This is a genomic window from Candidatus Methanoperedens sp. (genome assembly GCA_027460525.1).
GTDB lineage: Archaea > Halobacteriota > Methanosarcinia > Methanosarcinales > Methanoperedenaceae > Methanoperedens.
In genome coordinates this window covers 1-56653 of the sequence record JAPZAS010000014.1, presented here as the reverse complement: position 1 = coordinate 56653, position 56653 = coordinate 1, and the positions used below count along the sequence as shown (strand labels likewise).

Sequence of the window (56653 nt, the reverse complement as noted above, 5' to 3'; positions counted from 1 at the left end):
CGCTGTATCCCTGTGTTCATGTACGCCTCGTTATCGAGGCAGATATAAAGGATATCATCATTGCGCTCTGCTGCTCCTGACATGCTCTGCAAACCTATGTCGTACGTCCCGCCGTCCCCGGCAAACCCGACAGCAATGACCTTTTTTCCTTTTTTCTCGAATGCCGCCTGCATGCCTGTCAGGCATGCCCCGGTGTTTTCAAATGCCGTGTGGAAAAAAGGCACTTTCCACGCTCCGTACGGGAATGTGGTGCCAAAAACCACGGCGCAGCTTGCCGGTACATAAACAGCTGTATCTTTTCCCAGTATCCTTATCGCATTCCTGATGGACATCGCAACCCCGCATCCAGGACATGCGGTATGTCCTGCCGTGAACAAATTATCATCGGGTAAATCTTTGAGCCTCATACAGCCTCACCCCTCGTGTTATGCCAGTTCACTGCCTTCACTTTTTCGCCCTTTGCTGCTTTCAGTATTATCTCGAACATTTTTATTATCTGCTCTCTGGTCACATCCCTTCCCCCCAGACCTGCGAGATGATTGACCACAGGCATTGTCGCGCCATAGAGCGCCGAGCGAATCTCGTTGTAGGCTGGTCCACCGCCGTGGTAGGATATTGAACGGTCAAAAACCCCGACTGCACTTACGCCCGATAATACTTTCCTCAATTCCTCTGCTGGAAATGGTCTGAAGAATCGAAGCTTGACAAGACCCACTTTTTTTCCCTCTCCACGCAATTCGTCCACAACTTCCCGCGCCGTACTTGTAACAGTGCCCATGGTTATCAATGCAGCCTCAGCATCCTCCATCCGATACGTATCTATCAATCCGCCGTAATTTCTTCCAAAGAGTCGAGCAAATTCATCATTAACATCCTGGATGACGCTCCTGGCTGATTCCACAGCACCTGCAGTCTGCCGCCGCATTTCCATTATGTACTCTGCGGGCATGAAAATCCCTATCATCGCAGGTCTTGATGGGTCAAGAATAATATCTGGCGTATAAGGCGGCAGGAAGGAATCTACATCCTGCTGCTTCGGAACTTCCACTGGTTCGACCGTGTGTGTGAGTACAAAACCGTCAAGGCACGGCATTACCGGAAGCAGGACGCGCCTATCCTCAGAAATCCTGTAAGACTGGATAACCATGTCAAGCGCTTCCTGGTTATCTTCCACATATACCTGAAGCCATCCTGAGTCCCTTACACCCATGGAGTCATTATACTCGCACCATATACCGGGAGGAGCTCCAAGCGTCCGGCTGGCATTTACCATGACTATTGGAAGGCGAAGCGGCGCGGTTGCATAGAGCATCTCGTACATGAACGCCAATCCTTGGGATGAGGTTGCCGTAAATACCCTTGCACCTGCTGCTGATGCGGCGGCGGCTGCGCTCATCACACTGTGCTCCGACTCCATTGTAAGGAACTTGGCATCCATTTCCCCGTCGTTCACAAAATCCGCAATGTGTTCGATGATAAGCGTCTGCGGAGTAATCGGATACGCTGGCACCACCTCAACGCGGCAGAGTTTTGCGCCTATTGCAGCCGCATGGTCTCCGGTGATTACTTTCACACTTTCTGGATTCATCAAACCCTTGCCCTCACCATTTTTATTGCATCCACGGGGCATTCGTTGGCACATATGCCACAGCCCTTGCAGTAGTCGTAATTGGTCAACAGGTCTCCCCTGTCTGATATGCGCACGATGGTACCTTCGGGGCAATAGAACCAGCATAATAGGCACATGGTGCATTTATCCCTGTCGCGCACAGGACGGAAGGTTGCCCATCCCGACACCTTATTCTCAATGAAACTGCCCGGTCCTATCAGACCTGCCTCTGTTTTTCCCTCAACGAGGGCGCCGCCGATTGGCATTTGCTGATATGCGGGGAGCCACTGCTTCCTGGGTTCAAGCTTCTTTATCCCCTTACTTTTCCCGATAACGGTTTTCTCATAAGCAGTCCTCGCTGCAAGAGCATTTCTTTCCCCCACGTTCTTACCGAGTTTCTCACCGAATCTTCTGCGGATAGCCTCCTCCAGGGATTCAAGCTTAACAACCCCTGTGGCTTTTGCGAATGCCCCGAGGATTGCCGTATTGGTAATCGGGGCTTTTAAAATCTCGAGTGCCACAGAGGTTGCATTCACAGTCGCTGTTCTTATTTCCTTTCCAAGGTCAATATCCTCAGGTTTTTCTTTCGAGTTTATAACCGCTGCCCCATCTGGTTTTAACCCCGACACCACATCGATGGTATCGAGAAGCGAATCGTCAAGCACAACCACGCAGTCGGGTGCATAGACCTGTGTCTTGCTGTATATCTTTTTGGCGTCTATCCTGGTAAAGGCAAGAACAGGGGCGCCCCTTCTTTCGGCTCCAAAAAATGGAAATGCAACAGCATAATTCCCTTCTATTACGGCTGCCTCAGCAAGTGTCTGGGCAGCCATAACCGCACCCTGACCCCCCCTGCCGTGAAAGCGTATTTCGTACACACTATTACTCACATGCTCCGGGCATCAGGATATTGCCGCATTCGCGGCATACGAACCTCGGAAGACCTTTCTTAAGCATCTTTACAGGTGCAGGGTATCCTCCCGTCCATATCGGAAGGTCAACCCTGTGGGCATGTTCCATACAGAGCCCTTTGCCGCACATTATGCACAGGGCAACGGCTTCTTCAGCGGATTCATGTTCAGCGCATTCGTAACATTTCAACATAAAATATCACCAGTTCTCCTTTAAAGCTTCATGGCACGGCGGGCACATTATCCTTCTCAGGTTCTCTATGTCTTTCTCAAGTCTTACAGGGTAATCACCCTTCCAGACCGGGGTTGTTTCATAGATTGCATGTTCCATGCACACACCCATTCCGCATACTATACAGGCTGCCACCGCATCCTCATCCTTTCCCATTTTAGCACATATATAACATTTCAAATCATTCACCTTCTTCCATATTAGCCATAAGCCCTTCACTTATCAGTAGATCGCTTCTGACCGCATGAGCCTCTTCTGCCATCTGACCCAGTATATACCGTATCTCCTTAGCCAGTTCATTGAGTTTAATCCTTGAACATGTTTCACCCCTGGTTATGCCGCTCACGATCGCAACCACAGTACCTTCGGTTTCAGGGGTTTTTGGTTTTATTATTTTAGTCTTTATGCCGGCTTTTGCGAAATCCTCAAAATCAATAGGGTATTCGCAGGCGATGACTGCGGGTATATTGATATACTTCAGGATTTTCTTTGTTTTCAAAAGTATGTGAGAATTGACATTTCCCATATGCAATAACACAAGCCTGTGCCTTGCTATCTGTTCTATTTCCTTTGCAGATATACCGAAGGAAGAGCCGTAGCCTCTTGAAACCGTGGAGCTTCCGACTTCATCCATCGGGACGCCTGCCCCTGCCTCGAGCACAAGAACGCTTACCTGTACTCCTTCCCTGCGCAGTCCCTGTGTAATCTCGCATACGGGCTTTGTAATATGGCGCCTGCCCGGCGTCATGGCAATTGCAACCACATCGGGTCTTGCTGCTTCCGAAAGGGTTCCGCGCTGGGCAAGACCCCCTCCGCGCCCGAGCCCCATCGCCTCCCTGCAATCCACTAACTGGGTCTCTCTTCCAAACATGTTATTTTCTTATTCCAAGCGTGGTCTCCCACGTATCGGCATGTCCCTCTTCTTCTGAGAGGATTTCTTCCAGCATGAGCCTCGTGGTAGGGTCGCCCTCTTCAGCCGCCAGCTTGATATGTTCCTTGTATTGTTTGATTGCCCCGTTCTCTTTTGCGAGGTCGTCCTGAATCATCTTCTTTAAGTCACCGCCTTCCACTATCATGGATGGCTTCTTTGTGGGTACTCCGCCAAGGTAATTGATGCGCTCACCCAGCTTTTCAGCATGTTTCATTTCGTCCTTTGCTGTGTTTTCGAATATGTCAAGGATTTCCGGGCTCTCCATCCCTTCTCCCTCATAATGATGCTTCATGTATTGTATTATGGCGCTCAATTCATCTTCGCGGTCTTTGTTCAATGCGTCTATTATTTTGTTGCTCATAACTCCTCCTTAAGTTTCATTGATGAATCAATGAACACAAAACTATTTTAACCTTTTTAGTTTATCTCGGTCTTCTTCCAGGTACGCAGCCATGCCCGCCCACACCTTCTTTACCCTGTAACATGTTAAGGGCTTTTCTGCATGCAGCTACGCCAGGTGCTCCGGATGTGATGAAAATTACATTCATTGTTTCCATTATCTCTTCCTTCGTGGCACCGTGGTTAAGCGCACTCCTCAACTGGGATTCGCAGCAAGGCTCGCACCTCTGTGCAGCCATAACAGCCAGGGACATCAGTACCTTTACTTTTGCTGAAAGTGCACCGTCTTCCTGTATGCCGTCATCGCATTTTTTGTAATGGTCGAACATTTCGGGGTTCATTTCACCCATCATGTTCATGATCTCCGGCGTAAATCCCATTTTATCGTCTATGCTTTTGATTACTTTCTTGGGTTCCATATTTTGTTTCTCCCTGTATTATCATTGCTTATCATTTGATTTAATCCTTTTCCTGAAATTGAAAGAACTCAAAGCTGAATATATCTTGCCGCTTTCCCAAGTTCTTCTTCTATCCTCAGCAGTTGATTGTACTTAGCATTGCGCTCGCTTCGTGCAGGCGCTCCTGTCTTTATCATCTCGGCGCCGAGAGCAACTGAAATATCCGCAATTGAAGTATCCTCGGTCTCTGCTGACCTGTGGCTGACGACCACTTTGAACCTGTTCTTCTGCGCCAGCCTTGCAGCGTCAAAAGCCTCGGATAACGTGCCTATCTGGTTGACCTTCAGCAGCAGCGCATTCGCAGCGTTTATCTTTATGCCTTTTTCAAGCCGCTTTACATTTGTCACAAAGAGGTCATCGCCCACGATTATCCTGTCCTTAAGTTTTTTTGTCAATGCCGCAAAATCATCGAACGCCTCTTCATGGAACGGGTCTTCGATGGAAAGGATGGGATAGGTCTTGACAAGGTCGGCATAATAATCCGCAAGTTCATCGTTTGACAATGTTTTTCCGTCTATACTGTATTTATCCTTCTTGAAGAACTCGGAAGCTGCCGCATCCAAACCAATGGTGATTTTTTTATCGTATCCTGTTTCTTCAATGGCATAGATGAGGGAATCAAGTGCGTCCTTTGTATTCTTAAGTGGCGGGGCATAACCCCCTTCGTACCCCACGTTGACAGCAGAAGTACCGTATTTTTTCGAAAGCACGGTGCCGAGCATGTGGTATGTCTCAACCCCCATGCGCAGGGCGTCTGAGTATGTCTTTGCCCCAACTGGCTGGATCATGAATTCCTGTATTGCAAGCTCGTTGCCTGCATGTTTTCCCCCGTTTATCACGTTCATTGTCGGGCATGGAAGTGTGAATGTGTTCGTGCCGCCCAGGTAGCGGTAAAGAGAAAGCCCGAGCGAATCCGCTGCCGCATGTGCTACCGAAAGTGAGACCCCGAGAATTGCGTTTGCGCCAAGCCGTGATTTATTCTGGGTTCCATCGAGTTCAAGCATGAGTCTGTCTATATCGCGCTGGTTTCGAGCGTCCATGCCAAGAAGGGCTTTTTTTATTTCTGTATTGACATTGTTTACCGCTATCTTTACGCCTTTTCCATGATACCGTTTGTCTTTATCCCTCAGCTCAAGCGCCTCGTTTGTCCCTGTGGATGCCCCCGAGGGTACGCTTGCTCTCCCGAATCCGATTTCTGTAAAAACATCGACTTCGACTGTGGGGTTTCCCCGTGAATCAAGTATTTCCCGCGCATGGATGTTTTCGATTGCGAACAATGAATATCACCTGTTGAACTGAATGGTTATGGTTGTACTTAATTTTAATTACTTCCTCATGTTAAAATGCGGAATTATCCCAACAGGATGACAGGAAAGACTATTTTGCAGAAAACTGGAAGGTTCATCTTAAAGGTTGCATAATTCGTCTTAAAAATAGGTATATATAGACTGCACTGCATATTATTGGGTTAAGTGCAATTAAAATCAGTAATGCAACAAATTGGATAGAAACTATATGGAAAGCGGCTTCTCGTGGGCTGGATTCATCGAAAGCGTAAATTTGTTCGCGTCTATCATAGTAGTTTTTGGTATTCCTTTTACTGTTTTATCGTTATATAAACGACAACTTCGCAGTATTTTTTCAACAGTATGCAGGTCCCCTGCTCCTGAAGTGGCTAAATATAATGAAGTGCATGACAAGATATTTTCTTACTATACGCTTGATAGTAGTCTATTCGTTATAGATATACAATATTTATCAGAATCTATTGAGAAATTGTATAATAATAAAATAAAATTTGATATGTTTGGGGAACATAATTATAAATTCCCATTGATTTGCGAGGAATGGTGGTTAAAGAGCAAATGCCCAAATCTGCTAATTAAAAATTGTGGGCTAGAAAAAGAAAACAACGGCAAACTGTCTGAGGGTTCGCTGTCGGATGATAAGCTTAAAATGTCTACAAATTTTTTAAATTTATTTCAGATAGAAAATTATCCAGATTTTTTGGGTTCTATTAGTAATAAGGAAATGTGGAACGGTAGGACATTCGACCTGTGCAAAATTGATCCAAAACCAGAAATAAAAGCATTAGAGCTTCATTTTATTCTTGGGCGTTATTTCAACTATGTCAAATACTATGACCTTATCGCAAAGGAACTTTATTTTCATCTTTATATTAAAAGATCTGAAAAATTTTTAATATGGCTATTAAAGCCTCTGTTATTAAAATTTAGGGTTCGGGAGTCTCTGCTCAAAGAGCAAATTTTCGAGTTTAAAGGACGACCTGTTAAGCTTGGCATTAATGTTTTTGTGCTCATGAAAAAGGATGAAAATAAATACTGCACTTTCATTCAAAAACGAGGAGAATTACAGGTTGAACAGCCGGGTTTTTATAGTGTAGCTCCAGCAGGAGCATTTCAGCCTTTGAGTGATTTTCATGAAAAGATTATTGAGGAACAATGCCACTTTCAATATACTGTTTTAAGAGAATTCTTAGAAGAAGTTTATGACCTTGAAGAAGCTGATTGGAAAAATAGGAGTGCAGACCCTTTTAATATATTCAGATTAGAAAAACGGAAAAATTTTACTCCAGGTAAATACCTACTAACCGATGAGGAAATAAAAAATAGGGATATTCCATCTAAAAAGGATAATATATATGAAATTATTCCTACAGGTTTTTTAATTGATTTGGTAACTTTAAAACCAGAATTAACCGTGTTATTGCTCATAAAGGATATTGAGGTCTATAGGAAGAGTAAAGAGATCATTGAAGGAAAAGAAAACATCGAAGGAAACTGGGAAGGACATGTCCTAGAATTTGATATAGAATCGGACGATTTTGCAGAATTTTTAAATAAAAATCTCAATATTAACAATTTTTCTCCCGCTGGAGCAGTTGCACTGGCTGAAGGTCTCCATTACTATTTTACAACAATTAAGAAATCAGATACATAATGATTTAACTTTCACCTGAGAAAGAGCTTGTCTCGTTCCATGCCTTCTGCATCCGCTTAAATTTTTATTCAGCAAAATCTCTGATATTTATTAACATTGCATTAATAGCATCCTCGATTATTTTTTCCTCATCAAGCACTTTTATCTCATAATCTTCCATCAATATTTTTCCGTCAACTATCGTTGTTTTTACATCGCATCCCGAAGCGCCGTGAACAAGAGCCGAAATCAGATTCGAAGATGTAAACTGGGGTTTTTTAATATCAACAATAATAACATCTGCCAGATATCCGGGCGCAAGCGCTCCTGCGTTTATCCCCATCGCCCGCGCGCCGTTCACGGTCGCCATCTCAAGCACTTTTGATACTGGCATCGCAGCGGGGTCTTTGACCTTGTGAAGCAACGACGCCATCCGCATTTCCTTCCACATATCAAGACTCCCGCTTGACGCTGCGCTGTCAGTGCCAAGCGCTACGTTTATGCCTCGCTCAAGCATCTTCTGCACAGGCGCAATGCCGACGCCAAGAGCCATGTTGCTTGTCGGGCAGTGGACGACATTGACATTTTTGCCTTTCAAGATACCAATATCGTCATCCGACAGCCAGACGCAGTGTGCAGCAAGAACGTCTGAACCGAGGAAATCAATGCTGTCGAGAAATTTTATGGAGCACATCCCGTATCGCTTTTTCATTAAATTCAACTCATCTTCTGTTTCAAGCACATGGATATGAATCCCTACCATATCCTTTCTCGCCTTTTCCCTGACTTTAATCAAAAACTCTCTTGAACATGATAACGCTGAATGCGGCGCGTACATGGTCGTAATCCTGCTCAATCCTGCGCCGCTCCATTTTCTCACAAAATCCGCCCTGCTCTTTAGTTTTGTCTCTGAATCCTCGTTCCGCCCTTCAATCATCCCGTATCCTAATGAGGCTCTCATACCTGTTTCTTCCACTACCTGCGCTACCTCATCCATATGGATATACATGTCTGCAAAGGATGTCGTGCCTGTCTTAATCATCTCAAGCACGCCAAGATATGCGCCAGCCCTTACATCTTTGGGACTCAGTTTCGCCTCTGCTCTCTGAATCTTTTTTGTCCATTCCTCATAAGCAAGGTCGTCAGCAACTCCCCGGAAAAGAGTCATGGGGAGATGGGTATGGGCATTGATAAGACCTGGCATGACGGCGCAGCCTTTTGCATCAATCACTTCCTGTGCTCTCTCTTTCGTACCCTTCCCCACGAAAGTTATTAAACCGCTCTCTACTGCTATCACCCCGCCATCGATAATCCCGCCGTTCATGGTGAGCACTCTGCCGCCTTTGATTATCAGGTCTGCCATGAAATAGTAGTAGGCTGAGGATATAAAATAAGGTTTCTAAAAATCGAGCTTCAATAGATTAGAAAAACTTATACCTTCCTTTTTCTATTGAGGTAAGGTGATAAATTCTGCCCAAGAAAGCTTTAATAAGCGTTTCTGACAAAAACGGAATAATTGATTTTGCAACAGGGCTCATTCGTCTTGGTTTTGAGATAGTTTCCACAGGCGGGACATCCAGGGTTTTGAAAAATGCAGGCATAAAAGTAAAAGATGTAAGTGAGATAACAGGATTCCCGGAGATGATGGAGGGCAGGGTAAAGACGCTTCATCCCAGAATTCACGGCGCCATTCTCGCACTTCGGGAAAATCCATCACACATGAAGGAAGCAGCAGAGCAGGGCATCGAACTCATCGATATCGTGGTCGTGAACCTCTATCCATTTGAGGAAACAATAGCCGAGGGAGGCAGTCTCGACGATGCCATCGAAAATATAGATATAGGAGGACCTGCTCTCGTGAGGGCTGCAGCAAAAAATTACAGGCATGTGGCTGTAATAACCGACCCTCTTGATTATCCTTCGATTCTAAAAGAACTTGAACACGGTGAAATAAGCCTGGAAACAAGAGAGCATCTTGCGGTCAAGGCATTTCGCAGGATAGCGGATTATGACTGTGCAATTGACACGTACCTGAGCCGCAAGCTCGTCAGCGAAGATATCCTGCGCCTGAAATTCGTGGAGGGAAGAACGCTGAGGTACGGGGAGAACTGGCATCAGAGTGCCAAATTCTATAAAGAGCCCGATGTTAGCGAACCTTCTGTTGCAAATGCAAAGCAACTGCATGGAAAGGCGCTGTCGTACAACAATTACCTGGATGCTGAGAGCGCGTTGAACGTGGCTCTTGAATTTAAAGATAGTATTTCCGTCGTTGTAGTCAAACACTGTAACCCCTGCGGGTTTGCAACAGGGAAAACACTCACCGGGGCACTTTCGAGAGCATGGGAAGGCGACCCGATGTCATCGTTCGGCAGCATAATATGCATGACGCGCAAACCCGACCTTGCGACTGTGGAATTCCTGAAGGGCAAGTTCGTGGAAATGATAATGGCTCCAGGCTATGATGAGGATGCGCTTTTCTTCCTTAAGAACAAGAGCAAAGACCTCCGAATCCTTGAACTCTCCATGGAGAACGGTGTGCCGCTTGAGAATACGTACCATTATATCGTTGGAGGAATGCTTGTGCAGTCAAGGAACAGGGGAATGTATGAGAAATGGGATGTGGTCACTGAGCTTCCATTCCCTGAGGAGAAAAGAGGGCTGGCTGAGTTTACGCTTACTATCTGCAAATACACGAAATCCAACGCTGTGGTTATTGCATGGGAGTATGAAAAGGGATTTTACCAGATACTCGCAATTGGAGCAGGTCAGCCGAACAGGGTGGATGCGATACGTAAACTCGCTGCAACAAAAGCTGTTGAGAATCTGAAAATGCTGTACATGCGGGAAAAACCTGACATGAGCGAGCAGGAGTATATTAAAAGCATCATGAGTGAATGCGTTCTTGCAAGCGATGCCTTCTTTCCCTTCGATGACAGCATCATTTACTCAGCAGAGAACCACATAAGGTACATAGTGTCGCCAGGAGGTTCGATAAGGGATAAGGAAGTGATCGATGCCGCGAACAGGCTCGGGGTTTCACTTGTGTTCACAGGGATGAGACATTTCCTGCATTGAATAAATTGACAGAATCAGGTTAGCTCTTCTACATCCACCGCATTCAGATTTCTTTTTCTGGCAACGCCGATCAACTTTTTGTCTGCTGCATAAAATATATCTGCGTTTGATTTCATTGCGGTTACAAGATGGAGAGAATCCGCCGCAGATAAATGCTCGGATGAAATGTATTCCCATGACATTTTGACGAGGTTTGTATCAATGTCAACAATTTTTAAATTTTTATTATCAAGCATCTCAAACATATCTGTAAAAATAGCACCTAAGACGTTATTATATTCTTCTTTATTTAATTCGTGGCGCATGAAATGCCGGTCTATTGTGTTTATGGTCTCGCTTATTGTCCCCATTTTTTGCGCTCTCAAAAACTGAATGAACCAACTCACTGCCTGACTCATCGTGATATTCTTTTACATAAGCGCTGGTGTCGATGTATATGTTCATTCACTTCTCAATTCTGCAACAGTGTCACTGAGCTTTCCGGATATTTTTGAGTTTAAAATACCACGAGCAGTTTCTTTCGGAAATCTTCCGTATTTTATGAGCATTTCGCTTAGAGCATCTTTAATGATATCTTCCTCTTTTTTTATTAATCCAAGTTTATGTAAACCTTCCAATAATGTACCTTCTACTGCTGCTATTCCTGTCATGTTTACGACCTCACCGGTATGTTAATAATTGCGCGGTATTTTATATATTATCTGTGCTTATTTATAACCCTATATGCGCCTCTTTATTGCTGTGCGCTGTCTGTAAAATTGATTATCATGAGAATGAAAAAATAAAGCACTGCTGACTTGGTTTTATTTTAAAGCTTCCCTTTCTTTCTAAGAAGCTCAGCATTCAGCACACTTGCCCCTGCTGCGCCTCTTATGGTATTATGCCCCATGCAGATGTAGCGTATCCCGGGGCGGATTCGTCCAACTGAAACTGTCATCCCGCCGCCAAGATTCCTGTCCATTCGCGGCTGGGGTCTATCTTTTTCTTCCTTAACCTCGATTACAGGGTTGGGTTCTGTAGGTAAATCGGACAAACCCGGGTCAAACTTAAGGAAGGCGTCTTTAACATCTTCAGGCGAAGGAGCGTCTGCCATTTCTACCCAGACAGCTTCGGTATGCCCATCCATTACCATTACCCGGTTGCAGCTTGCGCTTACAGCAAACGGCGCATCAATCACCTCGCTCCCATTAAATTCACCCAGAAGCTTCCTGGTCTCGGTCTCCACTTTTTCCTCTTCCTGACCGATATATGGAATCACGTTATCCAGGATCGCCATCGAGGGTACGCCATCGTATCCTGCTCCTGAGATTGCCTGCATAGAAGCTATATAGATTTTTTCAATCCCGAACCTCATGAGCGGCTTCAGTGTCACAGTCATCATAATAGTTGTGCAGTTGGGATTCGTGACCACATAGCCATCCCATTTGCGCCTGTCCTGCTGGACATCTATCAGACCGAGGTGCTCGGGGTTCACCTCAGGGATGACAAGCGGTATGTCTTTCACCATCCGCAAAGCGCTGGCATTGCTTGCTACCACAAAACCTGCTTTGGCAAACTCTGGCTCAACGGTTTTGGCAAGGTCGGCGGGGAGAGCGGAGAAAACGATGTCAGCATCCACTTTCTTCGGGTCGACGGGCACCACAGTCATATCAGCAGCATCTTGCGGGATTTTACTTTCAAGCCTCCAGCTCGCTGCATCGCCGTATCTCTTGCCTGCACTCCTGTCTGAGGCTGCCAGCGACGTTAATTCAAACCAGGGGTGATTGCTCAGAAGCTCTATGAATCTCTGACCTACATTTCCTGTTGCACCGAGTACTCCTGCCCTTATTTTTGACATAGATTGTTTCAGTTTTTATGTTCTGGTTTACTATTGATTATTCTACCTTGATCGCACTGTTCGGGCATGCGTCAACGCATGTACCGCAGTCCGTGCACTCCACCTCATCCACTTTTGCTTTTTCGTTTTTCAGTTCTATTGCGTTTGCAGGGCACTCGTCTACGCATATTCCGCATCCTGTGCATTCTTCGGTATTTACTTTTGCTACCATTTTTGTCACCTTTTGCCTACCATTGGATAAGTGAAATATAAAAGTAACGGTTTACGGTGGATTATTCGATGCTGTTTAGAACATATATCCCCTCATTATCATGACCCCTTTATTTCCACTGGAGGAAGTAGCCACAGAAGTTAAATATATACCAAAGTCTTTTGATACGTCCATGTTATCCCACCGTGTAGATCATTTTGTAGAGTCGGTAATTCGCGACATGACACGCCTCTCATTAAAGCATGATGCCATCAACCTTGCCCAGGGTTTTCCTGATTTTCCTGCCCCTGAGGAGCTAAAGCGCGCCGCAGCTTCTGCAATCATGGAAGATTACAACCAGTATTCCATTACCTGGGGCGCAAAAGACCTGCGATGGGAGATTTCCCGAAAAGCCCGCGAATATAACAGAATAGAGGCAGACCCTGAGAGCGAGGTAACGGTAACCTGCGGCTCGACCGAAGCCATGATGGCTTCCATGCTTGCCATAATAAACGAAGGCGATGAGGTCGTGGTATTCGAGCCGTTTTATGAGAACTACGGACCCGACGCTGCAGTCTCAGGTGCAGTCCCCAGTTTTGTACCCTTAAACGGGGATTACAGTATCGATGAAGATGCCCTTACTTCCGCTTTTAATAAAAAGACGCGCGCTCTCATCCTTAATACCCCGAATAATCCCTGCGGCAGAGTTTTTACGAAAAACGAGTTAAAGTTGATTGCAGACCTCTGTGTTGACTTTGATGTTATTGCAGTGACAGATGAGATTTACGAGCATATCCTGTACGACAACAGAGAGCATGTCAGCATCGGTTCTCTTGACGATATGAAGGACAGGACTATTACCATAAGCGGATTCTCAAAGACGTACAGCGTCACAGGATGGCGCATCGGCTATGCGCTTGCAGAAAAAACTCTGACATCTGGGATAAGGAAGGTGCATGATTTCCTCACCGTTGGAGCGCCTGCGCCGCTTCAGCATGCATGCGTCACTGCACTTAGGTTCCCGGATTCCTATTACAAAGAGCTTGCAAAAATGTACGACGGAAAAAGAAAACTTCTCTATAAGGCTTTAATAAAGGCAGGATTCGCTTGCAGCATGCCTGAAGGGGCATACTACATACTGGCTGATATTCCGCAGGGCATTGAGATGGATGATGTAGCTTTTGCAAGATACATGGTGAGCGAAGTTGGAGTGGCAGCTGTTCCGGGAAGCAGTTTTTACAGGAGCGAGGCGGGAAAGCATAAGCTTCGTTTTACGTTCTCGAAAAAGGATGAGACGTTGATGGAGGCGGCGCGAAGGCTTGAGGGTTTAAGTATTTAAAAAGTTATTTAGTGCAAAATGAAAATCGTAATCATAGACTACGGACTCGGAAACCTTCGGAGCATCGAAAAAGCCCTCCAATACGTAGGTGCAGACGTTGAAATCTCAAACGAACCCTCGGCAATCGACCGCGCCGATGCCCTGATACTCCCTGGAGTTGGAGCATTCCGCGATGCGATGCTGCATTTTTCCACGCTTGAGCGCGTGGTGAAGGATGCTGTGGAAGAGGGAAAACCGCTTCTGGGGATATGCCTTGGCATGCAGATGCTGGCTTCCGAGAGCGAGGAAGGAGGATTGCACAGGGGCATTGGTATAATCCCGGGAAGGGTGACAAGGTTTCCATCGTCCGAACTGAAAGTTCCCCACATGGGATGGAACTCGATTATTATCAAAAAGAATATTCCATTGCTAAAAGGCGTGGATAACGGCTCATTCGTGTATTTTGTACATTCCTACCATGCAAATACGGAAGAGAAATATGAGGCTGCAATGTGCGATTATGGGTTCGAGTTCCCTGCAATTATCACAAACGAAGCCGGAAACGTTGTAGGCACGCAGTTCCACCCTGAAAAAAGCGGGATAATTGGGCTTCGCATGATTGCGAATTTTGTGGAGAGTTATGGACCTTGAAGGCTATGCCAGACGGGGTATCCTGAGAAATGATAAGGCTCTCAAGGCGAAGTTAGCCGACAGGATACTTGAGATAAAAAACATCTCGCGAAAGCATGCTGAGGAGATAGCAAATGCAGTTATTGTGGAAGCAAACGCCACCATGAACCCAAAAGGCGATATACTCACGTCTATAAGCAGCGGCGTTACAATGGGAGAATTCGGCGTTGGCTCACGCGGCGGCGGTGATTTCTATACCCATGAGAAAATTGCGGAGGTAATAGGTAAAACTTCCGCAGTCGTGGATTCCTCGCATCTTGACGATTCGGGCGTTGTTCGTGCCAAAGGTACGTATCTTGTGGTGACCATAGACGGCATGCATTCCAGGCTCTCGGACTTCCCTTTCCTTGCCGGCTTCCATGTGGCGCGCGCAGCCCTTCGTGATGTGTATGTCATGGGCGCGCGCCCTGTCGCCCTTTTCTCGGACATACATGTGGCTGATGATGGCGATGTGGCAAAGATATTCGACCATATCGCAGGCATCACGACAGTCTCGGAACTGACAGGTGTGCCCCTGATCACAGGCAGCACGCTTCGGATTGGCGGCGATATGGTGATTGGAGAGCGGATGACAGGCGGCGTGGGCGCCGTCGGGGTAGCAGAGAGTCTGACTGCGCGCATACAGGCAAAGCCAGGAGATATTATACTCATGACAGAAGGCGCCGGAGGGGGGACGGTCTCGACGGCTGCGCTTTATTACGGGATGCACGATATCGTGGATGAGACGATTAATCTCAAGTTCATCGATGCCTGCGAGGCGCTGTTAGAGGCGGGGTTGATCGGGAAAATCCATGCAATGACGGACGTGACAAACGGAGGCGTCAGGGGTGATGCGAAGGAGATTTCAAGGACGGCATGCGTTAAACTTGTCTTCGAGGAAGAAAAGATGCGCTCGCTTGTGAATAAAAAGGTGCTTGAAATGCTCGATTCACTTGAGATAGATTACCTTGGAGTATCGCTGGATGCGCTTTTGATAATCGCACCGCCTGAGCATGCGGATGAGATTATGAAATGTGTGCACAGAAAGGGCGTGGCTATCGATGTTGTGGGGAAAGTCGAGGAGGGTAAGGGAGCTGAATTGATTATTAATGGGGAAGTTCATGATTTTACGCCGAGGTTCAGGGAGTCTGCCTATACTCCCATCAAGAAGCTCGTGGGTGAGAAAACCCCGAGGAATTTTGAGGCTATGAAGAAGGCTGTGAATAGGGCGGCGGCGCAGGCGGTTGAGAAGAAATGGAGGGTGGTTGAGAGGATGCGGAGTGGAATCTGTCAAACATCGAGCCAAACCCACGAGCCAGCGCCTCAAGGGCGGCGCCTTTCATAGGCATAATCTACCGATGGAGTGCACCATTTATTTATACACCCGCCGCTCATAATATTGATAATATGAGTTCCGAAGTCGAAATCGCAGAGGTGGATGCCAAAGGAAGGATACTGATACCCGAAAAAGTTCGTGAAGAAATCGGTATCCATCCCCATGACAAATTAATCCTTGGAGTAAAAAACCACACTCTCATCCTCGCCAAAAAAGAGACAAGCGTGTTCGACCTTCAGCTAAAAGAAGTGGCAAAAGGTACACTCAAAAAAGCCCTGATATTTGAGCGCAACATTGATAAAGCAGGCAAAAAAGATATGCCGGTGGCTTCATGAAACAAAAATACTTATGGCGATACATCGTAACCGACCCTGCTATCTGCCACGGCACGCCGACCTTCAGGGGAACACGCATCTCAGTAAAAGATGTGCTGGAACAGGTGGAGAACGGCATGGCATGGGAGGCAATTATCGAGGAGTGGCATGGAGCCTTAAGCAGAGAGGCGATTGCTGAAGCTATACGACTGGCTCGTGAAGCTCTGATTACCCATGCACCTGAACTGATGCCGGAGCCTGCCTGCGCATGAACGTTCTGGATGAGAACATACCAGAAAGCCAGCGTCAGCTTCTTCGTGGCTGGCGCATCCAGGTTCGTCAAACAGAAAGGAGCACCCCTCCTCTCATGGGCGGCGCCGTTCATAGGCGTTATGCCAATGTTCTCACAACTTTATCATGAAGTTCTTTGTTCTTCGTCCCGATTATCGACATGCCTGAAGCCTTCACATCGTTGTTAAGATTATTACCCTCAAGGTCGGTCAGGAAACCTCCCGCCTCTTTCAGTATCAAAGAGGAGGCCATGATATCATAACCGCTCACAAGCCCTCTTGTATCAATAACCCCGTCAAGCGTTCCGTCAGCCGCATAACACATATCAAGCGCGATGCTCCCAAGCGCCCTCATTATGATTGATTTTTCAAGCTCTATAAGTCCTGCCGGCACACGAGGTACGCCGTAAGAATATACCGATACCACGGGTTTTGGTCGTGTGCCGGGTTTCTTGCTCTCCACCAGTTTACCATTTAAAAAGGCGCCTTTTCCCTTCTCTGCGCAGTAAATATTCCCCTGTATATCGCAAATCACCGACATTTTGATATCATCGAAGGTCGCAATATCGGTTTTTTCCGTGTATGCAAGCGAGGTACAAAAAAAAGGAATACCGCAGGTGGCGTTGGTAGAGCCGTCTATCGGGTCAAAAATCAGCATGAAATCAGGGCGCTTGCCGACGATGCGGTCGCCGAGTTCCTCTGATATTATTCGTGCAGAAAGCCCGCGGGTTAAAAGCGCCTCATCAAGCGCACGTTCAGCAGCCATGTCCATTTTGCGCGTTATATCCTTGGGGCGCTGCGCAATCATCTCGCCGTAATCTACATGCTCACGTATGAAAGAGGAGATAACATCCCTGATTTCAAGTCCTATCTCAACAAGGGTTTCAATTTTCATCAGCTTCTGCCCTCATGCGACCCGAATAACGCCATAATGGCATCGGCAACTTTTCTTGCACTATCATCAGGCTTCATTTTATCGGTATCGACCACTATTTCAGGTTTCATAGGCTCTTCGTAAGGGACATTGACGCCCGGGACGGTTGCGCCTGTGCGTACTGATTTTTCATATATTCCCTTTGGCGAAAAAACCGCTTTTCTATGGGCTTCACGTTCCATGCATACGGAAAGTGAGCATCTGACAAACACTTCGGCAAAACGAGGGATCATTTTGCGCGCAGCATCACGGTATTTTCTCCTGTTCGCTGTGGCATCGATAAAAACATTGACCCCGCTCTCAACAAGGAGTTTTGCCATATAGCCAAGTGACAGATATACAATGTCCCGCTCTTCATCCGTGTATTTAGGGTCTGGAGTAAGAACACGTCGAATTTCATCAAGCTGAAGGAGCTTGACATCAATACCTTTTTTCTTAAGTAAAGCCGCTGTCCGGTGGGCAATCGCCGTTTTCCCGCTTCCCGGAAGACCTGTGAACCAGACCGCAAAAGCCATTTCTTTTATCCTACAAATATGAATTCACATTCTGATAATCAAATTCTTCGCTGTCAAGTATATTATGGATAAAATTAAAAATTTTTGTCCGCACGCTTGGTTCGAGATTGGGATACCAGATCGGACTTGCCACCACAACGCTGCGGAATACATAAAAAGGCTGGATTACCCGCAATAGTTCATCGTCGCCTGTTTTTTCAAGGTAATTCTTGAAAAAGATTTCATACAGTTCCTTAAAAGCTCCGTCAAGCTTTCCATACTTTTGCAGGGAATAGAAAATATAGTTCATTGTTATGGAAGAAACATCATCCGCCGCCTCACCCCATTCGCCGCGGCTTCGGTCAAGCACGGTAAAATCCGTGCCTTCGCGGAACATGATATTCCAGGGATGGAAGTCACCGTGTGTCATGCACAGGCGATGGGTCTTCCCTTTGATTTTATAGCGCCAGTCAACGCATTTCTTTTCGATTTCGCAAAGCGCCTCCCAGCCCACAAAATCGAGGTTATCAGGATAGCTGTCCAGCAATCCCATGATGCATTCCCCGTGCCCCACAATATCCCTGATTTTCCGAAGATACAGTTCGCGGTCATCGTGCTTGCTGGCATGGATTCCGGCAAGATAAGTGGACATTGCCAGAGCTCTTTCCATATCAAGAGACTTAAGCCCTTCCTTCTTTATTCTCTCAAGGTCAAGGAAATACTCTTTTCCCTCTATTTTATCCATTAAAATGAAATATTCCTCTGCTTTCCCTGCCGAGAAAAGCTCACCTTCATGCGTAAAATATCCCACGTCAAGCGAGCGTACATGCTTCGGTAATTCATTGAAAGTCGAGTTTTGCCAGATGAGAATCGCCGCCCTGTCTGAAAAATGGTCATGCCCAAAGCCCTTCTGCACGCGCATGGATGAGAGCACGATAGAGTGCTTTTTCCCGTTTGCTTCGAATTCAATAAGATAAGGCTTGCCGTAGCCGAACCATTTTATGCCTTCCTCGATCTCGGAAGGTACGGCGCCCAGCTCGCGGATGCCGGTTACTCTTGCTTCGCCGTATAATCCTGTTAAATATTTCTCAACAGCTTGTTTCTTTAAAATCATGTTCCCAGAGTCCAGGAATGAAGGTATTTATCCTGCTCTTCAGTCAGCGTCTCTATCTCAATGCCCATTGCCTCAAGCTTGAGCTTAGCCACACGGCTATCGATTTCGACCGGAACTCTGTAAACCTGGTTCGAAAGTGTCCTGCCTTCTTCAGCAATGTATTTAACAGCAAGTGCCTGGTTTGCAAAACTCATATCCATGACCTCAGGCGGATGCCCGAATGCGCTTGCGAGGTTTACAAGCCTGCCTTCTGCAAGCAGGTATATCCTGCGGTTGTCTTTCAGGACATACTCCTGCACATCGTTCTTGATCTGGTTGACCTTTGTTGATAACTTCGTAAGTGCCGGGATGTCAACTTCCACATTGAAATGCCCCGAATTGCACACTATTGCCTGGTCTTTCATGGCTTCGAAATGCTCCTTCCGGATGGCAGATACATCGCCAGTGACTGTAATGAATAAATCCCCGACTTTTGCAGCTTCCTTCATGGGCATGACCCTGAATCCGTCCATGACAGCCTCGAGAGCTTTTCTCGGCTCTACTTCGACCACGACTACATTGCTCCCCAAACCTCGCGCCCGCGAAGCTACACCTCTGCCGCACCAGCCATAGCCAGCCACAACGACTGTTTTTCCTGCAAAAAGGATGTTGGTGGCATTCATTATACCATGTATGGTGCTCTGACCTGTGCCGTAGCGGTTATCGAACATCATCTTGGTCTCAGCATCGTTTACTGCGATTACAGGGTACTTCAGGGCGCCTTCTGCAGCCATTGCCCGCAGCCTGATTACACCTGTGGTTGTTTCTTCGCACCCGCCTAATATGCCTTTTATCATTTCCTGGTGCTTTGAATGCACAAGTGCTATGGTATCCGCGCCGTCATCCAGGGTGATGTGGGGCTTTATCCTGAGCGCTTCTTCAAGGCACTCGTAATACTGTTTCTCGTCCTCTCCTTTTATTGCAAAAACCTTTATTCCCTCGCTTGCGAGGGCGGCAGCCACGTCGTCCTGAGTGCTCAAAGGGTTTGAAGCTGTGAGCGCGACATTCGCACCTGCGGCTTTCAACGCATGGATGAGATTGGCTGTTTCGACCGTGACGTGAAGGCACGCCACAACGTTTATCCCTTCAAGCGGTCTTTCCTTCTCGAACTGCTCTTTGATTTTCGAAAGTACAGGCATGTGTCTTCTTGCCCATTCGATTCTCTGTTTCCCGGCGCCTGCAAGTTTTATATCTTTTATAACATAATTTTTCATCAAAATCCCTTTATTTGTAAAACAGATGCCAAATGCCCGATATACTTATTAAATCTGTTGGTTTTTATTTTGGATTATCAGGATTATGCGGCTTTCGAAATTACTTAGGCTGGGTAAAATATAACGTGAATAAAATAATACTTATAATAAGGAGCGCGATAATTAAATAATAGTTCCAATGGTTTCTTATCGGGGTTTTTATTAAATAGCGGCTCCAATGGGTTTTTATCTGGATTTTTTCTGCCTCACCTGTTCCTTTAGCCTCAGCCGGCACTGAAGGAACGGGGCTTGCATGAACTTGAATGTCTTCTTTTTTAGATTCTAAAGGAGATTCCGGCTGTTTAAGAAGTAGTGTTGGTTTTTGCTCGCTTGTTCCTTCTACCCCTGCTGGCACTAAAGGAACTGGGCTTGCATGAATTTGAATGTCTTCTTTTTTAGGTTCCAGAGGAGATTCAGCCTGTATAAATGGTGCTGGTTTTCGCTCGTTTTCGGTAATTATCCCCTGGGCAGCGGAAGGTAGATGCTCGCTGCAGAAGCTGTTCCCATTAACAACATATTCAGCCTCTTTCCCGCATTTGATACATTTTAAAGCCGTAATAAATCACCACTTTCTTTGCTAAGCAGTCAGTAACTGCGATATTGCATTGGTTATATAAATACTATGCCATAACAATTGAACTTCGTTAGAAGTGCGGCTGCCGGGATTCGAACCCGGGTTAGAGGCTGTTTCCCTCCTTTGATCAGGCTTTTGCCTGCAAAAGGTTGTTGGGAAGCCCCTGTCATAACCGCTGGACCACAGCCGCACATTTTGGTTCTTTGATTTTTCCTTAGTCCAATCGAGCCGGAGGCGAGATGGACACGCCCTCCAGAGGCGTGACTCTGGCCGTTCTGGACCACAGCCGCATGATTGTTTCCATTCTGACAACCGCAAGAACTCATATGCCTGTTAATTATTCAAGCAATATATCGTTTATGGTTATAATTTATTTTTCTTCAACCACAAATTTACAGTGACGATACCCGGTTCCGTGACATTCTGTTTCTCTAACGTTGTAAGCCAGGTTCAATCTGCTTGAAAAAACCCCTTCCATAATCCCCTCATCCATAGAACACAGCGTTTTTCCCACATCTGGCATTTTACTGCAGTGGTGACAATTATTAACGAGTAATGCAGGCTTTCTACCTTCGATAACGGTCATATCCCCCAGCTTATGATTTTCCCAGAAAAAAGAAATTTCGTTTAAAATATCCTCATAATTCTTTGATTTAAACCCCGCCCCGATCTTTGTTCCTAGATCATTTCCCATTTTTTTCAAAATCGGTTTTGGGTCAATGCCATATGCCTCCATGCCGTATCGAAAACTGCAAAATAGTTTTTCTTTCAATGATTCTCCTCTCAATATGGATGCTGCGATCTCATCCAGATGCTTGTTATATTGATCATGTAAGGGACGCTCAGAATATGCCAGATAGAGAGCATTCAATACAAAATATTTTTTGCGCTTATCGTTCAGGAATGTTTTCTCATGTATCAGGTTTAATTCCTCAAGGTCGTGCAAATGCACAGAAATTGTGGACTTGGCTTTTTTGGATTTTTCCACAAGCTCATCAAAGGATGTAGTGCCATTTGAGAGAAGTTCAAGTATTTTCAACTTAACAGGGCTGTCCAGGGCTACCATACCATTATCGGTCGATAATAGTGCCGTAGTCCTGTCCGTCTCCATGATTTGTAAATAGTCTTAGTTATATAAATAATGTTCGCTTTTGTACGAAATTCTTTTTGATACAACATAAATATTAATCCATCAAATATGATTGCCAATGACCCGCGATAAACACACGATTAAATTCTCAAAACCGATTGTATCAAATAAGGAGGGTTTGCAGCTTGCCACTCCTGAAATCGTGGCAGAATACATTGCAAAAAGGTTAAAGACTGATGTAATCGCAGACCTCGGATGCGGAATCGGAGGGCAGGTTATTTTTTTTGCAAAGGAATGTAAAAAGGTATATGCAGTTGAGAGAAATCCGAAAAAGCTTGAGTACGCGAAGCAAAATTGCAGCTTATACAACGTCAGCAATGTTGAATTCATCCTGGGCGATGCACTTTCGGAAGATGTTAAAGCAAGGGTATCCGACACTGATATTATCTTCTCAGACCCGGCACGTGCATTATCCGAGGAAGTTCGTACACTTGAGAACCTTGAGCCGCCGCCCATCGAAATTTTGAAAATGTATTCGGACGTAACACAAAATTTTGCGTTCCATGCCCCGCCGCAGATGCCGCATGAGCGGATAACTCTTGACTGCGAGCGTGAGTATCTTTCGTTGAACGGGCAGTTAAACAGGCTGACGTTATATTCTGGCGTTCTCAAAAGATGCGAGAGAAGCGCCGCAGTTCTTCCTGAAAACGCATGGCTCTCTTCTTCGGATGCGCCTGTGATCAAAAAGTGCTCTTTGCAAGAGTATGTTTATGAGCCGCAGCCATCTGTCGTGAAGGCACTGCTTTTGAATGAGCTGGCTCAGACAATAGCAGAAGCGGGCAGGGAAATTTTCTGTTTTAAAAGTGACGAGAGACGCACCCTTCTGACATCCTCCGAACTTATTGAATCGCCATTTTTTAAGGACAGGTACAGGGCAGTTGGCAAAACACAAAAGGATATTTTGACATTGAAAGAGATTCTGAATTCAGAAAAGGCAAGAAATGTCGTCCTGCGTCTTGATATTGAACCTGAAAAATACTGGCAGTACAGAAAGATGCTTGAGAAGGGATTGACTGGCAGCAGGACACTGCATGTGTTCGGGTTCGGGGATGAGGCAGTGGTGTGCGAGAAGATAAAACTATAATATGATATCAGCCAATTGTGCACCTATGTTCACAATGGAAAATCATCTTGAAATCCGAAACAATCATCTTATCATCGGCAGGGCTGATACCACAGAACTTGCAGAACGATACGGCACACCGCTTTATGTCACCAATGAGTCACGCGTCATTGAGAATTTCTCTTCGTATAAGAAAGCATTTCCGCATGCAGACATATATTATGCTGCCAAAGCCAATGGGAGTTTTGCGATCTTAAGGATACTGGCAAAACAGGGAGCCGGCGCAGATGTCTTTAGCTACGGCGAACTCTATATGGCGCTTCTTGCCGGAATTCCGAGGGAGAAAATCCTCTTTAACGGCAATTCAAAGACAGACTTTGAGCTTCAAAAGGCAGTGGAGATAGGCGTAAAGGTATCCGTGGATTCAAGGGATGAACTGCATACCTTATCTCAAATCGCACAAAAAGCGAAGAAGGAAGTGGAGATTGCATTTCGCGTGAATCCTGATGTCTCACCAAAGACGCATCCCAAAATCTCAACCGGACTTCGGACTTCCAAATTTGGAATACCATCAGGGGAGGTCGTGGACATCTATCGAGAAGCCTCAGAACTTCCGGGAATCTCTCCATGCGGTATGCACTGCCATATCGGTTCGCAGATACTGGATACTGCGCCTTTTCGAGAAGCGATGCACAAAATGATGGACCTCGTGGAAAAAGTGACCGCACTTGGGATCGACCTCAGTTTCGTTGATATGGGCTCTGGTCTTGGCATACCATATAAGAAGGATGAACGTGCGCCTACGCCGCAGGACCATGCTGATGCTATTCTCCCCGTATTCGAGGAAAGAACAGGCGCACTGGGAATCTCCCCGAAACTCATCCTTGAGCCCGGGCGCTATATAGTGGGCGACACCACTATCCTTTTAACCCGCGTTAATACAGTGAAGAAGGCGGCAAAGAATTTTGTGGGGGTGGATGCAGGTTTTAATCTCTTAATCCGACCTTCGATGTATGAATCCTACCATTATGCTGTCGTGGCAAATAAGGCAGCCTCGCCTCCCGGGGATACATACACCATCGCTGGACCGATATGCGAAACAGGGGATATTCTTGCCCATGACAGGGAACTTCCGCATATTGAAAAGGGGGATCTGATAGCCCTTCTGGACTCTGGTGCATACGGGTTCAGCATGAGCAGCCAGTATAATGGAAGACCAAGGTGCGCCGAGATACTTGTGAAGGACGGGGAAGCCGATGTCATAAGGGAGAGGGAGGATGTTGAGGAGCTGATGGCTAAGCAGAGGCTTCCTGCGAGGTTACTTTGAGAGTGGAATTTGGGTATCTCTTTTCGCGTTCACGTTAACATCTTCGAGCTGGGCAGTATTTTAGTCATTTCTTGGACTGTAATGATAAAATATATGTGTGATTAAAACACACATGTATTGGTGAATTATTGGCAAAATATCTGATAAACAAGTCTTATCAAATCGCTGAGGATGAATTCATAGATATCATGATTGTCACTGTCCCGAAGTCTAAACAGTTTCCAAATGGTGTTAAGTATGGAATAAACTACCGTGTTTTTGCAGGGCATGAATGGATCGAGTTAATCAGATACGATAATGCACATGGTATAGGTGAACACCGCCACATGTTCGGCGAGATAAAACCTACGGGAACCATTCATCCTGAAAAAATAATTAATGAGATGATAAAGATAATAAATGAAAGGAGAAGCGAGATAGATGAAATTAAAAGAAGATCAAAGGGCTAAACTCTCAGGAACATTGAAAGCGCAGTATGTTGAAGTCATCATTATTCCAAAAGAGGAATACTTCAAAGGATTGAATGATTTATTCGAACAGGCTCATAAAGGTAAACTAAAACCTCAGCCGCGCCAGATAGTCGTGAGTTCCATCAATGACCTCAACAGCATCCTTACACCGGAACGTGTGAAAATACTCCAGACAATACGCGAATCCGAACCGCAGTCTATAAGCGAACTTGCTGTTCTTCTGGGCAGGGATCGAAGGAATGTTATCCACGACCTTACATACCTTAAAGGGCTGGGATTTGTGGATTTTGAGGATGAAAAGAAAGCTAAGAGAGCTAAGAAGCCGACTGTGGATTATGATGCTGTGCATGTGACGATACCGATTTCGGGGGCATCGGCAGTAATTGCTTAAAGTTATGCCTGCCTTCGATATTTAGGCGGATTTAATGATTAAACTAAAAGCCCACACAGTCTCCCGCGGAAAAGCGCAAGGTGAAGCTCTCGTTACCACCCAGCCTATTTCATTCCTTGGCAGCATAGATACGAAAACCGGCATTGTGATTGAAAAAGGGCATGAACTTGCTGGAAAGAGCATAAAAGGAAAAGTGCTTGTATTTCCGGGCGGGAAAGGTTCGACTGTGGGCTCGTATGCGATTTACCAGCTCAAGAAGAACGGCGCTTCTCCCTGCGCCATGATAAATATCAAAGCCGAGCCCATTGTTGCAGTGGGCGCCATCATCTCCGATATCCCGCTTGTGGACAGGGTGGAAAAGAACCCTCTTGCTGCGATAAAGACCGGGGATAAGGTTTTAGTGGATGCGATTGTAGGAAGCGTGGAGATTCTATGAGCGACGAAAAAGGTTTTATGGAAATAAAAATGAGCTCCGGCTGGTTTATGACCATCACACTTGCGAAAAGCGACAGGTTTGAGGAAGGGAAGGAGTATGTGGAGATAGCCAAGGAAAGAAGCGGGCAGAAGCGCGGAAGGTTCAATCTTAACCCGAAGTATGTAAGAGCGCTGGGAGAGGCGCTTATGAAGTTTGCGGACGAGAATAATCTTTAGGATTTGTGCACGCATAGGAAATTATAAACGTATTTATTCCAATATACAATATATTCCTGATGATTGATCTATTGCTTTCCTAAGTAGTTCCTAAATGCGGAAGACATTGCACTTGTGCGTTGGGAAAAAAGATTTGAACAAAAATCGTATATGTCATTATATTCATCAAAATCCGTTATACCTAAATAATCAATTAATTTAGTTTCATCGTTTTTAGATAATGATAAATATTTAAATATACATCCAAGAAGATTGGGTTTATAGGGTTCAGGCACAAGTTTCAGCATATACTTCCATTTTGATTTTGAATTCAAAATTTTCAATTTCTCAATCTCCTCCATAACCTTATCTCTTCTTGTTTTTATATCTCCTGGAATATCTCCAAGTTTGGGAATAAGTGATAATGGAAGGCTGGAGGGATAATCACCTATAAATATAGACGCATGACCTATTGAATTATCCCTATCCTTATAACTAAGTTCATTCCAGAATCTCTTCAAATCTCTTATTTCAGATTCGCTTCTCTCTATATTGAAAACATTAAACATATTCTCTCAACTTATATATCTATTCAAATATATATTGCTTCTGGTGATATATCCAAAGAAAAAGACGTTTCAATTCGTATTGATAGTTATCCTGATGTGTTGCACATCTTAATTGATTGAACCTAAAAACAAGCTATATTTCGCATATACTTTCATTGCATTAACTTTTTTGTTGGTAATTTTGTCAGGATATAATATATCATAATAACCCCCTGTTTAGTCAATTTAAATTTAGACCAAATGATCTTGTTCCTAATTTTTCTTTTGCTCTCTTTTCCCGATGTATAACATCATCTTTTGTAGAACTATATAGAAGTATTTCTAGGATAGAAAATCTAAAAGAATTATACTTTTCTGGGTTAGCTTTTAATATTTCAATTAATTTCTTGTTTCCTCCATCTTTTGTTTCTATATAATTTTTCCAACGTCCCCATATACCCTTTTCATTATAAGCCGAACCAATATATTGTTTTCCATCTGTTTCATCGGTTATTAAATATACACCCTTTACTTTAGATAAAGCATGATACCAATCTTGGTGAGCCTCTTCGTTTTTTATTATTTGCTCTAGATCATGCCATTTAAGGGAAAAATCTAAGAATCCAGGAAATCTCGTAAAAAATCCTTTTGGAAGAATCTCAACAATTTTTTTCTCTCCTTTCTCTCCTTTCTCTTTTTTCTTTATATACCATTGATGCCACTTTCTTTCACCTCCTCCCCAATCAATTACTAACCTATCGGTAAGGCTTTCAAGATATTTTGTTTTTTCAAGTGTGTAGAATATCCTTTTTCCATCTGGTTTCCAAACATCACTGCATTCCTTCACTACATCAGTAAGTTCATACTTCTTTTTGCCTTTTACTTCATATATACCTTTGAATATTGTCTTTTTCGAATACTCATCGACAAGAAAAGAAATAATAGCATCACATCCATTAAAAACAGGATTTCTTTGAATTGATTGATATACATCAAACATTCCATTTCTAATTAATTCCAACTCACTATCTTCTTTTATTACATGTCTTATTATCTTTACATTTTCATAATCGAAATTAATATCAAAAGCCTTCAATATATTTCCTATGTTCATATAAGCTCCTTAACTCAACAATTTAACTTCTTTTAACGATTTGATACCTATTAGTTTCTCTTGAATTAAGATATTATACACCTCTCATAAAAAACCATTTCCCAATATTAACGGTCAATTATTGTATATGAGCCGAGATAGAGCCATCAAAGCAATAATGAGGATTGCGCCCCCGCCCTAAAGTGAGCACGCAAAAGCGAATGTGCGCACGACCGCGCAAGAATAGCCCTTCGGAGGTAAGCGCATGTACGGGGTTTATGCGCCGGTCGGGACTCGAACCCGAGTTTAAGCGTTGGCAACGCTCAGTGATAACCACTACACTACCGGCGCAAACCGAAGTGGGGCATTCACTTAATATTTCAATCCGTATTAATAGTTTTCATTCTGACGACTAAAAGCCTGGAATAAGGTTCTGTCAAGTCTGCGTCTGATTAGAATTGCTGTCAAAATTCGTCTGTTTAGGTTGCTGGATTGCCCAAAACGGTGAATTTGCTTAACAGATTATTACATAGGGCTTTATCATGTTGTCTTGCTTTCCATATCGATTTTATGCAATTCAAGATATAGCCTATAAATAAAGAAAATACCATATACAAAACAAAAAAGAAATAACCATATGGCAACCGTTTTGATTAAGAGCACATTACTTTCATCTAGTCCTAGATAGCCAGATACACCTATAATAATAAGACTTGCAGACGCCACTACAAATAAAGCAAAAAAGTTTTGAATATCTTTTTGCATATGCGCTTTTCTTCTGCGCAATTTACATATTAATTCCAGTATATCATCATCACGGGTTTGTTCGCTTTGATTTAGTCGATCACAGATGTTTCTAATCATTAAATCAGTTGTTTGTATTCCTTTAGCGGATTCTCCTCTGCTGTGAAATAATATCTGAAATGTTAATGCTAGAAGAGCAACACCAGCTATTGTTATAGCACCTTCAAGTATAATCGGCATTTTTTCACCTTAAATAAAAAAAACCGCTTTTAGTTCTCAATTCCACATTTATTGATTTGGGATGCTTGCTCCGAATCCAAATACCATGCCACTACGTTTTTCAAAAATGTAATAGCTAAATATATACTAGCCCCCAAAATCAAGCTATAAGTTATTGCATTTCCAGATTCGATACCCTTAATCAAAGAATAATAAATGAAGACCAAAGGCATGAGAAGGGTAAGCAACACTTCGGGCGAATTGATATCTGTACAAAACTTAATACCACCTAACTTATGCATAGACACACCTCTCGGAAACCACAATAAGTTAGTTGATTTTATCGCTATATAAAATTATCGCTGTTCAAAAATTATAAAAATTATTACAATAATGATTCATTATGATGCTATCTTGAATAACAATCTTTATCTAATTCCAGCCTGAAATCAGCATGTAATGTTGATCAAGCCTATTTCTGAACTTTCAGCTAAAGAAAAGTCAGGGCTGTTTAACCGCGGGACAGGGCTTCAGGATGTGATGGAGCCTGTAATTTCAATACTCAGGGATGTAAAGGAAAATGGCGATGAAGCCCTCAGGCGATACACGCTCAGGTTTGATAATGCAAGCATAAGCGAAATTGAAGTTCCACATGATGAAATTGATTCCGCACTTGCGTCGGTTGATAAGAAACTTATTTCACATCTTAAAAAAGCAGCTTCCAATATCCGTGCATTCCATGAAGCGCAGGTCTCAAAAGACTGGATAAAGGAATTCTCCCCGGGAATCAGGCTGGGGCAGCGGGTTACTCCTCTTGAAACCATAGGTGCATACGTCCCGGGCGGCAGGGCTTCGTATCCCAGCACAGCCCTCATGACCGTGATACCCGCAAAAGTGGCTGGTGTAAAGGAAGTCGTAGTATGCACCCCGCCGGGGGCTGATGGAACAGTAAACCCTCTAACCCTTGCGGCTGCTCATATTGCAGGTGCTGACAGGGTATTCCGCGTCGGGGGTGTGCAGGCGATCGCAGCCATGGCATACGGGACCGAGACCATACCGAAGGTGGATAAAATCGTGGGACCAGGCAATGTATATGTTACCGCAGCCAAGATGGCGTGCGGGACTGCGATAGATTTTCCCGCAGGACCGAGCGAAGTTCTGATAATAGCGGATGGCTCTGCCAGAGCCCCTTTTATTGCATCGGATATGATTGCCCAGGCAGAGCACGACCCGAATGCGATCTCCATCCTTGTTACTACCTCAAAAAACCTTGCAGAAAAGGTAAAACAGGAAATAGATTTGCAGATGAAAAGCGAAGCGAGAATCGAAATCATAAGAAAATCCCTGGAAAATGCAGCCATACTCACGGGAAATCTTGACGAGTGTATTGCATTTTCAAACAAGTTCGCGCCTGAGCATCTTGAAATAATCACAGAGAAGGATATCCTTTCCAGGATAAAGCATGCCGGCTCGATATTTATCGGCTCTCATGCGCCTGTCTCAGCCGGGGATTACGCCTCTGGCACCAACCATGTGCTTCCCACCGCGGGATATGCACGAATGTTTTCAGGCTTGAACACCGATCATTTCGTGGTAAAATCAAGCGTCCAGATAATCGAAAAAAGAGGGCTTGAGAATATAAGCGAGACGGTTATCGGTCTTGCCGAAGCTGAAGGGCTTTCTGCCCATGCAAATGCTGTAAGGATAAGAAAAAATAACACCGGGAACAAGGAGTACGATAAATGAAATTCGCCGCCAGCGATGCGATGCTGGGGTATTTTAACGGGCTTGAAATCGAGCTTGGACGAGCAATCGACCTCGCAAACCGCGCGCGCGCAAACGGCGCCGACCCTTCTCCGAATGTGGAAATACCAATAGCAAAAGACCTGGCGGACAGGGTTGAAAAACTCCTTGCCATCGAGGGTGTTGCGAAAAGGCTTCGTGAACTTGAGACCACCATGGGACGCGAAGAGGCTGCCCTGCAGCTTGCTCTTGCTGTGGCTAAAGATGAAATTGTACACTTTGAATCCAAAAAAGATGCCATCGAGGCTGCTATAAGGGTGGCAATGGCTGTTCTCACCGAAGGAGTTGTGGCGGCACCGATAGAAGGGATTGCCAGGATCGACCTTGCAAAAAACGATGACGGCTCGGATTACATCAGGATTTATTATGCCGGACCCATAAGAAGTGCCGGCGGTACAGCGCAGGCATTATCCGTACTTGCTGCGGATTATGTGCGTGCAAACCTCGGTATTGCACGTTTTATACCAAGACCTGAAGAAATTGAGCGGTACGTTGAAGAGATCACCGCATACAGGCGGGTTGCCAATCTCCAGTACCTTCCAACCGAAGACGAAATACGCCTCATCGTGAAAAATTGCCCCATCTGCATCGACGGCGAGCCCACGGAGGAGGCAGAGGTAGAGGGGCGGCGCGATCTTGCGCGCATCGAAACGAACAGAATACGCGGCGGCATGGCGCTTGTCATAGCAGAAGGCATTGCGCTCAAGGCCCCGAAGGTGAAAAAACACGTGGATAAACTCAGGCTTGGCGGCTGGGAGTGGCTTGATAAATTCAATGTTACCGTTAAAAGCGATGACGCTTCAGCGCAGCTAAAACCAAAGGACAAATACCTGCAGGATTTAATCGCAGGCAGACCTGTTTTTTCCTATCCTTCACGACCCGGGGGATTCAGGCTCAGGTACGGCAGAAGCAGGAACACGAGTTTTGCCGCGGCTGGTATCAGTCCTGCAACGATGGTGTTGATGGATGATTTCATAGCGGCTGGTACCCAGATCAAGGTTGAGCGCCCGGGAAAAGCCGCCGGTATAGCGCCTGTGGATACCATCGAGGGACCTACGGTACGTTTATTCAACGGTGATGTTCTGAGGGCGGATACTGCCATCGAAGCTCTCAGGATAAGACCATCTGTACAGAAGATTCTCGATATCGGTGAGATTTTAATAAATTACGGGGATTTTCTTGAGAACAATCATCCCCTTGTGCCTTCTTCATACTGCTACGAATGGTGGGTACAGGAACTTGCCGCAAAAACTTCTATAAAGGAGTCACCTGAACTCAAAAACCCGGATCAAAAAACAGCACTCTCGTTATCGGATACCCATAAAGTGCCGCTTCATCCAAAATACACATATCTCTGGCATGATATTTCTCTTGATGAGTATACAGCATTGGCTGAATATATCCAGAAGAACGGTATATATGGCGAAAAGCTTTCATTCCCGCTCGATGATAAAATAAAAAACATCCTTGAAACCCTTCTTGTGCCCCATATCGTACGTGAGGGGCAAATCCACATCGAAGAGCCGCTCCCTCTAATGAGATGTCTTGGGCTTGACTCCAATCTGAAAAAGAATTGGACAGGGCTTGAGCCCACTATCATGGATACAGTCTCAAAAATCAGCGGAATAACTATTCGAAGCCGCGCTCCAATCAGAATCGGCGGCAGGATGGGAAGACCTGAAAAATCGGATAAGCGCGAAATGAAACCTGCGCCGCATGTGCTTTTCCCTATCGGTGACGCTGGAGGAAGAAAGCGTTCTCTGAAAAGCGCAAAAGAATATATTGACAACGACAACGGTGGGGAGAAAAGTACAGATTTGAGAGCCGGGCTATCTTTCCAGAAAGAAAAGATCGGGACAATAAAAGTCCAGGTAGGAGAGCGAATCTGCCCATCGTGTAAAACAAGGACTTTCAAGAACAGGTGCACGTGCGGTAAATTCACGCAACCTGTGCTTAAATGCAAATCCTGCGGGATCGAGGTAAAGACACGTTTATGCCCAAAATGCAAAAAAGAGACCTCGTCTGTCACCGAGATGGAGATAGATTTCAAATCAGAATACCAGCTTGCCCTGAATAACGTGGGCGAGAGGGATAACTTTGAATCAATAAAAGGTGTGCTCGGTCTCATGTCAAAAAACAAAACGCCTGAGCCCCTGGAAAAAGGCATTCTGCGCGCAAAACATGATATCGTGATGTTCAAGGACGGAACGGTGAGATACGACCTCTCTGACCTGCCTCTTACCCATATCAAGCCAAAAGAGATAGGCGCTGATGTGGAAAAATTAAAAGAACTGGGATATGTGAGTGATATATATGGAAAACCGCTAACCGAAGAAAATCAAATACTTGAACTCAAGGTGCAGGACATTGTGGTCTCAAAGGACTGCGCCGAATACCTGTTAAAGACCGCAAGGTTCATCGACGACCTTCTGATAAAATACTATAGAGTAAGCCCATATTACAATACAAACAGCGCAGACGGTCTTATAGGAGAACTGGTAATCGGTCTTGCTCCTCATACCTCGGCTGGCGTACTGGGGCGCCTGATCGGGTTCACCAATGCATCCGTGGGCTATGCCCATCCCTACTTTCATGCCGCAAAGCGCCGCAATTGCGATGGTGACGAGGACTGCGTGATGCTGTTGATGGACGGTCTTTTGAATTTCTCGCGCTCGTACCTTCCCGATAAGCGCGGGGGACAGATGGACGCGCCTCTTGTGCTGACCACGCGCATAGACCCCAACGAAATCGACAAGGAGGCGCATAATATAGATGTCCTTTTCAGGTATCCGCTTGAGTTCTATGAAGCCACGCTCGGATACAAAAACCCCAAGGATATCGTGGAGCTCATGGATACCGTTAGCGGAAGGCTTGGCAAGCCAGCGCAGTATGAGGGCTTCGGCTTCACCCATGACACAGCGGATATCGCAGCCGGGCCCAGGAACAGCGCATACAAGACGCTCGGGAGCATGATAGATAAAATGGATGCGCAGCTTGCGCTTGCAAGGAAAATAAAGGCTGTGGATGCTCAGGATGTTGCAGAGAGGATTATAAACTCGCATTTCCTGCCCGACCTTATCGGAAATTTGCGCTCGTTCTCAAAGCAGAAGGTGAGGTGTACGAAGTGCAATGCCAAGTACAGACGCCCGCCGCTGCGCGGAAGCTGCCCGAAGTGCGGCGGGAATATCGTGCTTACGGTGCATGAAGGTTCTGTGAGGAAGTACCTTGAGACCTCACTTCGCATAGCGGATGAGTACAATGTGAGGCATTATACGAAGCAGCGGCTGGAGCTGCTTGAGCTTGAGATGAGTTCGCTGTTTGAGAGCGATAAGGTAAAGCAGAAGGGGCTGGCGGACTTTATGTGAATACCAAGGCTAAAAGTCTGGTACGCTTTAACCTGTACAGGTGTCTGGCTCCCACAGCGACGAAATCGATAACTTTAAATGCTTATAAGACTCCATCATAATTGGAGACTGTCATCCTGAGAGGATGCCATAGATATAAATGAATAAGAAAATATCAGAAATCCACCAAAAGCGAGATGTATTGATAAAAACCGGGGGAAAAAAAGAATCTGAAGCGCTTGAAGCATGGATGATCGAAGAATACTTCGTTCCATATCAGGCATCGTAACAAAAGTTAATTGTATGGAGTGATAGAATGGAGGTAACGGGAGTTTGCAGTATCTGTGGACGTCCGGGAAAGCTATTCACATGCATGCTGTGCGGAAGTCCTGTATGTTCACGATGCCTTGCAAAAGAGGGTGTCTGCGTTCGCTGCTCGCACGGCAGGGTCTATTCGGCTTCGAGAGCATAGAAATATCTTGAAGATATGGAATCGGTGATAGATTTTAGAAGCAGGTTTCTTGATTTTTCATCCTCCGCGACAATACCAAATATGCCAAGAGATATTGAGATGCTTGCATGGAAAGGTCCGCCTGTTACTTCACCCCAGTCCTCGAATGCTTTCCTGAGGATATTTTTCATATTTAAGTTCCATATTCTCAGACTCTGCATAGATATGGATTTTCGCTGAATCCACAGCAAACACAAGAGCGGTTGAAACCCCTTCAATATCCAGCAGGTACCTGCATACCTTGGGAATGGTAGAGGGGTCTTTTACATAACCCACTGTTGTAAAAAGATAAGCTCCTTTTATCATTTTATTATCGATTGCACGGGATAAATCAGTGAAGGTTTCAAGCCTGACCGAGGGATGCTCGAGGCTCAATAGTAACTCCACATCCACATATTTATGGATAAACCAGTATGCTTCGATGTCATCATGCATGAAGTTGGTTGTCAGTGTCTTGGTTTTGTCTCTGATCGCAAAAAGAAGAATCGTAGCCAGTTTTTTGTCTATTGCCACTCCGAGTCTCTTTATATATTCAATCATAATGCTTGATGTGGTTTCGGTGGCTCTTATATCACGGTAAGCGGCGCGTATTCCTTCTGTTTTGCCCAAGGTGTGCCCGATTACTATTGCCGGGGTGAATTTTTCGCCTGTCAGTTCTGTGGGCAGAAAATCTACAAAAGCAGTCAGGTTCTGGGATTGTGAGATTTCCTCGGCTTTCGTCACATCATCCACCAGTATATTAAGAAGGGTCTTATTCTGGATTGTCCCTGTATAGTATATGTCTGCATCCATATTGTAATACTCTGCGATTCGTTTCAACGCAAGTGAGCTTGCAAGCGAATCCGAATCCGGGTTGTTTCTGGTGTAGATTGTAAGCCTCCTCCCCGGTGACAATAATTTCTTAAAAGCCCGCCGCTTCCAGAAAGAAAAACTCTCGAACATTTTACTGCTTATATTGATATTCCTCTGGATATACGTTTTGCAGTTACGATTTGTTGGCCAATGTATTTTAATATGTGTTACTTAATATAGGGTATACAGGAGGCTTTCAATATAGAGGAGAGCACAAACGATTCAAAACCAGCCAGTGTTACATATGCTATTCTGGGAAGCGGCGGCATAGGACTTGCTCTGGCAAAAGAGCTTGAAACAAGGAATAAGAGTATCATCCTCGTAGATATTGATTCTGCAAAAGTGGAAACATTAAAAGAGCAGAACCTGAATGCGTTACAGGGCGATATCGGCGACGCTTCTGTTCTTTCAAGACTCGATATAAAAAATATCGAGTCTGTTTTTATAGTGAGTTCGAACATCGAGGCTAATAAAAAGGCATTAGAAATCATAAAAAAAGTAGCTCCGGATGTACAGATTGTTGCCAGAGCCAATAATTATCAGCAGAAGGAAGAGATGGAAGCTGCTGGAGCAGACCTTGTTGTTCTCCCCTCAAATCTTCCTATAAAAGCAATTGCCTCTGCAATCGTCCAGTATATCGAGAGAATTACATCGGTAAAACTTGCCCAGGAATTAAAAAAATTAATAAATACAGTAGGCGACGGGAAAATGGCTATTGTGGTGCACGACAGTCCTGACCCGGACGCAATTTCAAGCGCCATGGGATTAAAAGAGATAGCCAGCAGCGTGGGCGTAAAGGCAGAAATACTTTACAGGGGAAAGATAGGGCATCATGAAAACAAGGCATTTGTAAACCTGCTCGATATCGAAATGGACCAGTCAAAGGACTTTTCTGCTTCTGATTATAAGAAAATTGCCCTGATAGAATGTTCATCACCCGGCGTAAATAACATGCTTCCTCACAATACGAAAATCAGCATCGTGATAGACCATCACCAGACCAATGTTCATGAGGTAAAAGCAGAATACGTGGACATAAGACCGAATATAGGGGCAACAGCCACTATAATGACAAAATATCTCCAGGAACTTGAAATACCTGCCAAAACAGAGCTTGCCACAGCCCTTTTATACGGCATAAAAGTGGATACCAGTGATTTTCGGAGAAACACCGATCCCGAGGATTTAATGGCAGCGGCATACCTCTACCCTCTTGCGAACCATGACATATTAAGCAGGATAGAAACGCCTTCCAGATCCACTGAATCGATTGATATTCTCGGTGAAGCCATTAAGAACAGGCGTGTAAAGGGCAGTTATCTCATCTCAAACGTGGGTACGATTGGCGACAGGGATGCACTTGCCCAGGCTGCTGATTACCTGCTCACCCTTGAGGGAATAACCACAACACTGGTATTTGGGCTTGGCGAGGACAGGATATATATTTCAGGCAGGAGCAGGGACGACAGAGTCAATATAGGCAAAGTGATGCAGGATGCTTTTGGGGAAGATAAAGCAGGGGGGCATGCCACGCTTGCCGGCGCACAGATTCCGCTGGGGGTGTTCAGCGGCACGAAGGATAAGCAGACGCTCCTGAAACTTGCTGAAGAAGCGGTGGTGAAGCGCTTCCTTTCAGTTGTTGGGATGCAGAAAGAGCCGGATTAATCGCATTTTAAAGCTGGGATATTTTCCAGATATGATTATGTATTCCCTTTACAATTATTAACCCTTATGTTAAAGGACGAGTACCAGCTGGATTATTTTAAAGAGAATGGATTTGTGCGAAAGCAGTGTCCAAAATGTGGCGAGAACTTCTGGACACGTAATCCCGAAACCGAGTTTTGCGGGGATGCGCCCTGCGTGTATTATTCATTCATCGGCAGCCCTGTGTTCAAAAAAGAGTTCGACATTTCTTCAATGCGCGAGGCATACTTATCATTTTTCGAAAGGCATGGGCACACACGGGTGAAGCGTTATCCAGTGATTGCACGCTGGCGCGATGATATCTACCTTACCATCGCATCCATTGCTGATTTCCAGCCTTTTGTAACGTCTGGGATTGTCCCGCCGCCTGCGAATCCCCTCACTATTTCGCAGCCGTGCATTCGCCTCGATGACCTCGATGCGGTCGGAAGAAGCGGCAGGCATCTTACTACCTTTGAGATGATGGCGCACCATGCTTTCAATTCCCGTGATAAAGAGATTTACTGGAAGGATAGAACTGTGGAATTATGCGATACCCTGTTATCAGAACTCGGATGCGACCTGAATGCGGTGACGTATAAGGAATCACCATGGGCAGGAGGGGGAAACGCAGGTCCCAGCGTGGAAGTGCTCGTTGGCGGTCTTGAACTTGCCACGCTTGTCTTCATGGACTTGCAGCAGACAAAAGGCGGCTCTATAGAAATCAAAGGGGAAACCTACGAGAAGATGGATAATTATATCGTGGACACAGGCTATGGTTTAGAAAGGTTTGTCTGGGCATCCAGAGGCTCGCCAACGATATACGATGCCGTGTTCCCGAAGATAGTAAATGAACTGATGGACTTGGCAGGCATCGAACACACGATAGAGAATCAGGAATACGCCAATATTTTCTCACAGAATGCAAGGTTCGCAGGCGTGATGGATATCAGCGGGCAGGCAAATCTCCTGCAGTTAAGAAAGAAGGTTGCAGACAGCATAGGCACAACTGTTGAGAAACTCCAGAAGCTTATGGTGCCCGTGGAGGCAATCTATGCTATCACCGACCATTCAAGATGCCTGGCGTTCATGTTTGGGGACGGCATCATCCCTTCTAACGTAAAGGCAGGTTATCTCGCAAGGCTCGTGCTGCGAAGGACGCTTCGCCTGATGAGGGAACTGGAGATAAAGGAGCCACTTATTGAAATCATAGAGATGCAGATAAGGAACTTCCCTGAATACCCAGAGTTTAAGGAACGGCTTGGTACTATTCATGAGATCGTTGCGCTTGAAGAAGAAAAATATGCAGATACCATAGAGCGCGGGACAAAACTCGTCAGGAAGACTGCAGCGCATTTCAAGGAAAAAAAGCAGAAAATACCGCTTGCTGAGCTGATACAGCTGTACGATACACACGGTATCCCTCCGGAAATTGCACGCGAAGTAGCAAAAGAAATTGGCGTTGACACCGAACTGCATGATACCTTCTACTCGCTTGTAGCAAAAAAACACAGCAAGGCGGAAGAGGAGGAAACCCTAGCGCTGCCGCTTGAACTTCCACTCACGCGGAAGCTTTATTACGAATATCCCGAGCGCTTTGAGTTTGAGGCTCAGGTACTTTCTGTTATTGAGAACAGGATAATCCTTGACCAGACGCTGTTTTATCCCGAAGGGGGAGGACAGCCTGCCGACCACGGCACTTTGTCGGTGAATGATTATATTGCGAATGTTACTGATGCCCAGAATATCAACGGTGTTATAATCCATGAAACCGATTCCGATTTCGGTTTTAAGAAGGGAGATACCGTAAAAGGCAAAATAGACTGGGAAAGGCGGCTTGCACACGCCCGCCATCATACAGCCACGCATATCGTGAACGAGGCTGCCAAATCTGTTCTTGGAAACCATATCTGGCAGACCGGGGCTCAGAAGTCCACAGACAGGGCAAGGCTTGACCTCACGCATTACAAGCGGATTAACGATGAGGAGAAAAGAGAAATTGAATTGCTCGCAAATAAAGTAGTGATGCAAAACCTGCCTGTGTTCATTGAGTGGATGGATCGGATTGAGGCTGAGCGAAGATATGGTTTCACGCTGTACCAGGGCGGCGTGCCTCCTGGAAAGGAGATACGCATCCTGCGGGTGGGTAATGACGTGGAAGCCTGCGGTGGGACACATGTTTCAAACACCGGATTAATCGGACCTATCAAGCTAATCAAGACCGAGAGGATTCAGGATGGTGTGGAGCGCATAGAGTTCTCGGCAGGCGAGGCTGCGATAAAGCGGTGGCAGGAAAGGGATGAATTGCTGAATAAATCCTCGGAGGCGCTGCGGGTATCTCCTGAGCAGCTTCCTGATACCGTTAACCGGTTTTTCGATGAATGGAAGGATCTGAAGAAAGAGAACGAGCGGCTGAAAGCAGAGCTGGCGGAGGCGAGAGTAAAGGCGATGATGAGCGACGCAGTTAGCATAAACGGCTTGAAAGTGATTTCGCGAAAGATTCCGCATGCAGACGTGGAGGAGCTTATAAAAGCAGCTACGGAGTTCAGCAAGAACGACGATGTTGTTGCTATTCTTGCAAGCGACCTTGATGGCGTGAAGCTCGTGGTTGCAGCAGGTGAGCGGGCGCAGAAGCTCGGAGTGAATGCAGGCGCAATCGTGCGCGAGATGTCAAAGCTCGTGGGAGGCGGCGGGGGAGGGAAGCCGGGGATAGCGCAGGGCGGGGGGACTGATGTTACGAAGATTGAGGAGGCGCTGGCGAGAGGGGTGGAGATGGTGAGGAGAGCGATGGGATAGATGCTATTAGTTCAACAATTCAATAATTAGGTTTTTGATGTCTATTGATTCACCTTCGCATAATGCGCCTGTATCATCTTCTTTTCTTTATTTTTTTGTTCGTCCTCAATCGCATCAAATGTGTCTAATATCCTCGCCTTATCCCAAAGCTCTTGTGCAAATTTTTCTTTTCCTTCATATAGTGCTGCCAAATATAAAAAAGCTATATAATTATTATATACCTCATCAGTTAATAATTTATCATATGCAGGTCCTTTGACAAAAGAGCGTGTATACTCAAGTTTTGCTTTTTCTAGGACTAGCATTTTATAAAATTTTCCCCAATCAATAATCGAACTTCTTTTGATTTTATAAAACATCCAAACTAAATATGTTACTAGAACAGGAATAACTATCAACAATCCAATTTCTAATGTTATTTTGCCGGATGCTACAGATAGTGCACTAATAATATTTACTATTGCCGTTAAAAAAGTGGCAATATTGCTAATTTCTCGAGGTAATTTAAACTCTTCTGATGTCTGCTGAATTTTATCTTCCTCAGTCATTATAATTTTAAAAAGCCTTTAAAGAATAAAAACTTATGTATGGCGTTTAATTTTGAGATTTGTAATTACTATTTTTCTCCCAACCTTCCTCGACTACACTGTAGAAAGCCACTAAGTTCGCCTGAAATTCGAGTTCATCTGCTCTAATTGCAGTTAGATATAAAATAATAAACACATCCAGCCCATATAAATCTATATAAAGTCCCGAATCCAATTAGATTACTGACAAGATATGACAGAATTAGTCATCGACATTCCGAATGACATCGCAAAAGAAATGAAGAGAGCGCGCTTCATTAACTGGAATGAAAAATTAGTCAAAGATATTTTATTCTTCTTGAATGAGCGAGAGATAGTGGAATCTATATTGGTGAGAAGCAAACTAAAAGAAAAGGATGTAGAAGAAATCGATAATATCATCAAGCGTGGTCTATTTGAAAAGTACTACAAAACTAAGGTTAGTTCTTGATACCAATATCATCATCTCGGCTCTGGTTAACAAAAAATCCACTATAAGAGATATCCTGCTCACAGATAAGATCACTTTTTACCTGCCTGAATTGGTTTTGGCTGAATTGCTCAAACACAAAGAACTTCTTTGCAAAAAAACAGGTTTGAACCGGAAAGAAGTATTTTTCACGATTTTCTATATTCTCAGCAAAGTAGAAATCGTAAAAAAAGAAGCCTTTTCAGAGAATCTGGAAAAAGCAAAGACCGTAATGGAAAAGATCGATGTTAAGGACTCGGAATTTGTGGCGCTTGCCATGTCTCTTGAAAACGATGGTATTTTCAGCAACGATAGGCATTTTGATGATTCAGGAATTAAAAGATGGACTGTCGAGGAGATAGTTAGGTGGTTAGAGCTACAATAGCGATTTCAGCGGCGTAAAACTCGTGGTTGCAGCAAGTGAGCACGCTAAGAAAATGGGTATCCAATTCTGGCGCTATCGTGCGCTAGATGTCAAAGCTCGTGGGTAGGGAACGGATGCGGGTAAGATTGAGGAGACACTAAAAGGGAACTCTCCTTCGGGAGAAGCTAAATTCAATGAGAAAATTGAATATTGGCGAATCCAGAAGGTAATCGGATTTACATTAAAAACAATAAGCCGCCGGAGGGATTTGAACCCTCGATCTGCTGATTACGAATCAGCCGCTTTGCCGAGCTAAGCCACGACGGCGCAGAACGTATACTGGTATTTTTGACTAAATAGCTATCGTATTATTTTTTAAGGATACAGAACAATTAAAAGAATATGCTGGACATCCTGAAGATATTATTCTGTATACCGTTTTTGATTTATTCGTGTTATTCGGATATTAAAACGCGCCGGGTATCAAATAACGTGTGGCTGGTTATGCTCACAGGCGCTATTTTTTTTATCTTGTATGATATTTCAATATACGGTGCGGCATATCTTCCTCGCTTATTCATTTCAGCAGGATTCATCTTTGTATTCGTGTATATCCTTTTTCAGCTCGGGGTATTCGGGGGGGCTGATGCAAAATCACTTATCGTATTATCCATAATCCTCCCGATCTATCCGAAATTGCAAGCTTATGGGTATGCCTTTCCTCTGAATAAGCCTTTGATAGATCTTTTCGCCTTCGGCATATTCGGCAATGCCGTGCTTTTGACAGTCATTGTTCCCATAGGGTTAGCTTTGTATAATATAATGAAAATGGGATTGCATATCGAAAATCCGCTTTATATTTTCATAGGCTACAGAGCTAAAATTTCAGAACTTGCCAATAAACATATCAAGTTGATTCAAAATTTTGAAGTATTAAACGGCGAAGTTAAGTTCCATTTCAAACGAGGAGGCGTGGAAATTGATGAGAAGCTTATTTCAGAGCTTAAAGCTCTATCCGAAAAAGGTTTGATTAAAGAGGAGGTTTGGGTGACCCCGGGATTGCCTTTTATGATTCCAATAACTTTGGGGTTTTTCGTGGCAGTTTTTTATGGAGATTTGATTACTGAGTTTATAAAATATTTGATTTTGAGGTAAATTCCAAAATAAAGGAAAATAAGTAGTAATAAGTGAGCATAGCAGCTTTCTGCAGTTCCCGAGAGTTCGCACATCTAAAGTACAATGCAAAACGTGGGCGGGCTTAACTGCTGTGTTCGGGATAAATCCATCTCAATTAAGCTCCCACTCTTTGCGAACAGCTTTATTTATCTCACGGGCACTATGCACCACAGCAAGTATTTCAACATCCTCGCTACCTTCTACAAGCCGATAAACGATTCTGTAATTCTGGTAAACGACCTCTCTAAATCCATAACCTTCAAGCTCTGGAACCATGCGCCCGCAGAGAGGCATTTGCTCAAGCTTTGTGGTTGCTCTGATAAGAGATTTTATGAAACGTGCGGCATATGTTTTTGAGTCTTTAGCAATATAATCATGAATCGCCTGCAGATTGCTGCTTGCCTTTTTTGTCCATTTTACTTTGCCCATTGCTCGATTCTGTCAAGAAGCTCCTCTGTGGTCAGCAGCTTTCCTTTCTCGGCATCCTTAAGTCCTTCGAGAACCTGCGCGACAAAGTTTATCTCGTACATGATATCTTCTAATGAACTCTCATCAGGCAATCGTTTTATAGTTTCTATGGTTGCTTCTTTTAGCTGGGTCATTATTGATACCTCGATATTCAGAATTTTTAAAGTAAATTTATGTTTGCAGGTATATGAAGTTTGCCTGATATAAAAAACATGGAAGAAATGAAATAAAAAGTAATAAGTGAGCATAGCAGCTTTCTGCAGTTCCCGAGAGTTCGCACATCTGAGTACAATGCAAAACGTGGGCGGGCTTAACTGCTGTGTTCGGAATGGGTACAGGTGTTTCCCCGCCGCTTTGGCCGCTATACTCGCTTATGACGGTAAAATCCATCCTTCTTGGATGGAACAAAATTCCATATATAAGCGCAACCTGAATATCGCCCGAATGCAGTGAAGCAAAATCTAGCGGGACGTTAGTAGTCGGCGGGCTGAGCACCTCGTCACCTTGGTGCGTACACCCCGACTCTATCAAACTCGTCTTTTACGAGAGTCCTGAGAGGTCTCTTTTTAGGTGAGGTTTCAAGCTTAGATGCTTTCAGCTTTAATCCTTTAGTGCGTAGCTGCCCTGCGATGCCTTACCAGACAACAGGTCCACCAGTGGCACCGTTGCACAGTTCCTCTCGTACTAAATGCAACTTACCCTCAGACCTCAAAACACCCCTTATAGATAGTAACCGACCTGTCTCACGACGGTCTAAACCCAGCTCACGATCTCCTTTAATAGGCGAACAACCTCACCCTTGGCTGCTGCTGCACAGCCAGGATGGAAAGAACCGACATCGAGGTAGCAAGCCGCCGGGTCGATATGTACTCTTGCCGGCGACGACTCTGTTATCCCTGTGGTAGCTTTTCTGTAGTCAATAGCCCTCATCAAGAAGGCATAGTGGTTCGCTAGACCCGACTTTCGTCTCAGGATTTCTTGTTATGCGAAATCCAGTCAGGCTGACTTATGCTCTTGCACTCCACTGTGGGTTTCCGACCCACATGAGTCAACCTTTGGGCGCCCTTGATATCTTTTCAAGGGCGTGGCGCCCCACCCAAACTGCCCACCTATAGGTGTCCTCGTCTCCGAGTTAGGGTCGTAGTCTCAGAAGGGTAGTGTCTCATTGTCGGCTCCACCTTACCCGAAAGTAAGGTATCGACGCCTCCTACCTACACTGCGCATCCAAAACCACAACCCAACTACAGGCTGCAGTAAAGCTCAACGGGGTCTTCACTTCCCCTAAGGGGTCTCTAGACTCTGCACTAGAATGTAAAGTTCACCGGGTTCTGACTAGGGACAGTAGAGCACTCGTTGATCCATTCATGCAAGTCGCCAATTAAGCGACAAGGTACTACGCTACCTTAAGAGGGTTATAGTTACCCCCGCCGTTGACAGGCCCTTCTTCCCGTTGTACCGGGGTTTCAGGTACCTGCACTGGGCAGGATTCACAGACTGTACACATCCTTTCGGATTAGCAGTCTGCTATGTTTTTATTAAACAGTCAGTGCTCCCTGGTCTCTGCGACCTGCCTTCTTCAAGGCAGGCACTCCTTCTCCCGAAGTTACGGAGCTAATTTGCCGAATTCCCTTAGCCAGTTTATGCCGACACGCCTTAGTCTTCTCAACTAGGGGCACCAGTGTCGGTTCTTGGTACGGACATTCAGTCCCTTTTTCACGGTCCCCTGGGATTAATCGACTTTCGCCATCACGCATTCGTCTGCTTCTCACCATTACGGTACTCCACAGATTTCGGCGCTTGGACAGGTAGGTATACCTGCTCGATCTACCCTGAGGCGTCAGGCCGCTTGCGCGGTATGACTGAATGGTACAGGAATATTAACCTGTTTCCCTTTTGTCGTGCTCGAATTACGACACGACTTAGGATCGACTAACCCTCGGCTGACAATCATTGCCGAGGAACCCTGGCCCCTACGGCGGTTCAGATTCTCACTGAACTTTGGTGCTACTATTGCCAGGATTTTCGTTCCCGAATGGTCCACAGGACTTCACAGCCCTGCTTCTACCCAAACGAGACGCCTTCCTACAGAATCACCTTTCGGTGTCCCGTGGTATCGGTGGTCGGCTTGAGCCCCGTCCATTTTCGGGGCCCCAAACCTCGACTGGTGAGCTGTTACGCACTCTTTAAAGGATAGCTGCTTCTGAGCTCACCTTCCAGTTGTTTTGGGCTTGGGACGCCCTTTTTGTGTTTACACTTAGCCGACACTCTGGGACCTTAACCACGGTCTGGGTTGTCTCCCTCACGCACTGTTAGCTTACCCACCAGTGCGGACTCCCGCTTTCTACGATGACGGCGATTTTGGAGTTTGACAGGAGAGCTAGAGGTTTCCCTCCAGGATTCCCCAATCAGTGCTCTACTTCGCCGACTATCTCCAGCAAGGTCATGCTGCGACATGTTTCGGAAGGAACCAGCTATCACCCAGCTCGATTAGCCTTTCACTCCTAGACGGGGGTCACGCGAATGATTTGCAAATCAAAAACGCTTGCGGTCCTCAACGCCCCTTTCGAGACGCTTCAACCTGCCTCCGCCTAGATCGCTAGGATTCGGGTCGTACTCTAGTGACTCCACGCACTTGTATACGTTGCTCCTCGCAGTGCTGCGAGCATATTGCTTTCGCTTCGGCTGCTCTTTCAATTAGCCTCGCCACTTGGGTACACTCCCTGGCCCGTTCTTCAAAACGTAATATACAACGCTGGCAGTATAGCCCGTACTAATGCCTCGCGACATATTCCTTCGCTATACAGATCCTTTCACGCTGTATCGCTCCATCACCATCCGATTTCAGGCGCTTTGCACCTCCCTTCTTGGGGTACTTTTCAGCTTTTGCTCACGCTACTATTACGCTATCGGTCTCAAGACGTATTTAGTTTTGGAAATTGATGACTCCCAAATTCCCGCGAGAATTCCGACCCACGGTACTCAAGACCAGGCCACAGTCCGCCAGTTTACGTCTACGTGACTATCACACTCTATGGTCTGACGTTCCAGACAAGTTCAACTTCACTGGTTTGCACTGTATATGACCTGGCTTATGACACTACATTTCCCTTGCCTTTCAGAAGGGATTCAGTTTAAACTCTGCCGTTTTCACTCGCCGTTACTTGCGGCATCTCAATTGATTTCTTTTCCTGCCCCTACTAAGATGTTTCAATCCGGGGCGTTCCCGATCCTTACGGATCAGCACTTGCGCGCTAAGAGGTCCCATTAGGAGATCCTCGGTTCAATACCTCCATGCGGCTCGCCGAGGCTTATCGCAACTTGGTACGTCCTTCATCAGCGCTTGAGCCGAGCCATTCACCGGATGGCTTAATGCCAGAACACGCTTCACTACATTCAGTTAGCGTCCGGGTTGCGCTTATACACGGTTTCATTTAGCATGATTTTGGTCCAAAATTGCTAATCTACCCTTCCGCAACGGCATTACACCGCTGAGTGCATTGGTAAGTCCATGGACTTAAGTCCATGGTCTAATGGACTCGCTGGGACTCGAACCCAGGGCCTCCGCCTTGCAAAGGCGGCGATCTTCCAACTGATCTACGAGCCCTCTCGTGGTCTCGTATGGCCCACGAATCGTCTTCGACGTGACAGTTTTTCGGTTTCCAATCGATAGATACATAGCATGCTTTTGCATGCTGCTTTAGGAGGTGATCCAGCCGCAGATTCCCCTACGGCTACCTTGTTACGACTTAACCCCACTCGCGAAGCCTAAATTCGAACTTGTTAAAGCAAGACCTCATTCAGACCTCACTCGCATGGTTTGACGGGCGGTGTGTGCAAGGAGCAGGGACGTATTCACCGCGTGATGTTGGTCGATGCCCAAATCCGCCAACAGGGCCCGCATCGCCTCCGGGTTCAGGCCGAAGGCCGGGGCCTGAGCCACCAGGGTGTTGTTCAAGGTCTTGCGGCGGTGGCCGAAGGCGGTCTTGACCAACTGGCGCAGCTCGGCCGGGTCCAGGGCCGCCGGGACCGGGGTTTCCGGGATCAGTCGCAGCACCACCGAATCCACCTGGGGCGGCGGATGAAAATTCCCCGGTGACAGGGCAAAAAGGCGGGCCACCCGGAAATGGTACTGGACCAGAACGGAGAGAATCCCGTAATCCTTGGTCCCCGGCGAGGCCGTGAGGCGCGCCCCCACCTCCTGCTGCACCATGAGCACGGCCTGGGCCACGGCCGCAATCTGCTCGATCAAAGTGAACAGGAGGGGGGAGGTGATCTGGTAGGGCAGGTTTCCCACCACGGTCAAGGGCCGGCCCGCCTCCCGGGCGGCCCCGGGGAAGTCGAACTCCAGCACATCCCGGCAGACGACCTCCACCCCGGGGGCATCGGCCAGGAGCTCTTCCCGCAGGAACCGGGCCAGCTCCGGGTCCCGTTCCAGGGCGATCACCCGGCGGGCGGCGGTCGCCAGGAAGCCGGTGAGGGCCCCCAGACCGGCGCCGATCTCCACCACGGTTTCGTCGCCGCTCAGGTGCAAGGCCGTGACGATGCGCCGGGCCTGGTGCGGGTGGAGCAGGAAATGCTGCCCCAGGGTCTTCTTAGGCCTCAGGCCCAGACGCTGCAGGAGGGTTTTGGGAGAGACGAAGGTCACTGAGAGCCTTTGCCGCTTTGCGCCGGTGATAGCGCTGGACGATCCACAGGGTCAGAAAATAGGTGGCGATGGCCGGGGGCAGGGCCAGGATGACGCCTCCCACCTGCAAGGCCACACCCCCCTGCCAGAGCACATTGATCCACGCTTTAAAGCTGAAGGCCTCGGGAAACACCAGGGGCGCGCCGCCGTGCAACAGCAATCTGCCCACCTTGTAGGCGGCCAGATAGATCGCCGGAATGGTGAGAGGATTGCCGATCTGGATGCCGATGAAGGCGGTAACCGGAGAGACCCGCAGGAGCGCGGCCAGAGACAGGACCGCCACCGTATGGAAGGGGATGGTGGGGGTGATGCCGACGAACACCCCCAGGGCCATGCCCCCGGCGATTTTCCAGGGATCTTCCTGGAGGCGGCGGAATCTCAGCCAGTGGTAGCGCAGCACGCGTTTGAGAGCCATAGGAACCGATTAAGGGGACAAAGGGCCGGGGCCGGCCCCGGTTTCTCTGAGGGCCCGGCGCAGCACCTTGCCCACCGCGCTTTTGGGCAATTCGGACCGGAACTCGATGATCTTGGGAACCTTGTAAACCGCCAGCAAGTGGCGGCAGTGGGCCTCGACGTCGGCGGCGCTTAAGGTTACCCCATCCTGGGGCACGATCACCACTTTCACGGTTTCCCCCCGGTAAGCATCGGGCACTCCCAGGGCCGCGGCCTCTTTCACGCCCGGAAGCTGATAGAGCACCTCTTCCACCTCCCGGGGATAGATCTTGTAGCCCCCGGCGATGATGAGATCCTTCTTGCGCTCCACGATGTAAAAATAGCCGTCTTCATCCATGCGGGCCAAATCCCCGGTATGGAGCCAGCCGTCCTTAAGGACCATGGCGGTCTCTTCCGGGTTCCGCCAGTACCCCTCCATGACCTGGGGGCCCTGGATAATCAGCTCACCCACTTCGCCGGGGGGGAGTTCCCGGGCGCCGTCCTCCTGGTCCACCACCTTGACCTGGGTGCTGGGCAGGGGGATGCCCATGCTGCCGGCCGGCCGCTTCCCCTGGACGGGGTTGAAGTGGGTTATGGGGGCGGCTTCGGTCAGGCCGTAGCCCTCCATCATGGTGCAGTTGCTGAGGGCCTCGAAGCGGTCCCGGACTTCCAGGGGCAGGGGCGCCGAACCGCTGATGCAGGCCCAGAGGGCGGACAGGTCGAGGCTGGGCAGGCGGGGGTCGTTGATCAGGGCCACAAAGAGGGTGGGGACGCCAGGAAGCATAGTGGGCCGGTACTTCTGCATGGCCTTGATAAAGTTGCCGATCTCAAAGCGGGGCAGCACGACGATCATGGCTCCCTGGGACATGGGCCAGTTGAGACAGGCGGTGAGACCTAAGGAGTGCGTAAAGGGGAGCAGACCCATGAGGCGTTCGGCCCCGTACCGCACCTGGGGCAGCCAGGCGTTGATCTGGGCCACGTTGGCCATGAGGTTGCCGTGGGTCAACCTGGCCGCCTTGGGGATGCCGGTGGTGCCGCCGGTATATTGCAGCACCGCCAGGTCTCCGGGTTCCGGCAGGGGCAGGATGGTCCCGGGGGGATGTTTCAACAACTCCCTAAAGGCGTACCGGTTCGGCCCCGGCGCAAACCCCGTGGCCAGGCCGTCCCGCCTGGATTTGAAGGGATAGAGCCAGCGCAGGGGCCAGGGGAGGGCCTCCGTGAGACTGGTGATGATAATATGGGTCAGGTCGACCTGGGCGCGAATCTCGGTAAGGCGGGGCAGGAAGTGGTCCAGGAGCACCAGCCGGGTGGCGCCGGAGTCGGCCAGTTGATAGGCCAGTTCTTTGGGGCTGAGGAGGGGATTGAGCATAACCGCCACCGCGCCCAGGCGCAGGGCGGCATGGTAAGCCATCACCAGTTGGGGACAATTGGGGAGGAAAATGCCCAGGCGTTCCCCGGGAGCCAGACCCAGTTGCCGCAGGGCGCCGGCCAGACTGGCAGTCCGGGCGTCGAGTTCGCCATAGGTGGTAATCCGGCCGAAAAACACCAAGGCCGGGGCCTGGGGAGACTTTTCCGCCGCTTCGAGCAACAACCAGGGCAAGGAGGTGGTGACCGGCCCCACCGTTAGAGGCACTCCCGGGTCATAGTGCGGCGCCCAGGGCAAGGTCATCATGATCCTCCTCTAATGCTGGTGGGAGCCTCCTTCCTGGCATTCAGAGCAGGTACAGGCATGATGCTCTTTGAGATCCTCAGGGGTGGCCTCCCGCACCTGGCGGATAGTGAAGGAGACTTCCAGGTCTTTGCCCGCCAGGGGATGGTTGAAGTCGATGAGCACGGTTTCGGGCCGCACCTCTTGGACGATGAAATACACCGCCTGGCCGTCTTCGTTCTCGGTTTCGAATACCAGGCCCTGGCGCAACTCCACTTCGAGGCCGAAGTCGGAGCGGGGGACTTCCATGAGCAGTTCGTCGTCAAATTCGCCGTAGGCTTGTTCCGCCGCAAGTTTGATAACTCTTGCGTCATTGACTTTCATGCCGATGAGGGCTTCTTCCAGCCCCGGAGGCATGGCGCCCCAGCCCATGCAGAAAGAGATCTCCTCCGGTTTCCCATCGGGGGGATAGGTCTCCGCCTCGCCCAGGTTGATGAGATAGTCAATGGTAACAAAGGAATTCTTATCGATGTTCATGGTGTTCTCCTGAGAAAGGCAGCACTCTAGCCCTTGAGTCGGGCGGACCAGGCATTATGTCCAGAACCCCGGCCGGCGGTCCGCTCCCGGTCAGTTGGCTGGGAGGACGCCTGGAGCAGAGGCTGGCACCGGCTCTCCCTTAGGGCTTGGTGCCCATGATGATCCGGCCGGTATTGAGCAGATTGCACGGCACCGTCTTGTGTACGGTAATGCCCACATCCTTCATGACCCGGATGACATCCAGGTCGGTGGTGAAGCCGATGCGGACGAATACCGGGGCCATCACGTCCTCGACGCGGCCCCAGAGGCTGCCGTTTTGAGAGCGGGTGTGATTAACCGCGATGACCTGGCCGCCGGGCTTGACTACCCGGTAGATCTCCCGGCACACTTTATAGGGATCCTGGACCGTGGTGATCACGTAGGCGGCCATGACGAGGTCGAAATGATTGTCGGGAAAGTTGAGGTGGGCGGCGTCCATGACGTGCAGGTCGAAGCGGCAGCCACTATTGATATTGGCGGCTTTTTCCCTGGCCCGTTCGATCATCGCCCGGGAAATGTCGATTCCCACCAGCTTGGTCCGGGGAGGGTAAAAATCCAGGGTGGAGCCGGGGCCCACGCCGATTTCCAGGACCTTCTGGTCAGGCCGCCGGGGCACGTATTTAAACGCCTTACGGCGGCCGGGGCCCAGGAGTTTGCCGAAAACGTATTCATAGAAGGGGGAATAAAAGGAATATAATTGTTCCATATAACGCGGATTGACTTGGCATTTCATTATGAAATCCTCTTTTAGGATATGGGCTGAGCCGCTGGGCTAATACAAAATCTCATGCGAATCGGCTAAAAATATCCAATTTTACCCCACAGGTCCCTAAAAAGTAAATCGATAATTTTCGCCGCCGGCCGGGGGCATGGCTCCGGCCCTCACCAATTCTACCTTCCAGGTATCCTGAGCTAGATGGTATTTCAATAGATAGACGTGGTCCGCCACCTTGACCTTGAAGCAGAGCTGACCTGGAGCCACCCATTGGTCCAGGACCTGGTGCACCTCCAGCCAGGCCCCGCCCCAGGTGAAACGCCGGGGGCGTTCATGGAGTCGAAACCCAGAGTATGTCTCTACCTGGCAATCCATCGGTCGGCGGCTGTTGAACGCGATCCTGCGAAAAAGCGGACGGGGGCCCGTCCCTGAAATCCCGGCCGGTGTCGGCTGTCAGTTGCAGGCCGGAAACCCGTTGCAATAGTAACACGAGTAATCTACAATGGCAATGAATCATTAACCTAATGGTGTATTTGGCTCCCGGCGGGGGGCCGACAACCAAGGCCCGTTGAGGGGCGCCCGGGTAATATATCACATTGACCGGGGGAGAGGTTTCTATACATGTCGTTCAGCAAAAACATGGGAATGCGGCGGGTGGTGGTTTCCGGCGTAGGTATGGTGACGTCCATGGGGCTCGATGTGCCCACCGTGTGGAATCGCCTGCTGGCCGGGGAATCCGGGGTGAGACGCCTGAGCCGCTTTGATGACGAACTTATGGCGCGCTACCGCATTCCGGAAGATTTTCCCGTCATCGGCGGCGCCATCCAGAATTTTGATCTGAAGGAAATTTTGCAGGCCCGCAAAAAAGAAGTCACCAAGGAAGACCTGAAACAAATCAAGTACACCGACCGCTTCACCCAGTTTGCCCTGGCCGCCAGCATGGAGGCGGTGCATGATTCGGGTCTCAACCTGGAGGGGGAGGATCCGGAGCGGGCTGGGGTGATCATTGCCAGTGGCATGGGCGGGGTCAGCTCCTGGGAGGATGGGGTTCAGAAGCTCCTGGCCGAAGGGGTGCGCCGGGTTTCCCCGTTCCTGGTACCCAAGATGATTCCCAACCTGGCCGCGGGCAACGTCTCCATCCGCTTCAAGGCCAAGGGTCCCAATATTGCCCTATCCACCGCCTGCGCCGCCGGGGCCCATGCCATCGGCCTGGCCTACCGCTCCATCCAACTGGGGGAAGCGGACCTCATGGCCGCGGGGGGCACCGAGGCCGCGGTGACCATCCTGACCATGACGGCTTTTTACCGCATGGGGGCCCTGGCCGTGGGCTACAATGACCACCCCGAGGCCGCCAGCCGTCCCTTTGATATCAGACGCAGCGGTTTTGTCATGTCGGAAGGCTCCGGCATCCTGGTGCTGGAGGAACTGGACCACGCCCTGGCCCGCAATGCCCATATTTATGCGGAAATCATCGGCTTCGGCATGACCGGCGACGCCCACCACATTACCGATCCGGACAAAGAGGGGGCCAAGCGCTGCATCCAGCAGGCCATGAAAGACGGTGGCGTCACTTACAAAGACATCGATTACGTCAACCCCCATGCCACGGCCACGCCGGTGGGCGATCGCAACGAAACCCTGGCCTTGAAAGAGATTTTCGGCGATGAGGCCTCGCGGCTGCTGGTCAGCGGCACCAAGTCCATGACCGGCCACCTGCTGGGCGCGGCCGGGGCGGTGGAGGGCATTTTTTCGGTCCTGTCCATTAGGGACGGCAAGGTGCCGCCCACCATCAACCTGGATAACATCGACCCGGCATGTGTCGGCCTGGATTTCGTCGCGGGCCAGGCCCGGTCTGCCGATATCCGCTACGTCCTGTCCAATTCCTTCGGGTTCGGCGGCACCAATGCGGCCCTGGTGTTCAAGCGCTATGAAGGGTAGATCAACTTGAGGTCGTGAACCAACGCACCCACCGCCAGAGGCAGGGCAACTTGCTCCCGGCCCTCACGGCCTTTTTCTTCGTCACCCTGCCCGAGGCCTTGCCCATTGCGGTGATCACCCGATTCCTGAAGTGGTTTCAGGACTTCGGCGTTCCCGTGGGCGGCATCTGGCCTGACTTACGGAACTTGACGGGTTGGCTGAATTGCCGTGACCCATCCGCGGTCGGTTCCTGAAAGTCCTGACGGTTCACTGCTGACTGACAAAATGGCCACCGCCCCCAAACCCATTCGCATCGCCATCGTCTTGAACGGGCAGGAGTTCGTCTGCGGCGCGGTGATGCTGCCCTTCTCCCTGGAAGGTTACCCGCCGGTGGACCTGGTCCTGTATGGCCGCCGGCCCGAGACCCCGGCCCCCGGCCTGACGGTGGCAGGCCTGCCGGATTTGCATCCGGAGGCGTTCGATCTCATCCTGGACGGCCAGTTCCTGACCGCGGGGATGGCCGACTTTTCCCCGGAGAAGGCGGGCAACCTCATCACCGGACCCGCCGCCCGGTTCCTGAAAACCATGGTGTGCCAGCTCCAGGAGTTGCGCCAGAAGCAGGAGATCAACGCCGGCATCATCATGAGCGCCACCGATGCCCTCATCACCATCGACGAGAACCACATCATTGTCGGTTACAACCTCGGAGCCGAGCAGATGTTCGGCTACTCCCGCGCCGAAGCCCTGGGCCAGGATCTGAAACTCATCATCCCGCCGCCGTTCACCGAGGTCCACCGGGACTATGTGCGGCGCTATCTGGCTACCCGGGAGGCCCACGTCCTGGGCCGGCAGCGGCGTCTCATCGCCCGGCGCCGGGACGGACAGGAATTTCCCCTGAGCATCTCCTTTTCCGTGGCCGAAATTCAGGGCAACCTGTATTTTACCGCCATCATGCGGGACATCACCGAATATACCGCCATGGAAGACCGATTGCTCCAGTCCGAACGCCTGGCGGCGGTGGGCAACACCGTGGCCCATATCGCCCACGAAATCAAAAATCCCCTGCTCATCATCGGGGGGTTCGCCCGGCAGCTTCAGAAGGTCCCGGAGTTTGACGAGAAGGCCCGCCGGAAATTGTCCACCATGGCCGAAGAGGTGAGCTCCCTGGAGAAGATGGTGGCGGAGATGCGGGATTTTGTCCGCCGGCCGTCAACCCAGAAGCGCCCGGGGCAGATCAACGCGGTGCTTGACGAGGCCCTGGAACTGTTCCGGGACACCTTTAAGGAGCACCATGTTAAGGTGCGCCGGGTGGAGGAGAAGTCATTGCCGCTCATCGCCTTCGACCCCCAGCAGGTGCACCAGGTGCTGATCAATTTATTGAAAAACGCCCTGGAGGCCATGCCCGGCGGCGGCGAGATCACCATCACCAGCCGGCTTAAAGGGGACCAGGTGGAAATCAGCGTCACCGACACCGGCGAGGGTATGCCGCCGGAGGTGGCGGCCAATATTTTCCAGCCTTATTTCACCACCAAGGAAAAGGGGACCGGCCTGGGCCTGGCCATCTGCCAGAATATCGTGCAGGAGCACGGCGGCTGCCTCCTGGCCGACAGCGCCCCGGGCCGGGGGGCCACCTTCACCATCCAACTGCCCTTAAAGGAGACCTCTCCGGCTGAGGCGGGCGGCCCGCCCCGCCAGGCGACCTGACCGGATTGATTGCGATGACCACCGCGCCCAAACCCATCCGCATCGCCATCGTCTTGAACGGCCAGGAATTCATCTGCCACGCGGTCACCCTGCCCTTCTCCGTAGAGGGCTACCCGCCGGTGGAGTTGGTCTTGTACGGCACCAAACCCGAGGTCGCGGCCGGCTGTCAGGTGAACTCCTTGCCCGATTTGGACCCCGGGGCCTTCGATCTCATCCTGGACGGCCAGTTTATGACCGCGGGGCTCGCCGGTTTTGCGCGGGAGCAGGTGGACCACCTCATCACCGGTCCTGTGGCCCGTTTCCTGAAAACCCTGGTCTGCCAGCTCCAGGAGTTGCGCCAGAAGCAGGAGATCAACTCCCGCATCATCAACAGCGCCACCGACGCCATTATCACCATCAACGAGGACCACGTGATTGTCGGCTACAACCGCGGGGCGGAGCAGATGTTCGGTTACACCCGGCAAGAAGCCCTGGGGCAGGACTTAACCATCATCATTCCGCCGCCTTATAAGGCCGAACACCGGGATTACGTGCGCCGCTATGTGGCCACCCGGGAGGCCCGGATGATCGGCAAGCACGCCCGCCTCAACGCCCTGCGCCGGGACGGCCGGGAATTCCCCATCAGCATCTCCTTTTCCGTGGCCGAGATTCGGGACAACCTCTATTTCACCGGCATTATCCGGGACATCACCGAATATAAGGAGATGGAAGACCGGGTGCTCCATACCGAACGCCTGGCGGCGGTGGGCAACACCATGACTCATATCGCCCATGAAATCAAAAATCCGCTGCTCATCATCGGGGGGTTCGCCCGGCAGCTCCTCAAGGTCCCGGGCCTGGACGACAAGTCTCGCCACAAGCTGTCCATCATCGCCGAAGAGGTGAGCCAGCTGGAGGCCATGGTGGCGGAAATGCGGGAATTTGTCCGCCGGCCGCCGGCCCGGAAGGTCCCGGGGCAGATCGGCGACGCCCACCGCAAGCCCCCGGCAATGGTGAAACCAGCTCCGAAGGAGCGCAAGACCACAGCCAACAGCGGAAGCCGTGCTTAGACGCGAGAAAGGAGACACAAGCCCTGAACGGGCGAAAGAAAACTCCGCGGCCCGACACACCTGGGCCGCCGGACAGCCGAGGCGGCTGTCCCTACATGGTTTTTCTTGGCCCACCCAGGCTGTTGTGCTTTTTGGCGTGATGGGCCGATTTATGGAAGTGAGCGGGACGAGCAATTTTCCAACGAGGTGGTGGGCCCACCAGGATTTGAACCTGGAACCAACAGATTATGAGTCTGCTGCTCTAACCGTTGAGCTATGGGCCCGCTGGGCTGGCTCTAGCATATCAAGAGCAGGGGGCAGGGAGCAGAGGCTCGGAAAGAGAAGAGCCCAAAGAGCGGAGGCCAGTGATCCCAGAGTCCGACGAACGAAGACTGCTTCGACTGAACTCCCACCTCTGGCCCCTTGTCTTGGTCTAGTGGGCCGTCGCTTTCTCCGCGCCCAGACCGGTATTGGAGCGCACCAGCAGTTCGTTGAATTTTTCTTGCGAAGACGGTTCCGAACTGACCAGCGTCCCGATGATGGCGCCAATGAATCCCAACGGAATACTCAGGATGCCGGGATTCTCCAGCGGGAACCAGGCCTTTGCCTGGATCAGGTGACGGGCCGTTCCAACCACTGTCGGGGGATCGACGGCCATCAAACTCGGGCTTACCAGAATCAGCCCGATCGACGCGAGCAGGCCCACCGCCAGGCCCGTAACGGCTCCCGCCGTGTTGAAGCGCCGCCAGAAGATCGACAGCACAATCACCGGCAGATTCGCCGACGCCGCGACCGCAAATGCCAGCGCCACCAGGAATGCGACGTTCGCCGTTGGACCGAGCACGATCGCAATCCCGATCGCTACCGCGCCCACTACGAATGCCGAAATCCGCGCCACCATCACTTCCTCGCCGGGCTTCCGCTCCACTCCGTTATGGATGACGTTCGTCCAAAAGTAGTGCGAGAACGAAGTGGTCGCGCTGATGGTCAATCCCGCAACCACGGCGAGGATCGTGGCGAACGCAATCGACGAGATGAAGGCGAAGAAAACATTTCCTGCCAGCGCCTGTGCCAGCAGGGGCGCGCTCATGTTCGTGCCGCCATGGACCTTGATGAAGTCCGGGCCGACGATTGTAGCCGCTCCGAATCCAAGGAATGTAGTCATGATGTAGAAGCTGCCGATCAGCACCATCGCCCACACCACGCTGTGGCGAGCGGTCTTGGCGTCAGGCACGGTGTAGAAGCGGACGAGAATATGGGGAAGCCCCGCAGTGCCGAAGATCAGTGCCATGCCCAGAGAGATCAGGTCCAGTGGCCCGTACGGAGGTTCATAACGCAGGCCCGGCTGCAGGAAATCCTTCACAA

56 protein-coding genes, 5 tRNA genes, 2 rRNA genes, 1 pseudogene and 1 other annotated feature (1 of these 65 cut by a window edge) are annotated in these 56653 nt (G+C 48.3%); of the genes and pseudogenes, 24 read left to right on the top strand and 40 right to left on the bottom strand.

Annotated elements, in window-relative coordinates:
* The 10 genes and pseudogenes from O8C68_04255 to eno form a co-directional block, all read right to left on the bottom strand.
* Nucleotides 1–407 carry the beginning of a thiamine pyrophosphate-dependent enzyme gene (locus O8C68_04255; GenBank protein ID MCZ7395014.1) on the bottom strand. The gene continues 553 nt to the left of window position 1, outside the view, so only the first 407 of its 960 coding nucleotides appear in the window; the start codon lies at nt 405–407; the stop codon falls past the left edge of the window.
* Entirely contained in the window at nt 404–1588 is a 1185-nt protein-coding gene (gene porA, locus O8C68_04250) for a pyruvate ferredoxin oxidoreductase (protein MCZ7395013.1), read from the bottom strand. Before porA ends, O8C68_04255 begins: the two co-directional genes overlap by 4 nt.
* Nucleotides 1588–1875 carry a 4Fe-4S binding protein gene (locus tag O8C68_04245; protein ID MCZ7395012.1) on the bottom strand — a complete coding sequence of 96 codons (288 nt, stop codon included), beginning with the start codon at nt 1873–1875 and terminating at the stop codon, nt 1588–1590. Before O8C68_04245 ends, porA begins: the two co-directional genes overlap by 1 nt.
* Before the next feature lie 75 nt (nt 1876–1950).
* Nucleotides 1951–2487, bottom strand: a pseudogene (locus O8C68_04240) (pyruvate ferredoxin oxidoreductase subunit gamma).
* A 4-nt stretch (nt 2488–2491) separates the two neighbouring features.
* Nucleotides 2492–2713: a DUF2180 family protein gene (locus tag O8C68_04235; protein MCZ7395011.1), complete on the bottom strand. Its 222-nt coding sequence runs from the start codon at nt 2711–2713 to the stop codon at nt 2492–2494.
* A gap of 6 nt (nt 2714–2719) precedes the next feature.
* On the bottom strand, nt 2720–2932 hold the full coding sequence (locus O8C68_04230) for a DUF2180 family protein (GenBank protein MCZ7395010.1): 213 nt from the start codon (nt 2930–2932) through the stop codon (nt 2720–2722).
* A 1-nt stretch (nt 2933) separates the two neighbouring features.
* Nucleotides 2934–3623, bottom strand: coding sequence for a methyl-coenzyme M reductase I operon protein C (gene mcrC / locus O8C68_04225; GenBank protein ID MCZ7395009.1), 690 nt, complete (start codon nt 3621–3623; stop codon nt 2934–2936).
* A 1-nt stretch (nt 3624) separates the two neighbouring features.
* A complete protein-coding gene (locus tag O8C68_04220) occupies nt 3625–4044 on the bottom strand; it encodes a ferritin-like domain-containing protein (GenBank protein ID MCZ7395008.1) in 420 nt (139 codons plus the stop codon).
* Nucleotides 4045–4105: 61 nt separating this feature from the next.
* Complete coding sequence (locus O8C68_04215; GenBank protein MCZ7395007.1) at nt 4106–4501, bottom strand: carboxymuconolactone decarboxylase family protein; 396 nt, start codon at nt 4499–4501, stop codon at nt 4106–4108.
* A gap of 68 nt (nt 4502–4569) precedes the next feature.
* On the bottom strand, nt 4570–5817 hold the full coding sequence (gene eno, locus O8C68_04210) for a phosphopyruvate hydratase (GenBank protein ID MCZ7395006.1): 1248 nt from the start codon (nt 5815–5817) through the stop codon (nt 4570–4572).
* 238 nt (nt 5818–6055) lie between these two features.
* On the opposite strand from eno, the gene O8C68_04205 reads away from it, so the two are divergent.
* Complete coding sequence (locus O8C68_04205) at nt 6056–7501, top strand: hypothetical protein (GenBank protein MCZ7395005.1); 1446 nt, start codon at nt 6056–6058, stop codon at nt 7499–7501.
* A 64-nt stretch (nt 7502–7565) separates the two neighbouring features.
* Here O8C68_04205 and O8C68_04200 read toward each other — a convergent pair whose 3' ends face one another.
* On the bottom strand, nt 7566–8843 hold the full coding sequence (locus tag O8C68_04200; GenBank protein MCZ7395004.1) for an amidohydrolase family protein: 1278 nt from the start codon (nt 8841–8843) through the stop codon (nt 7566–7568).
* Nucleotides 8844–8950: 107 nt separating this feature from the next.
* Between O8C68_04200 and purH the strand changes: the two genes are divergently transcribed.
* Nucleotides 8951–10555: a bifunctional phosphoribosylaminoimidazolecarboxamide formyltransferase/IMP cyclohydrolase gene (gene purH, locus O8C68_04195; protein ID MCZ7395003.1), complete on the top strand. Its 1605-nt coding sequence runs from the start codon at nt 8951–8953 to the stop codon at nt 10553–10555.
* Nucleotides 10556–10569: 14 nt separating this feature from the next.
* Here the strand turns inward: purH and O8C68_04190 are convergent, their stop codons facing one another.
* The 4 genes from O8C68_04190 to O8C68_04175 form a co-directional block, all read right to left on the bottom strand.
* The gene (locus O8C68_04190) at nt 10570–10905 is read right to left on the bottom strand and encodes a type II toxin-antitoxin system VapC family toxin (protein ID MCZ7395002.1); all 336 of its coding nucleotides are present in this window, start codon (nt 10903–10905) and stop codon (nt 10570–10572) included.
* Between the two features lie 90 nt (nt 10906–10995).
* Nucleotides 10996–11205 (bottom strand): hypothetical protein, encoded by a 210-nt coding sequence (locus O8C68_04185; protein ID MCZ7395001.1) that lies wholly within the window; start codon nt 11203–11205, stop codon nt 10996–10998.
* 158 nt (nt 11206–11363) lie between these two features.
* A complete protein-coding gene (asd, locus tag O8C68_04180) occupies nt 11364–12392 on the bottom strand; it encodes an aspartate-semialdehyde dehydrogenase (GenBank protein ID MCZ7395000.1) in 1029 nt (342 codons plus the stop codon).
* 37 nt (nt 12393–12429) lie between these two features.
* Complete coding sequence (locus O8C68_04175; GenBank protein ID MCZ7394999.1) at nt 12430–12603, bottom strand: 4Fe-4S binding protein; 174 nt, start codon at nt 12601–12603, stop codon at nt 12430–12432.
* Between the two features lie 100 nt (nt 12604–12703).
* Here O8C68_04175 and O8C68_04170 point away from each other — a divergent pair, with 100 nt between their 5' ends.
* The 5 genes from O8C68_04170 (at nt 12704) to O8C68_04150 (ending at nt 16491) form a co-directional block, all read left to right on the top strand.
* Nucleotides 12704–13921: an aminotransferase class I/II-fold pyridoxal phosphate-dependent enzyme gene (locus O8C68_04170; protein ID MCZ7394998.1), complete on the top strand. Its 1218-nt coding sequence runs from the start codon at nt 12704–12706 to the stop codon at nt 13919–13921.
* 18 nt (nt 13922–13939) lie between these two features.
* Nucleotides 13940–14551 carry an imidazole glycerol phosphate synthase subunit HisH gene (hisH, locus tag O8C68_04165; protein ID MCZ7394997.1) on the top strand — a complete coding sequence of 204 codons (612 nt, stop codon included), beginning with the start codon at nt 13940–13942 and terminating at the stop codon, nt 14549–14551.
* On the top strand, nt 14541–15914 hold the full coding sequence (locus O8C68_04160) for an AIR synthase-related protein (protein MCZ7394996.1): 1374 nt from the start codon (nt 14541–14543) through the stop codon (nt 15912–15914). The genes hisH and O8C68_04160 overlap by 11 nt, the downstream gene beginning before the upstream one ends.
* Before the next feature lie 62 nt (nt 15915–15976).
* The gene (locus O8C68_04155; protein MCZ7394995.1) at nt 15977–16240 is read left to right on the top strand and encodes an AbrB/MazE/SpoVT family DNA-binding domain-containing protein; all 264 of its coding nucleotides are present in this window, start codon (nt 15977–15979) and stop codon (nt 16238–16240) included.
* A complete protein-coding gene (locus tag O8C68_04150) occupies nt 16237–16491 on the top strand; it encodes a DUF433 domain-containing protein (GenBank protein ID MCZ7394994.1) in 255 nt (84 codons plus the stop codon). Before O8C68_04155 ends, O8C68_04150 begins: the two co-directional genes overlap by 4 nt.
* A 118-nt stretch (nt 16492–16609) precedes the next feature.
* Here the strand turns inward: O8C68_04150 and O8C68_04145 are convergent, their stop codons facing one another.
* The 6 genes from O8C68_04145 to O8C68_04120 form a co-directional block, all read right to left on the bottom strand.
* Nucleotides 16610–17404: a hypothetical protein gene (locus O8C68_04145; GenBank protein ID MCZ7394993.1), complete on the bottom strand. Its 795-nt coding sequence runs from the start codon at nt 17402–17404 to the stop codon at nt 16610–16612.
* Entirely contained in the window at nt 17404–17958 is a 555-nt protein-coding gene (locus tag O8C68_04140) for an adenylyl-sulfate kinase (GenBank protein ID MCZ7394992.1), read from the bottom strand. Before O8C68_04140 ends, O8C68_04145 begins: the two co-directional genes overlap by 1 nt.
* 10 nt (nt 17959–17968) lie before the next feature.
* Nucleotides 17969–19051 (bottom strand): hypothetical protein, encoded by a 1083-nt coding sequence (locus O8C68_04135; protein MCZ7394991.1) that lies wholly within the window; start codon nt 19049–19051, stop codon nt 17969–17971.
* Nucleotides 19048–20304, bottom strand: a complete 1257-nt coding sequence (gene ahcY / locus O8C68_04130) for an adenosylhomocysteinase (protein MCZ7394990.1) — start codon at nt 20302–20304, stop codon at nt 19048–19050. Before ahcY ends, O8C68_04135 begins: the two co-directional genes overlap by 4 nt.
* Nucleotides 20305–20994: 690 nt before the next feature.
* Nucleotides 20995–21107: transfer RNA gene (locus O8C68_04125), tRNA-Gly, on the bottom strand.
* Between the two features lie 180 nt (nt 21108–21287).
* On the bottom strand, nt 21288–22028 hold the full coding sequence (locus O8C68_04120; protein ID MCZ7394989.1) for an ArsR family transcriptional regulator: 741 nt from the start codon (nt 22026–22028) through the stop codon (nt 21288–21290).
* Between the two features lie 97 nt (nt 22029–22125).
* Between O8C68_04120 and O8C68_04115 the strand changes: the two genes are divergently transcribed.
* From O8C68_04115 to O8C68_04090, 6 genes are all read left to right on the top strand, one after another.
* Nucleotides 22126–23151 (top strand): methyltransferase domain-containing protein, encoded by a 1026-nt coding sequence (locus tag O8C68_04115; protein MCZ7394988.1) that lies wholly within the window; start codon nt 22126–22128, stop codon nt 23149–23151.
* Nucleotides 23152–23176: 25 nt separating this feature from the next.
* A complete protein-coding gene (gene lysA, locus O8C68_04110) occupies nt 23177–24457 on the top strand; it encodes a diaminopimelate decarboxylase (GenBank protein MCZ7394987.1) in 1281 nt (426 codons plus the stop codon).
* Nucleotides 24458–24585: 128 nt separating this feature from the next.
* Entirely contained in the window at nt 24586–24906 is a 321-nt protein-coding gene (locus tag O8C68_04105) for a hypothetical protein (protein MCZ7394986.1), read from the top strand.
* The gene (locus O8C68_04100; GenBank protein MCZ7394985.1) at nt 24878–25318 is read left to right on the top strand and encodes an ArsR family transcriptional regulator; all 441 of its coding nucleotides are present in this window, start codon (nt 24878–24880) and stop codon (nt 25316–25318) included. Before O8C68_04105 ends, O8C68_04100 begins: the two co-directional genes overlap by 29 nt.
* Before the next feature lie 34 nt (nt 25319–25352).
* Nucleotides 25353–25754, top strand: a complete 402-nt coding sequence (locus tag O8C68_04095) for a DUF126 domain-containing protein (protein ID MCZ7394984.1) — start codon at nt 25353–25355, stop codon at nt 25752–25754.
* Nucleotides 25751–25969 carry a hypothetical protein gene (locus O8C68_04090; protein ID MCZ7394983.1) on the top strand — a complete coding sequence of 73 codons (219 nt, stop codon included), beginning with the start codon at nt 25751–25753 and terminating at the stop codon, nt 25967–25969. Before O8C68_04095 ends, O8C68_04090 begins: the two co-directional genes overlap by 4 nt.
* Before the next feature lie 68 nt (nt 25970–26037).
* On the opposite strand, the gene O8C68_04085 is transcribed toward O8C68_04090, so the two are convergent.
* The 4 genes from O8C68_04085 to O8C68_04070 form a co-directional block, all read right to left on the bottom strand.
* On the bottom strand, nt 26038–26517 hold the full coding sequence (locus O8C68_04085) for a hypothetical protein (protein ID MCZ7394982.1): 480 nt from the start codon (nt 26515–26517) through the stop codon (nt 26038–26040).
* A gap of 220 nt (nt 26518–26737) precedes the next feature.
* Nucleotides 26738–27610: a GIY-YIG nuclease family protein gene (locus O8C68_04080; protein ID MCZ7394981.1), complete on the bottom strand. Its 873-nt coding sequence runs from the start codon at nt 27608–27610 to the stop codon at nt 26738–26740.
* A gap of 258 nt (nt 27611–27868) precedes the next feature.
* A tRNA-Gly gene (locus O8C68_04075) sits at nt 27869–27940 on the bottom strand.
* A gap of 189 nt (nt 27941–28129) precedes the next feature.
* Entirely contained in the window at nt 28130–28573 is a 444-nt protein-coding gene (locus tag O8C68_04070; protein ID MCZ7394980.1) for a hypothetical protein, read from the bottom strand.
* A gap of 438 nt (nt 28574–29011) precedes the next feature.
* Between O8C68_04070 and hisD the strand changes: the two genes are divergently transcribed.
* The 3 genes from hisD (at nt 29012) to O8C68_04055 (ending at nt 33988) form a co-directional block, all read left to right on the top strand.
* Nucleotides 29012–30298: a histidinol dehydrogenase gene (gene hisD, locus O8C68_04065; GenBank protein MCZ7394979.1), complete on the top strand. Its 1287-nt coding sequence runs from the start codon at nt 29012–29014 to the stop codon at nt 30296–30298.
* Nucleotides 30295–33720 carry a DNA polymerase II large subunit gene (locus tag O8C68_04060; GenBank protein ID MCZ7394978.1) on the top strand — a complete coding sequence of 1142 codons (3426 nt, stop codon included), beginning with the start codon at nt 30295–30297 and terminating at the stop codon, nt 33718–33720. The genes hisD and O8C68_04060 overlap by 4 nt, the downstream gene beginning before the upstream one ends.
* A gap of 139 nt (nt 33721–33859) precedes the next feature.
* Nucleotides 33860–33988, top strand: coding sequence for a hypothetical protein (locus tag O8C68_04055; GenBank protein MCZ7394977.1), 129 nt, complete (start codon nt 33860–33862; stop codon nt 33986–33988).
* A 161-nt stretch (nt 33989–34149) separates the two neighbouring features.
* Here O8C68_04055 and O8C68_04050 read toward each other — a convergent pair whose 3' ends face one another.
* Both O8C68_04050 and O8C68_04045 read right to left on the bottom strand, forming a co-directional pair.
* Complete coding sequence (locus O8C68_04050) at nt 34150–34341, bottom strand: hypothetical protein (GenBank protein ID MCZ7394976.1); 192 nt, start codon at nt 34339–34341, stop codon at nt 34150–34152.
* Nucleotides 34301–35152, bottom strand: a complete 852-nt coding sequence (locus O8C68_04045) for a hypothetical protein (protein ID MCZ7394975.1) — start codon at nt 35150–35152, stop codon at nt 34301–34303. The genes O8C68_04050 and O8C68_04045 overlap by 41 nt, the downstream gene beginning before the upstream one ends.
* A 159-nt stretch (nt 35153–35311) precedes the next feature.
* Here O8C68_04045 and O8C68_04040 point away from each other — a divergent pair, with 159 nt between their 5' ends.
* Nucleotides 35312–36727: a DHH family phosphoesterase gene (locus O8C68_04040; protein MCZ7394974.1), complete on the top strand. Its 1416-nt coding sequence runs from the start codon at nt 35312–35314 to the stop codon at nt 36725–36727.
* A gap of 66 nt (nt 36728–36793) precedes the next feature.
* Nucleotides 36794–39541, top strand: a complete 2748-nt coding sequence (alaS, locus tag O8C68_04035) for an alanine--tRNA ligase (GenBank protein ID MCZ7394973.1) — start codon at nt 36794–36796, stop codon at nt 39539–39541.
* A 41-nt stretch (nt 39542–39582) separates the two neighbouring features.
* On the opposite strand, the gene O8C68_04030 is transcribed toward alaS, so the two are convergent.
* Nucleotides 39583–40089, bottom strand: coding sequence for a hypothetical protein (locus O8C68_04030; protein MCZ7394972.1), 507 nt, complete (start codon nt 40087–40089; stop codon nt 39583–39585).
* Between the two features lie 232 nt (nt 40090–40321).
* On the opposite strand from O8C68_04030, the gene O8C68_04025 reads away from it, so the two are divergent.
* A complete protein-coding gene (locus O8C68_04025) occupies nt 40322–40558 on the top strand; it encodes a hypothetical protein (protein MCZ7394971.1) in 237 nt (78 codons plus the stop codon).
* A complete protein-coding gene (locus O8C68_04020; protein MCZ7394970.1) occupies nt 40524–40961 on the top strand; it encodes a PIN domain-containing protein in 438 nt (145 codons plus the stop codon). Before O8C68_04025 ends, O8C68_04020 begins: the two co-directional genes overlap by 35 nt.
* A gap of 232 nt (nt 40962–41193) precedes the next feature.
* Here the strand turns inward: O8C68_04020 and O8C68_04015 are convergent.
* Nucleotides 41194–41267 (bottom strand) — tRNA-Thr (locus tag O8C68_04015).
* A gap of 75 nt (nt 41268–41342) precedes the next feature.
* Here O8C68_04015 and O8C68_04010 point away from each other — a divergent pair.
* Entirely contained in the window at nt 41343–42095 is a 753-nt protein-coding gene (locus tag O8C68_04010; protein ID MCZ7394969.1) for a prepilin peptidase, read from the top strand.
* 132 nt (nt 42096–42227) lie between these two features.
* Here the strand turns inward: O8C68_04010 and O8C68_04005 are convergent, their stop codons facing one another.
* From O8C68_04005 to O8C68_03965, 9 genes are all read right to left on the bottom strand, one after another.
* On the bottom strand, nt 42228–42545 hold the full coding sequence (locus O8C68_04005) for a type II toxin-antitoxin system RelE/ParE family toxin (GenBank protein ID MCZ7394968.1): 318 nt from the start codon (nt 42543–42545) through the stop codon (nt 42228–42230).
* Nucleotides 42533–42718 carry a hypothetical protein gene (locus O8C68_04000; protein MCZ7394967.1) on the bottom strand — a complete coding sequence of 62 codons (186 nt, stop codon included), beginning with the start codon at nt 42716–42718 and terminating at the stop codon, nt 42533–42535. Before O8C68_04000 ends, O8C68_04005 begins: the two co-directional genes overlap by 13 nt.
* A 110-nt stretch (nt 42719–42828) precedes the next feature.
* Nucleotides 42829–42950: ribosomal RNA gene (rrf, locus tag O8C68_03995) — 5S ribosomal RNA — on the bottom strand.
* Nucleotides 42951–43039: 89 nt separating this feature from the next.
* Nucleotides 43040–45966: ribosomal RNA gene (locus tag O8C68_03990) — 23S ribosomal RNA — on the bottom strand.
* A 149-nt stretch (nt 45967–46115) separates the two neighbouring features.
* Nucleotides 46116–46188, bottom strand: a tRNA-Ala gene (locus tag O8C68_03985).
* 106 nt (nt 46189–46294) lie between these two features.
* Nucleotides 46295–46414 (bottom strand) — a sequence feature (16S ribosomal RNA rRNA prediction is too short).
* Between the two features lie 762 nt (nt 46415–47176).
* Nucleotides 47177–47683: a DUF2062 domain-containing protein gene (locus O8C68_03980; protein ID MCZ7394966.1), complete on the bottom strand. Its 507-nt coding sequence runs from the start codon at nt 47681–47683 to the stop codon at nt 47177–47179.
* A gap of 9 nt (nt 47684–47692) precedes the next feature.
* Entirely contained in the window at nt 47693–49372 is a 1680-nt protein-coding gene (locus tag O8C68_03975) for a long-chain fatty acid--CoA ligase (protein MCZ7394965.1), read from the bottom strand.
* Between the two features lie 9 nt (nt 49373–49381).
* Nucleotides 49382–49885: a peptidylprolyl isomerase gene (locus O8C68_03970; GenBank protein MCZ7394964.1), complete on the bottom strand. Its 504-nt coding sequence runs from the start codon at nt 49883–49885 to the stop codon at nt 49382–49384.
* Nucleotides 49886–50024: 139 nt separating this feature from the next.
* The gene (locus tag O8C68_03965; protein ID MCZ7394963.1) at nt 50025–50657 is read right to left on the bottom strand and encodes a class I SAM-dependent methyltransferase; all 633 of its coding nucleotides are present in this window, start codon (nt 50655–50657) and stop codon (nt 50025–50027) included.
* A 603-nt stretch (nt 50658–51260) separates the two neighbouring features.
* Between O8C68_03965 and fabF the strand changes: the two genes are divergently transcribed.
* The 3 genes from fabF (at nt 51261) to O8C68_03950 (ending at nt 55309) form a co-directional block, all read left to right on the top strand.
* Nucleotides 51261–52577, top strand: a complete 1317-nt coding sequence (fabF, locus tag O8C68_03960; protein ID MCZ7394962.1) for a beta-ketoacyl-ACP synthase II — start codon at nt 51261–51263, stop codon at nt 52575–52577.
* Nucleotides 52578–52841: 264 nt separating this feature from the next.
* Nucleotides 52842–54260 carry an ATP-binding protein gene (locus O8C68_03955; protein ID MCZ7394961.1) on the top strand — a complete coding sequence of 473 codons (1419 nt, stop codon included), beginning with the start codon at nt 52842–52844 and terminating at the stop codon, nt 54258–54260.
* Between the two features lie 14 nt (nt 54261–54274).
* Nucleotides 54275–55309 (top strand): PAS domain S-box protein, encoded by a 1035-nt coding sequence (locus O8C68_03950; GenBank protein MCZ7394960.1) that lies wholly within the window; start codon nt 54275–54277, stop codon nt 55307–55309.
* A gap of 187 nt (nt 55310–55496) precedes the next feature.
* Here the strand turns inward: O8C68_03950 and O8C68_03945 are convergent.
* Nucleotides 55497–55572, bottom strand: a tRNA-Met gene (locus tag O8C68_03945).
* 149 nt (nt 55573–55721) lie between these two features.
* The coding region (locus tag O8C68_03940; GenBank protein MCZ7394959.1) for a hypothetical protein at nt 55722–56653 on the bottom strand (932 nt) is incomplete at its 5' end.

What these genes read in the sequence shown, in the direction of transcription:
- porA (MCZ7395013.1), bottom strand. Translation starts at nt 1,588, where the DNA reads ATGAATCCAGAAAGTGTGAAAGTAATCACCGGAGACCATGCGGCTGCA.
- O8C68_04245 (MCZ7395012.1), bottom strand. Translation starts at nt 1,875, where the DNA reads ATGCCAATCGGCGGCGCCCTCGTTGAGGGAAAAACAGAGGCAGGTCTG.
- O8C68_04235 (MCZ7395011.1), bottom strand. Translation starts at nt 2,713, where the DNA reads ATGTTGAAATGTTACGAATGCGCTGAACATGAATCCGCTGAAGAAGCC.
- mcrC (MCZ7395009.1), bottom strand. Translation starts at nt 3,623, where the DNA reads ATGTTTGGAAGAGAGACCCAGTTAGTGGATTGCAGGGAGGCGATGGGG.
- O8C68_04220 (MCZ7395008.1), bottom strand. Translation starts at nt 4,044, where the DNA reads ATGAGCAACAAAATAATAGACGCATTGAACAAAGACCGCGAAGATGAA.
- O8C68_04215 (MCZ7395007.1), bottom strand. Translation starts at nt 4,501, where the DNA reads ATGGAACCCAAGAAAGTAATCAAAAGCATAGACGATAAAATGGGATTT.
- O8C68_04205 (MCZ7395005.1), top strand. Translation starts at nt 6,056, where the DNA reads ATGGAAAGCGGCTTCTCGTGGGCTGGATTCATCGAAAGCGTAAATTTG.
- O8C68_04200 (MCZ7395004.1), bottom strand. Translation starts at nt 8,843, where the DNA reads ATGGCAGACCTGATAATCAAAGGCGGCAGAGTGCTCACCATGAACGGC.
- O8C68_04190 (MCZ7395002.1), bottom strand. Translation starts at nt 10,905, where the DNA reads ATGGGGACAATAAGCGAGACCATAAACACAATAGACCGGCATTTCATG.
- O8C68_04185 (MCZ7395001.1), bottom strand. Translation starts at nt 11,205, where the DNA reads ATGACAGGAATAGCAGCAGTAGAAGGTACATTATTGGAAGGTTTACAT.
- asd (MCZ7395000.1), bottom strand. Translation starts at nt 12,392, where the DNA reads ATGTCAAAAATAAGGGCAGGAGTACTCGGTGCAACAGGAAATGTAGGT.
- O8C68_04175 (MCZ7394999.1), bottom strand. Translation starts at nt 12,603, where the DNA reads ATGGTAGCAAAAGTAAATACCGAAGAATGCACAGGATGCGGAATATGC.
- O8C68_04170 (MCZ7394998.1), top strand. Translation starts at nt 12,704, where the DNA reads ATGACCCCTTTATTTCCACTGGAGGAAGTAGCCACAGAAGTTAAATAT.
- hisH (MCZ7394997.1), top strand. Translation starts at nt 13,940, where the DNA reads ATGAAAATCGTAATCATAGACTACGGACTCGGAAACCTTCGGAGCATC.
- O8C68_04160 (MCZ7394996.1), top strand. Translation starts at nt 14,541, where the DNA reads ATGGACCTTGAAGGCTATGCCAGACGGGGTATCCTGAGAAATGATAAG.
- O8C68_04155 (MCZ7394995.1), top strand. Translation starts at nt 15,977, where the DNA reads ATGAGTTCCGAAGTCGAAATCGCAGAGGTGGATGCCAAAGGAAGGATA.
- O8C68_04150 (MCZ7394994.1), top strand. Translation starts at nt 16,237, where the DNA reads ATGAAACAAAAATACTTATGGCGATACATCGTAACCGACCCTGCTATC.
- O8C68_04145 (MCZ7394993.1), bottom strand. Translation starts at nt 17,404, where the DNA reads ATGAAAATTGAAACCCTTGTTGAGATAGGACTTGAAATCAGGGATGTT.
- O8C68_04140 (MCZ7394992.1), bottom strand. Translation starts at nt 17,958, where the DNA reads ATGGCTTTTGCGGTCTGGTTCACAGGTCTTCCGGGAAGCGGGAAAACG.
- O8C68_04135 (MCZ7394991.1), bottom strand. Translation starts at nt 19,051, where the DNA reads ATGATTTTAAAGAAACAAGCTGTTGAGAAATATTTAACAGGATTATAC.
- ahcY (MCZ7394990.1), bottom strand. Translation starts at nt 20,304, where the DNA reads ATGAAAAATTATGTTATAAAAGATATAAAACTTGCAGGCGCCGGGAAA.
- O8C68_04120 (MCZ7394989.1), bottom strand. Translation starts at nt 22,028, where the DNA reads ATGGAGACGGACAGGACTACGGCACTATTATCGACCGATAATGGTATG.
- O8C68_04115 (MCZ7394988.1), top strand. Translation starts at nt 22,126, where the DNA reads ATGACCCGCGATAAACACACGATTAAATTCTCAAAACCGATTGTATCA.
- lysA (MCZ7394987.1), top strand. Translation starts at nt 23,177, where the DNA reads ATGTTCACAATGGAAAATCATCTTGAAATCCGAAACAATCATCTTATC.
- O8C68_04100 (MCZ7394985.1), top strand. Translation starts at nt 24,878, where the DNA reads ATGAAATTAAAAGAAGATCAAAGGGCTAAACTCTCAGGAACATTGAAA.
- O8C68_04095 (MCZ7394984.1), top strand. Translation starts at nt 25,353, where the DNA reads ATGATTAAACTAAAAGCCCACACAGTCTCCCGCGGAAAAGCGCAAGGT.
- O8C68_04090 (MCZ7394983.1), top strand. Translation starts at nt 25,751, where the DNA reads ATGAGCGACGAAAAAGGTTTTATGGAAATAAAAATGAGCTCCGGCTGG.
- O8C68_04085 (MCZ7394982.1), bottom strand. Translation starts at nt 26,517, where the DNA reads ATGTTTAATGTTTTCAATATAGAGAGAAGCGAATCTGAAATAAGAGAT.
- O8C68_04080 (MCZ7394981.1), bottom strand. Translation starts at nt 27,610, where the DNA reads ATGAACATAGGAAATATATTGAAGGCTTTTGATATTAATTTCGATTAT.
- O8C68_04070 (MCZ7394980.1), bottom strand. Translation starts at nt 28,573, where the DNA reads ATGCCGATTATACTTGAAGGTGCTATAACAATAGCTGGTGTTGCTCTT.
- hisD (MCZ7394979.1), top strand. Translation starts at nt 29,012, where the DNA reads ATGTTGATCAAGCCTATTTCTGAACTTTCAGCTAAAGAAAAGTCAGGG.
- O8C68_04060 (MCZ7394978.1), top strand. Translation starts at nt 30,295, where the DNA reads ATGAAATTCGCCGCCAGCGATGCGATGCTGGGGTATTTTAACGGGCTT.
- O8C68_04055 (MCZ7394977.1), top strand. Translation starts at nt 33,860, where the DNA reads ATGAATAAGAAAATATCAGAAATCCACCAAAAGCGAGATGTATTGATA.
- O8C68_04050 (MCZ7394976.1), bottom strand. Translation starts at nt 34,341, where the DNA reads ATGAAAAATATCCTCAGGAAAGCATTCGAGGACTGGGGTGAAGTAACA.
- O8C68_04045 (MCZ7394975.1), bottom strand. Translation starts at nt 35,152, where the DNA reads ATGTTCGAGAGTTTTTCTTTCTGGAAGCGGCGGGCTTTTAAGAAATTA.
- alaS (MCZ7394973.1), top strand. Translation starts at nt 36,794, where the DNA reads ATGTTAAAGGACGAGTACCAGCTGGATTATTTTAAAGAGAATGGATTT.
- O8C68_04030 (MCZ7394972.1), bottom strand. Translation starts at nt 40,089, where the DNA reads ATGACTGAGGAAGATAAAATTCAGCAGACATCAGAAGAGTTTAAATTA.
- O8C68_04025 (MCZ7394971.1), top strand. Translation starts at nt 40,322, where the DNA reads ATGACAGAATTAGTCATCGACATTCCGAATGACATCGCAAAAGAAATG.
- O8C68_04010 (MCZ7394969.1), top strand. Translation starts at nt 41,343, where the DNA reads ATGCTGGACATCCTGAAGATATTATTCTGTATACCGTTTTTGATTTAT.
- O8C68_04005 (MCZ7394968.1), bottom strand. Translation starts at nt 42,545, where the DNA reads ATGGGCAAAGTAAAATGGACAAAAAAGGCAAGCAGCAATCTGCAGGCG.
- O8C68_04000 (MCZ7394967.1), bottom strand. Translation starts at nt 42,718, where the DNA reads ATGACCCAGCTAAAAGAAGCAACCATAGAAACTATAAAACGATTGCCT.
- O8C68_03980 (MCZ7394966.1), bottom strand. Translation starts at nt 47,683, where the DNA reads ATGGCTCTCAAACGCGTGCTGCGCTACCACTGGCTGAGATTCCGCCGC.
- O8C68_03975 (MCZ7394965.1), bottom strand. Translation starts at nt 49,372, where the DNA reads ATGATGACCTTGCCCTGGGCGCCGCACTATGACCCGGGAGTGCCTCTA.
- O8C68_03970 (MCZ7394964.1), bottom strand. Translation starts at nt 49,885, where the DNA reads ATGAACATCGATAAGAATTCCTTTGTTACCATTGACTATCTCATCAAC.
- O8C68_03965 (MCZ7394963.1), bottom strand. Translation starts at nt 50,657, where the DNA reads ATGAAATGCCAAGTCAATCCGCGTTATATGGAACAATTATATTCCTTT.
- fabF (MCZ7394962.1), top strand. Translation starts at nt 51,261, where the DNA reads ATGTCGTTCAGCAAAAACATGGGAATGCGGCGGGTGGTGGTTTCCGGC.
- O8C68_03955 (MCZ7394961.1), top strand. Translation starts at nt 52,842, where the DNA reads ATGGCCACCGCCCCCAAACCCATTCGCATCGCCATCGTCTTGAACGGG.
- O8C68_03950 (MCZ7394960.1), top strand. Translation starts at nt 54,275, where the DNA reads ATGACCACCGCGCCCAAACCCATCCGCATCGCCATCGTCTTGAACGGC.